General features: G+C 61.4%; 56 protein-coding genes and 1 riboswitch (2 of these 57 only partly in view). Of the genes, 31 read left to right on the top strand and 25 right to left on the bottom strand.

Going from position 1 to position 55,846, the window contains the following annotated elements; translation table 11 throughout:
- Positions 1–19, top strand: the 3' end of a protein-coding gene (locus tag GA0061101_RS09915; protein WP_034506732.1) for an Lrp/AsnC family transcriptional regulator. The gene continues 443 nt to the left of window position 1, outside the view; 19 of the gene's 462 nt are visible here — the last part of the coding sequence; the start codon falls outside the window, past its left edge; it ends in the stop codon at positions 17–19.
- Between the two features lie 141 nt (positions 20–160).
- Complete coding sequence (locus tag GA0061101_RS09910) at positions 161–427, top strand: hypothetical protein (protein ID WP_037192275.1); 267 nt, start codon at positions 161–163, stop codon at positions 425–427.
- Between the two features lie 46 nt (positions 428–473).
- On the opposite strand, the gene GA0061101_RS09905 is transcribed toward GA0061101_RS09910, so the two are convergent.
- Positions 474–659: a 4-oxalocrotonate tautomerase gene (locus GA0061101_RS09905; protein ID WP_037192273.1), complete on the bottom strand. Its 186-nt coding sequence runs from the start codon at positions 657–659 to the stop codon at positions 474–476.
- A 115-nt stretch (positions 660–774) separates the two neighbouring features.
- Here GA0061101_RS09905 and GA0061101_RS09900 point away from each other — a divergent pair, with 115 nt between their 5' ends.
- Entirely contained in the window at positions 775–1,659 is an 885-nt protein-coding gene (locus tag GA0061101_RS09900) for a LysR family transcriptional regulator (protein ID WP_037193143.1), read from the top strand.
- Between the two features lie 76 nt (positions 1,660–1,735).
- Entirely contained in the window at positions 1,736–2,740 is a 1,005-nt protein-coding gene (locus tag GA0061101_RS09895; RefSeq protein ID WP_037192271.1) for a LacI family DNA-binding transcriptional regulator, read from the top strand.
- A 51-nt stretch (positions 2,741–2,791) separates the two neighbouring features.
- On the opposite strand, the gene GA0061101_RS09890 is transcribed toward GA0061101_RS09895, so the two are convergent.
- Complete coding sequence (locus tag GA0061101_RS09890) at positions 2,792–3,676, bottom strand: LysR substrate-binding domain-containing protein (RefSeq protein ID WP_037192269.1); 885 nt, start codon at positions 3,674–3,676, stop codon at positions 2,792–2,794.
- 145 nt (positions 3,677–3,821) lie between these two features.
- Here GA0061101_RS09890 and GA0061101_RS09885 point away from each other — a divergent pair, with 145 nt between their 5' ends.
- Positions 3,822–4,682, top strand: a complete 861-nt coding sequence (locus GA0061101_RS09885; protein WP_037192267.1) for an urea carboxylase-associated family protein — start codon at positions 3,822–3,824, stop codon at positions 4,680–4,682.
- Between the two features lie 122 nt (positions 4,683–4,804).
- Here GA0061101_RS09885 and GA0061101_RS09880 read toward each other — a convergent pair whose 3' ends face one another.
- The 7 genes from GA0061101_RS09880 to GA0061101_RS09850 all read right to left on the bottom strand — a co-directional run bounded on the left by GA0061101_RS09880 (position 4,805) and on the right by GA0061101_RS09850 (position 10,760).
- The gene (locus tag GA0061101_RS09880; RefSeq protein ID WP_037192265.1) at positions 4,805–5,152 is read right to left on the bottom strand and encodes a hypothetical protein; all 348 of its coding nucleotides are present in this window, start codon (positions 5,150–5,152) and stop codon (positions 4,805–4,807) included.
- A 156-nt stretch (positions 5,153–5,308) separates the two neighbouring features.
- Positions 5,309–5,923 carry a thiamine phosphate synthase gene (locus GA0061101_RS09875; RefSeq protein WP_037192263.1) on the bottom strand — a complete coding sequence of 205 codons (615 nt, stop codon included), beginning with the start codon at positions 5,921–5,923 and terminating at the stop codon, positions 5,309–5,311.
- Positions 5,920–6,693, bottom strand: coding sequence for a thiazole synthase (locus GA0061101_RS09870; RefSeq protein ID WP_037192260.1), 774 nt, complete (start codon positions 6,691–6,693; stop codon positions 5,920–5,922). The genes GA0061101_RS09875 and GA0061101_RS09870 overlap by 4 nt, the downstream gene beginning before the upstream one ends.
- Before the next feature lie 3 nt (positions 6,694–6,696).
- Positions 6,697–6,894 (bottom strand): sulfur carrier protein ThiS, encoded by a 198-nt coding sequence (thiS, locus tag GA0061101_RS09865; protein ID WP_037192258.1) that lies wholly within the window; start codon positions 6,892–6,894, stop codon positions 6,697–6,699.
- A complete protein-coding gene (gene thiO, locus GA0061101_RS09860; protein WP_037192256.1) occupies positions 6,885–7,865 on the bottom strand; it encodes a glycine oxidase ThiO in 981 nt (326 codons plus the stop codon). Before thiO ends, thiS begins: the two co-directional genes overlap by 10 nt.
- Position 7,866: 1 nt before the next feature.
- Complete coding sequence (thiC, locus tag GA0061101_RS09855) at positions 7,867–9,693, bottom strand: phosphomethylpyrimidine synthase ThiC (protein ID WP_037192254.1); 1,827 nt, start codon at positions 9,691–9,693, stop codon at positions 7,867–7,869.
- A gap of 93 nt (positions 9,694–9,786) precedes the next feature.
- Positions 9,787–9,918, bottom strand: a riboswitch (TPP riboswitch).
- Between the two features lie 98 nt (positions 9,919–10,016).
- The gene (locus GA0061101_RS09850) at positions 10,017–10,760 is read right to left on the bottom strand and encodes a hypothetical protein (protein ID WP_037192252.1); all 744 of its coding nucleotides are present in this window, start codon (positions 10,758–10,760) and stop codon (positions 10,017–10,019) included.
- A gap of 599 nt (positions 10,761–11,359) precedes the next feature.
- Here GA0061101_RS09850 and GA0061101_RS09845 point away from each other — a divergent pair.
- Positions 11,360–12,451, top strand: a complete 1,092-nt coding sequence (locus GA0061101_RS09845) for a porin (RefSeq protein WP_037192250.1) — start codon at positions 11,360–11,362, stop codon at positions 12,449–12,451.
- Between the two features lie 130 nt (positions 12,452–12,581).
- Here GA0061101_RS09845 and GA0061101_RS09840 read toward each other — a convergent pair whose 3' ends face one another.
- The gene (locus GA0061101_RS09840; protein ID WP_037192247.1) at positions 12,582–13,223 is read right to left on the bottom strand and encodes a TetR family transcriptional regulator; all 642 of its coding nucleotides are present in this window, start codon (positions 13,221–13,223) and stop codon (positions 12,582–12,584) included.
- Between the two features lie 688 nt (positions 13,224–13,911).
- Between GA0061101_RS09840 and GA0061101_RS09835 the strand changes: the two genes are divergently transcribed.
- The 6 genes from GA0061101_RS09835 to GA0061101_RS09810 all read left to right on the top strand — a co-directional run bounded on the left by GA0061101_RS09835 (position 13,912) and on the right by GA0061101_RS09810 (position 19,256).
- Positions 13,912–14,538, top strand: a complete 627-nt coding sequence (locus tag GA0061101_RS09835; protein WP_245297460.1) for an EF-hand domain-containing protein — start codon at positions 13,912–13,914, stop codon at positions 14,536–14,538.
- Positions 14,539–14,937: 399 nt separating this feature from the next.
- Positions 14,938–15,570: an RNA polymerase sigma factor gene (locus GA0061101_RS09830; RefSeq protein ID WP_081938685.1), complete on the top strand. Its 633-nt coding sequence runs from the start codon at positions 14,938–14,940 to the stop codon at positions 15,568–15,570.
- Positions 15,563–16,012, top strand: a complete 450-nt coding sequence (locus GA0061101_RS09825; RefSeq protein ID WP_037192243.1) for a hypothetical protein — start codon at positions 15,563–15,565, stop codon at positions 16,010–16,012. The genes GA0061101_RS09830 and GA0061101_RS09825 overlap by 8 nt, the downstream gene beginning before the upstream one ends.
- Positions 16,009–16,458, top strand: a complete 450-nt coding sequence (locus GA0061101_RS09820; RefSeq protein ID WP_037192241.1) for a periplasmic heavy metal sensor — start codon at positions 16,009–16,011, stop codon at positions 16,456–16,458. The genes GA0061101_RS09825 and GA0061101_RS09820 overlap by 4 nt, the downstream gene beginning before the upstream one ends.
- A 75-nt stretch (positions 16,459–16,533) precedes the next feature.
- A complete protein-coding gene (locus tag GA0061101_RS09815) occupies positions 16,534–18,033 on the top strand; it encodes a DUF1800 domain-containing protein (protein WP_037192237.1) in 1,500 nt (499 codons plus the stop codon).
- A gap of 2 nt (positions 18,034–18,035) precedes the next feature.
- On the top strand, positions 18,036–19,256 hold the full coding sequence (locus GA0061101_RS09810; RefSeq protein ID WP_037192235.1) for a DUF1501 domain-containing protein: 1,221 nt from the start codon (positions 18,036–18,038) through the stop codon (positions 19,254–19,256).
- Between the two features lie 13 nt (positions 19,257–19,269).
- Here GA0061101_RS09810 and GA0061101_RS09805 read toward each other — a convergent pair whose 3' ends face one another.
- Positions 19,270–20,169: a helix-turn-helix transcriptional regulator gene (locus GA0061101_RS09805; protein WP_037192232.1), complete on the bottom strand. Its 900-nt coding sequence runs from the start codon at positions 20,167–20,169 to the stop codon at positions 19,270–19,272.
- A 244-nt stretch (positions 20,170–20,413) separates the two neighbouring features.
- Here GA0061101_RS09805 and GA0061101_RS09800 point away from each other — a divergent pair, with 244 nt between their 5' ends.
- From GA0061101_RS09800 to GA0061101_RS09765, 8 genes are all read left to right on the top strand, one after another.
- Positions 20,414–21,865 (top strand): aldehyde dehydrogenase, encoded by a 1,452-nt coding sequence (locus tag GA0061101_RS09800; protein ID WP_037192230.1) that lies wholly within the window; start codon positions 20,414–20,416, stop codon positions 21,863–21,865.
- A 79-nt stretch (positions 21,866–21,944) separates the two neighbouring features.
- Complete coding sequence (locus tag GA0061101_RS09795; RefSeq protein ID WP_037192228.1) at positions 21,945–23,258, top strand: ABC transporter substrate-binding protein; 1,314 nt, start codon at positions 21,945–21,947, stop codon at positions 23,256–23,258.
- A 7-nt stretch (positions 23,259–23,265) separates the two neighbouring features.
- A complete protein-coding gene (locus GA0061101_RS09790) occupies positions 23,266–24,018 on the top strand; it encodes an ABC transporter ATP-binding protein (RefSeq protein WP_047638507.1) in 753 nt (250 codons plus the stop codon).
- Positions 24,015–24,743: an ABC transporter ATP-binding protein gene (locus GA0061101_RS09785; RefSeq protein WP_037192224.1), complete on the top strand. Its 729-nt coding sequence runs from the start codon at positions 24,015–24,017 to the stop codon at positions 24,741–24,743. Before GA0061101_RS09790 ends, GA0061101_RS09785 begins: the two co-directional genes overlap by 4 nt.
- Positions 24,740–25,636 carry a branched-chain amino acid ABC transporter permease gene (locus GA0061101_RS09780; RefSeq protein WP_037192222.1) on the top strand — a complete coding sequence of 299 codons (897 nt, stop codon included), beginning with the start codon at positions 24,740–24,742 and terminating at the stop codon, positions 25,634–25,636. The genes GA0061101_RS09785 and GA0061101_RS09780 overlap by 4 nt, the downstream gene beginning before the upstream one ends.
- The gene (locus tag GA0061101_RS09775; RefSeq protein WP_037192220.1) at positions 25,633–26,652 is read left to right on the top strand and encodes a branched-chain amino acid ABC transporter permease; all 1,020 of its coding nucleotides are present in this window, start codon (positions 25,633–25,635) and stop codon (positions 26,650–26,652) included. Before GA0061101_RS09780 ends, GA0061101_RS09775 begins: the two co-directional genes overlap by 4 nt.
- Positions 26,653–26,693: 41 nt before the next feature.
- Positions 26,694–27,479, top strand: a complete 786-nt coding sequence (locus tag GA0061101_RS09770; protein WP_037192217.1) for a coniferyl-alcohol dehydrogenase — start codon at positions 26,694–26,696, stop codon at positions 27,477–27,479.
- Positions 27,480–27,505: 26 nt separating this feature from the next.
- Positions 27,506–28,951, top strand: coding sequence for an aldehyde dehydrogenase (locus GA0061101_RS09765; protein WP_037192214.1), 1,446 nt, complete (start codon positions 27,506–27,508; stop codon positions 28,949–28,951).
- Positions 28,952–29,030: 79 nt separating this feature from the next.
- On the opposite strand, the gene GA0061101_RS09760 is transcribed toward GA0061101_RS09765, so the two are convergent.
- Both GA0061101_RS09760 and GA0061101_RS09755 read right to left on the bottom strand, forming a co-directional pair.
- A complete protein-coding gene (locus tag GA0061101_RS09760) occupies positions 29,031–29,861 on the bottom strand; it encodes a p-hydroxycinnamoyl CoA hydratase/lyase (RefSeq protein ID WP_037192212.1) in 831 nt (276 codons plus the stop codon).
- A 47-nt stretch (positions 29,862–29,908) separates the two neighbouring features.
- The gene (locus GA0061101_RS09755; protein WP_051963301.1) at positions 29,909–31,480 is read right to left on the bottom strand and encodes an AMP-binding protein; all 1,572 of its coding nucleotides are present in this window, start codon (positions 31,478–31,480) and stop codon (positions 29,909–29,911) included.
- Between the two features lie 204 nt (positions 31,481–31,684).
- Here GA0061101_RS09755 and GA0061101_RS09750 point away from each other — a divergent pair, with 204 nt between their 5' ends.
- Complete coding sequence (locus GA0061101_RS09750) at positions 31,685–32,128, top strand: MarR family winged helix-turn-helix transcriptional regulator (protein WP_092573624.1); 444 nt, start codon at positions 31,685–31,687, stop codon at positions 32,126–32,128.
- An 80-nt stretch (positions 32,129–32,208) separates the two neighbouring features.
- Entirely contained in the window at positions 32,209–32,922 is a 714-nt protein-coding gene (locus GA0061101_RS09745) for a FadR/GntR family transcriptional regulator (protein ID WP_037192206.1), read from the top strand.
- On the opposite strand, the gene GA0061101_RS09740 is transcribed toward GA0061101_RS09745, so the two are convergent.
- Positions 32,894–34,321, bottom strand: a complete 1,428-nt coding sequence (locus GA0061101_RS09740) for an aspartate ammonia-lyase (RefSeq protein ID WP_037192203.1) — start codon at positions 34,319–34,321, stop codon at positions 32,894–32,896. The two genes, GA0061101_RS09745 and GA0061101_RS09740, sit on opposite strands and share 29 nt — an antisense overlap.
- Positions 34,322–34,593: 272 nt before the next feature.
- Between GA0061101_RS09740 and GA0061101_RS09735 the strand changes: the two genes are divergently transcribed.
- Positions 34,594–36,045, top strand: a complete 1,452-nt coding sequence (locus tag GA0061101_RS09735) for an amino acid permease (protein ID WP_037192201.1) — start codon at positions 34,594–34,596, stop codon at positions 36,043–36,045.
- Positions 36,042–37,004 (top strand): asparaginase, encoded by a 963-nt coding sequence (locus GA0061101_RS09730; protein WP_037192199.1) that lies wholly within the window; start codon positions 36,042–36,044, stop codon positions 37,002–37,004. Before GA0061101_RS09735 ends, GA0061101_RS09730 begins: the two co-directional genes overlap by 4 nt.
- Positions 37,005–37,074: 70 nt before the next feature.
- Here the strand turns inward: GA0061101_RS09730 and GA0061101_RS09725 are convergent, their stop codons facing one another.
- Both GA0061101_RS09725 and aceA read right to left on the bottom strand, forming a co-directional pair.
- Positions 37,075–37,320: an SMc00767 family acetate metabolism repressor gene (locus GA0061101_RS09725; RefSeq protein WP_037192196.1), complete on the bottom strand. Its 246-nt coding sequence runs from the start codon at positions 37,318–37,320 to the stop codon at positions 37,075–37,077.
- Between the two features lie 27 nt (positions 37,321–37,347).
- Complete coding sequence (gene aceA, locus GA0061101_RS09720; protein WP_037192194.1) at positions 37,348–38,637, bottom strand: isocitrate lyase; 1,290 nt, start codon at positions 38,635–38,637, stop codon at positions 37,348–37,350.
- Between the two features lie 208 nt (positions 38,638–38,845).
- Here aceA and GA0061101_RS09715 point away from each other — a divergent pair, with 208 nt between their 5' ends.
- The 7 genes from GA0061101_RS09715 to GA0061101_RS09685 all read left to right on the top strand — a co-directional run bounded on the left by GA0061101_RS09715 (position 38,846) and on the right by GA0061101_RS09685 (position 46,292).
- Positions 38,846–40,258 (top strand): helix-turn-helix domain-containing protein, encoded by a 1,413-nt coding sequence (locus GA0061101_RS09715; protein ID WP_037192192.1) that lies wholly within the window; start codon positions 38,846–38,848, stop codon positions 40,256–40,258.
- Positions 40,259–40,426: 168 nt separating this feature from the next.
- Positions 40,427–41,263 carry a transporter substrate-binding domain-containing protein gene (locus GA0061101_RS09710; RefSeq protein WP_037192190.1) on the top strand — a complete coding sequence of 279 codons (837 nt, stop codon included), beginning with the start codon at positions 40,427–40,429 and terminating at the stop codon, positions 41,261–41,263.
- 29 nt (positions 41,264–41,292) lie between these two features.
- Positions 41,293–42,042: an amino acid ABC transporter permease gene (locus GA0061101_RS09705; RefSeq protein WP_047554825.1), complete on the top strand. Its 750-nt coding sequence runs from the start codon at positions 41,293–41,295 to the stop codon at positions 42,040–42,042.
- Entirely contained in the window at positions 42,039–42,812 is a 774-nt protein-coding gene (locus GA0061101_RS09700) for an amino acid ABC transporter permease (protein WP_037192187.1), read from the top strand. Before GA0061101_RS09705 ends, GA0061101_RS09700 begins: the two co-directional genes overlap by 4 nt.
- 9 nt (positions 42,813–42,821) lie before the next feature.
- Positions 42,822–43,610: an amino acid ABC transporter ATP-binding protein gene (locus GA0061101_RS09695; RefSeq protein WP_037192185.1), complete on the top strand. Its 789-nt coding sequence runs from the start codon at positions 42,822–42,824 to the stop codon at positions 43,608–43,610.
- 11 nt (positions 43,611–43,621) lie between these two features.
- Positions 43,622–44,962, top strand: coding sequence for an MmgE/PrpD family protein (locus GA0061101_RS09690; RefSeq protein WP_037193136.1), 1,341 nt, complete (start codon positions 43,622–43,624; stop codon positions 44,960–44,962).
- 31 nt (positions 44,963–44,993) lie between these two features.
- Positions 44,994–46,292, top strand: coding sequence for an LLM class flavin-dependent oxidoreductase (locus GA0061101_RS09685; protein ID WP_092573570.1), 1,299 nt, complete (start codon positions 44,994–44,996; stop codon positions 46,290–46,292).
- A 45-nt stretch (positions 46,293–46,337) separates the two neighbouring features.
- Here the strand turns inward: GA0061101_RS09685 and GA0061101_RS09680 are convergent, their stop codons facing one another.
- The 9 genes from GA0061101_RS09680 to GA0061101_RS09640 form a co-directional block, all read right to left on the bottom strand.
- Positions 46,338–48,059, bottom strand: a complete 1,722-nt coding sequence (locus GA0061101_RS09680) for an ABC transporter ATP-binding protein (RefSeq protein WP_037192180.1) — start codon at positions 48,057–48,059, stop codon at positions 46,338–46,340.
- 223 nt (positions 48,060–48,282) lie between these two features.
- The gene (locus GA0061101_RS09675) at positions 48,283–49,242 is read right to left on the bottom strand and encodes a sugar kinase (RefSeq protein ID WP_037192177.1); all 960 of its coding nucleotides are present in this window, start codon (positions 49,240–49,242) and stop codon (positions 48,283–48,285) included.
- Positions 49,243–49,306: 64 nt separating this feature from the next.
- Positions 49,307–50,122, bottom strand: coding sequence for a carbohydrate ABC transporter permease (locus GA0061101_RS09670; protein ID WP_037192174.1), 816 nt, complete (start codon positions 50,120–50,122; stop codon positions 49,307–49,309).
- 1 nt (position 50,123) lies between these two features.
- Positions 50,124–51,059 (bottom strand): carbohydrate ABC transporter permease, encoded by a 936-nt coding sequence (locus GA0061101_RS09665; protein WP_037192172.1) that lies wholly within the window; start codon positions 51,057–51,059, stop codon positions 50,124–50,126.
- Positions 51,059–52,390, bottom strand: coding sequence for an ABC transporter substrate-binding protein (locus GA0061101_RS09660; RefSeq protein ID WP_037192170.1), 1,332 nt, complete (start codon positions 52,388–52,390; stop codon positions 51,059–51,061). Before GA0061101_RS09660 ends, GA0061101_RS09665 begins: the two co-directional genes overlap by 1 nt.
- 51 nt (positions 52,391–52,441) lie before the next feature.
- Positions 52,442–53,101: a GntR family transcriptional regulator gene (locus GA0061101_RS09655; protein WP_037192168.1), complete on the bottom strand. Its 660-nt coding sequence runs from the start codon at positions 53,099–53,101 to the stop codon at positions 52,442–52,444.
- Positions 53,102–53,122: 21 nt separating this feature from the next.
- A complete protein-coding gene (locus GA0061101_RS09650; RefSeq protein WP_037192166.1) occupies positions 53,123–54,007 on the bottom strand; it encodes a dihydrodipicolinate synthase family protein in 885 nt (294 codons plus the stop codon).
- 226 nt (positions 54,008–54,233) lie between these two features.
- The gene (locus GA0061101_RS09645; RefSeq protein WP_037192163.1) at positions 54,234–55,526 is read right to left on the bottom strand and encodes an amidohydrolase family protein; all 1,293 of its coding nucleotides are present in this window, start codon (positions 55,524–55,526) and stop codon (positions 54,234–54,236) included.
- Between the two features lie 15 nt (positions 55,527–55,541).
- Positions 55,542–55,846 carry the 3' end of an ABC transporter permease gene (locus tag GA0061101_RS09640; RefSeq protein ID WP_037192161.1) on the bottom strand. It continues 637 nt past the right edge of the window, so 305 of the gene's 942 nt are visible here — the last part of the coding sequence; its start codon lies beyond the right edge, outside the window; the stop codon is at positions 55,542–55,544.

Genomic DNA, 55,846 nt, shown 5'->3' with positions numbered 1-55,846 from the left:
CAAGGAAAACTGGTCGTAGTTCGCACCGCAATTCCGCTGCTTGCCGCGCTGCGATCCTGCCTCATCCATCGCAACCATCTCGCCGGCTAAACAAGGATCTAGATTTCGCCACTCGAATCGGATCATTGCGAAGGGCTAAAATTAGTAAGGTGGAGTATGCATGGAAATGAATGCAAGCGACCGCGACCTCATTGAGGTCATGAAGCGGTACTTTGCGGTGAAGGCCGAAGTGGAGGAAGTAAAGTCCCGCCTGGAGGCTGCAAGACGGGACAGCGGCGAGGAGATCGGCGCATTTTACAATCCGCGCACCAATATCGACCACGCCGCCGATATCATCCGTTCGCATGCCCTCAAGCAGGAATTGGCCCGTCTGATGGATTGGGCCGAGGGCTGGGGGCGTCGGAGCTTGACGACGAACGAGGCCTGACGGCCGATTTGGTCGTCAGGCCCAATGATGATCAGATCGGACCTTCTCAGCCATCCGATTTCAGTTTGCCCGCCGTCGCCCAGGATTCCTTCGAAATCTCGGTAATGATGATTTCCACCGATTCCGGCGGGCAAACGAGCGTTTCGACGACGACCTTGGTCGCTTCGCGAACGAAGGCACGCTTCTGGTCCTGTGTGCGTCCGGGATGCATTTCCAAGCGCAAGATGGGCATGACGGCTCCTTGATAGAAGATAGCCTGAGATTAGGCATCTCCGACTATCTTGCAAAACCAGAAATCGATAAATACGCTGCCATTCGCTTCATTCCGAACCTATAGGTATGTAATCGTGGATAAGTTGGCTGGTATGGCGATGTTCGTCAGGGTCGTCGAGCATGGGAGCTTCGCAGCTGCGGCGGAGACCAGCCAGGTATCGGCCACCATGGTCGCCAAGCATATCAGGACGATCGAACAGCGCCTCGGCGCACGATTGCTCCATCGCACCACGCGCCGCCACCAGCTGACCGAGGTCGGCAAGCTCTATTATGAGCGATGCAAGACGGTGTTGACGGAGGTCGATCTGGCCGAGGCATCGGCGTCGGAATTGCAATCGGCGCCGCGTGGCCGGTTGCGGCTCGTCGCGCCGGTCAGTTTCGGGACCCAAAGTCTCGTCCCGGCTCTCGTCGAGTACCTGCGTCAGAATCTTGAAGTCAGCGTCGATCTGGCGCTCGACAACAACCCTCATGATTTGATCGGCGAGGGCTATGAACTTGGCATTCATATCGGAGCCCTGACGAATACCAATCTGGTCGCACGCCCGCTAAAACCCTATCGCCGGATTCTCGCGGCATCGCCCGACTATCTCGACCGCTGCGGCAGGCCGGAAAGGCCCGAGGAGCTCGCCAACCATATGTGCCTTGGCCATTCCTATTGGCGCACCCAAGGTCGATGGCATTTGGTCGGTCCCGGGGGCGAAACGCGCGAGATCGCTACCAGCAGCAGGTTCACCACGAACCAGGGGGCGGCTCTCCGCATCGCCGCCCTGCATGGCGCCGGTATCGCCCTGCAGCCGGAGCTGCTCCTGGCAGCCGATCTCGATGCGGGCAGGCTGGAGCCTGTGCTGCCGCAATGGTCGTACAAGCCGACACCGATGCATCTGGTCTATGCGCCGGATCGCCGTCCCACCGCGATGTTGCGGAGCGCGATCGATTTCCTTGTGGCCCGCTTTGGCTGAAGCCGAAGCCCTCTTTCGGCGGCCGCGAATCTATGATCAGATCTGATCATGGACTATGGGAGAAGATGGGGGAGACGTGGCGAAAGTTACGCTGAAGGATGTGGCTGCCGCTGCCGGTGTCGGTGCTGCCACGGTGGAGCGAGCGCTGAACGGGCGCGGCAATGTGCTGCCTGAGACGGCGGAGAAAATATTCATTGCAGCCAAACGGCTTGGCTATCGCACACCGCCTGCCGGCACAAGGCACGGGCTGGTGCGCATCGAAGTTGTGCTGCTTCGGCCGGAAACCTATTTCTACTCCAGGCTCAATCGCGCCTTCGAACGCATCGCCGCCTTGCTCGACAAGGATATTCTCATCCAGCGGACCTTTGCGCGTGAAAATGACCCAGCCGATTTTTCACGCCATATCGCCACCCCGCAAGCCCGCCGTTCGGCGCTCATCGTCGTCGCGCCCGATCACCCCGATGTGGTCGGCAGCGTCCGCAAGGCGGCCGCCGGCGGCATCCCTGTCGTGCAGATCATGACGCGGCCGGCACCGGAACTTGCCTATGTCGGCATCGACAACGAGGCGGCCGGACGCACCGCCGCCTTTTATATGGCGCGCATGCAGGCCGGGTGCGCGGGCACCTTCGTCGCCCTCTGTCACAGCGGGGCCTACGAGAACCACAAGGCGCGCATCCGCGGCTTTTCCGACTATCTGCTTGCGAATGCGAACCCATCCCATTGCTTTGCCGAAGTCATGTTCGACGAGGATGACGAGATGAAGACGATGGAACTGTTGTCCAGCGCCCTCGATCGCTATCCCGATATTGCCGGTCTTTACAGCGCCGGCGGCGACAACGCCGCAATCGCGACGGTTCTTCGCCGCCGCCGTAAGCAATCGGTCTTCTGGGTCGGCCATGAACTTTCGGATGCGACGCGCGGCTACCTGAAGGAAGGCTTGATGACGATCGTTCTCGATCAGGCCCCGGAAGTGCAGGCGCGCCGCGCCATCGACCTGACGTTGAAGCGCCTCGGCCTGATCGATACCGATATCGATGCCGAGCCGGTACGCTTTCTGACCGTCACGGCGGAAAGCCTTTGAAACGGCAAGGGCGCCTCGTCGATCGCTTCGCTGCCCCGTTGTGCACGAGCCTCAGGTGCCCTGACTGTTTCGGGATGTCGGGCTTACTGCAATGAGCCAGTCGCGAAAGATTTCTGCTTCAGCGGAAAGGCGGTTGGCTTCGATGAGCCAATAGGATTTGTCCATGTCCGAAGGTGTGTCGAAGAGCGTGACGAGTGTTCCATTGGCCAGCTCGTCGGTAATCAGCGCGGTCGGGCAGAGGCCGATGCCCTGCCCACCGATAACCGATCCGATCATCAGGCTGAAATCGGCAAAGATTGGTCCGGGTTTCGGAGGCGCGCGGATACCGGCAAGCGCGAACCAGCGCGCCCAGGAGCTTGTGGTTTCGTCATGCAGAAGGTCCGCGTCGATCAGGTCGGTTGGTGCCGTGATTGGCCCATGACGAAGCTCGAACTCTGCCGAGCAGGTCGGCCGCGTCTCGCCGCTCAATAGCGCGATAGCGGCCGCTCCTGGTCTCGTCCCGTGGCGGATCAGCAGATCGACGCTTGCAGCCTCCGGCGTCATTGCATCAAGCGCATAGACGATGTTGATGCGAATATCCGGATGCTCTCTCCTGAATGCCGGCAATTGCGGGATCAGCCAGCGGGTGGCGACGGACGCGATGCAGGCGACGCTGACCGGCCGGTCATGGGCCTCGAGCTTCAATTGCCTGGCGGCGATATCGATATGTCCAAGGCCGTTTGCCACCGCCGCTCCGAATTCGCGGCCCGCTGCCGTCAGCGTCACGCCGCGGGCATGACGCATGAACAGCGAAACGCCGAGCCAGTTCTCCATCGACCGCACATGCTGGCTGACGCCGGCCGCCGTCAGATTGAGCTCTGCGGCCGCCTTGACGAAACTCTCATGACGCACGGCCGCCTCTAAGGCGCGAAGGGAGGCGAGAGGGATATGACGCATAGGTTATGGCTAAGTAAAACTTAGCCAGAGCGCAAGGACAATCGACGTTGTGCAATGGGCTGATCTCGCTAGAGTGCAGCCGAAACCGTTGCCTCGCTCGCGGAATGAAGCAGGTAGGTGAATCGGTAAAGGATGAAGGATTGTGATGCACAGGACTATCGACATGCCCGCTCCCTCCGACGCCGAAGAACGGCGCAGCAAGCCGCCGGTTGTCGTCTATCCGAATGAAACGCTGCCGCCGGCCGGTCTGGATGTGCTGCATGCCGCAAGGCGAAGCATGAGCAAGATCGCGGAAATCATCGTGCCGCCGCGCGAAGCCGGCAGCTTCCGCGTGCCGAAAGGGCATTTCTTTCGCATCGTCAGCACGGAGGGTTCGCAGGTCGGCGACCTCAATCTCTGGAACGCCGCCGACCTCTCCGAACGCTTCTTCAGCGGCAAGACCCGCGCGCTTCATGCCACGCATGTCGGCGTCGGCGACCGGCTGTGGAGCACTCTGCCCTATCTGCGGCCGATGGCGACGATCACCTATGACACGCTCGGCTGGTATGGCTGGGACGCCGATGGCGCCGGCATCCACGATGTCATCGGCACGCGCTGCGATCCCTATACCAACCGTCTGCTGAAAGGCGACGACTATCACCACTGCTGCCATTCAAACCTGTCGCGAGCGCTCGCCTCTGAAATGAACATTCCTGTCCGCGAGGCGGAGGCCCATGTCCATGACGTGCTGAACGTCTTCATGTGCACGGGCTTTACGCGCGACACGCACCAATATTTTATGAAGGCGAGCCCGGTGCGTCCTGGCGATTTCATTGAATTCTTTGCGGAGATCGATCTTCTCGGCGCACTATCGGCGTGTCCGGGCGGCGATTGCGGCAGCGGCCATTCGAGCGATTTGGCGCCGTGTTATCCGCTTCGCGTGGAAATCTGGCAGCCGGAACCGGAAAGTCTTGCCGGCCGCGCCTTTCCCGAGCGCAGCCCCTATCCGGGAACACATGGCCTTTAGGTCTGCAAACGGCTTGCGTCCGTAAGGCTATAGAAACAGTTTGCCGGCGGTTTCGGCCGCCGGCAATCCAAGTTGGTTTATCAAGCCGGGCACCAGCCTGGAGCCGATGCCCAGTTGATTGCTTAATTGCAGACGCGGACGCGCTCGTAGTGCCAACCGTCGTCATACTGGTTTTGAACCTCGCGGTTCTCCAGCCAGCATCTCGGCGGAGGTGCCTCGTAAACCGGGCCGCGGTTGGCAAGTGCGCCACCGACGATCAGGCCGCCGAGGAGACCTGCGGCGACGCCGCCTGCGATTGCACCACCATTGCCATGGTGATGATGGCGGCGCCAATCGTCATGTCCACGCCAGTCGCCCCGATAGGGCGGGCGCCCGTCATAATACTGCGCCTGTGCGTTGCTGACGGGCGCGAGTGCGCCGCCTACGACCGTAGCGGCCAGCAAAACCGTAAGAATTGTTTTCTTTATCATGACTACCTCCAAAGCAGTCTTCATGCTCAGCGAATGCGCGAGTCATTTATCTAACGTTCTAAGCATGATTATGTTCACCTGAATGTTTTATGAATGCGCCGTTCATCGGCGCTAAGCCTTTGAAAACCGGTGTCGGCGCTGTGATCTCGCGCCGCATTAATTGGTTGGAATGCGATCGTGCGTTGCCCTAATCCATTCGAGCGTCCGTGATTCGGGATCGGGATTGCGTGTGATGTCGGTGACGACGGCGGCGCTATCGGCGCCATTTTCGAACACGCCGGCAATGCGCGCGACGGTCAGCCCGCCGATCGCGACAAGAGGGATCTCGCGCAATTTGGCCTTCCATTGGCCGATGCGTTCCAGACCTTGCGGCGCCCAGGCCATCGCCTTGAGCACGGTGGGATAGATCGGACCGAGCGCGATGTAATCAGGATGCGCCGCAAGTGCTGTCGCCAGCTCCGCCTCGTCATGCGTCGATAGGCCCAGTTTCAAGCCGGCCGCGCGGATCGCGCCAAGATCGGCCGCCGCCAGATCCTCTTGACCCAGATGGATGAAATCGCAGCCTTCCTCGATGGCGAGTTTCCAATAGTCGTTGACGATCAATTGGCATCCATGTGCCGCGCAGACGGCCTTTGCCTGCCGGATGTCGGCGCGTATCTCCGCCGGCGGACGATCCTTTATGCGCAGTTGCACCAGCTTGACGCCGAGCGGCACCAGCCTTTCGATCCAGGCGGCACTATCGACGATCAGGTAGAACGGATCGAGCGTCATGCGAAAACCGCCTTTCCGATCACGGGCGTCGACGGCACCGCCATGTCGCGCGGCTCCAGCATGCCTGCGCCGAATGCTTGCCTGCCGGCATCGATCGCCTTCGCAAAGGCTTCCGCCATGGCAGCGGGATCGCCGGCGCCGGCAACTGCTGTGTTCAGCAGCACGGCATCGAAGCCGAGCTCCATGACGATGGCAGCGTGGGAGGGCCGGCCGATACCGGCGTCCACGATCAATGGAATATCGGGAAAATGCGCCCGCATCGAGCGAAGGGCGGAAAGATTGAGCGGTCCCGCCGCCGTTCCGATCGGCGCGCACCAGGGCATCAGCACCTTGCATCCAGCTTCGAGCAGCCGTTCGGCCACCACCAGATCGTCCGTCGTGTAGGGAAAGACCTCGAAACCTTCGCCGGAGAGAATGCGAGCTGCTTCGACGAGCGCAAACACGTCCGGCTGCAGCGTGTCGTGGTTGCCGATCACCTCCAGCTTGATCCAGTTGGTCTGAAACACCTCGCGCGCCATCTTCGCCGTCAGCACGGCCTCGGATGCGCCATGACAGCCGGCGGTATTGGGAAGAACGCGAGTGCCGAGCTCACGGATCATGTCGAAGAAAGCGCCGCCATTGCGCCCGCCGGCCGTTTCGCGGCGCAGCGACACGGTGAGGATCCCTGTCCCCGATCGCTTGACCGCTTCTGCGAGGACGATGGGCGAGGGATAACGCGCGGTGCCGAGAAGAAGGCGTGACTCTATTGGGGTTCCATAAAGATCAAGCATGGTTCAGCCTCCCTGCATTGGCGTCAGGATCTCGATCCTGTCGTTGTCGTTCAATGCATGGTCATCGCGGTCCTCTCGATGGACGACTTCGCCGTTGACGGCGGTCGCCAGCCAGTCGCCCTCATAGTCGAGTGCAGCCAGAAGTTGCGAAAGTGTGGCTGCGGCGATCGTCTGGGCTTCGCCATTGATGATCAGGCGCATCGGGAACTCCTTTGCTTTGTCTGTTCGGAAAGGACGAGATCGGCAGCCTCCGCCGCCATTGCCGGCGCGAGCAGGAAACCGTGGCGATAGAAACCATTGATCACGACGACTTTGCCTTCCCGCGTCACGCGCGGAAGATTGTCGGGGAAGGCGGGGCGGATACCGGCGCCGGTTTCGATGACGGCGGCGTCCGCAAAGGCAGGATGCAGCGCGTAGGCAGCATTCAGCAGTTCCATCAGCGAGCGTGCGCTGACCGGTCCATCGAATTCGGTCTCGATCATGGTCGCGCCGAGCATGAAAAGGCCGTTGCCGCGAGGAACGATATAGACGGGAAAGCGTGGATGCAGCAGGCGGATAGGCCGGGCAAGCGCGATTTCTTCCGTGCGCAGATAGAGCATTTCGCCGCGTACGCCGCGCAGATCCGGGGCGTGTCCGATACGGGCGGCGCCCGTGCAATCGACGATCTCGGAGAACTCGTCCTCGTTCACATCGTCACAGGTAAAGGCGACGCCCTTCGCCAATAATCCTTCTTTCAACGAATGCAACGCCCGGCGCGGATCGAGATGGGCTTCCTCAGGAAAGAACAGCCCCTGTCTGAAACGTCCGGCAAGGGCTGGCTCGAGTGTCGCGATATCGCTCTCCTCCACCCAGCGATAGCCGGCCGTGCGGCTGGCGAATCGCTTTAGTTCGCCGTGATCGCGCGTCGGCGCGACGACGAGCGTCCCATTGCGCACGACGTTACCCGGCAGGATCGCATTCCATCGGTCGGCGGCATCGCGGCCGAGCGTAAGCACGGCCTCATCGGCGCTTTCCCGCTCGCACCATGGCGCCAGCATGCCGCCGGCGAGCCAGGAAGCGGCATGATCGAAGTTCGGGCGGGGGTCGAAGATCGTCACTTCTGCGCCGCGAACGCGCAATTCATGCGCGACCGTGAGGCCGGCGACGCCGGCCCCTTTGACAAGGATACGCATCTCATTCGGCCGGATGCGCTGGCTTATCGATCGGCATGTAGAGATCGCCGCCTTCGCGATACTTTGCCGCCATCGCGTCCAGTCCCTCCTTCTGGGCCTCGGCGCGGATGTCGTGCGAGATCCGCATGGAGCAGAATTTCGGGCCGCACATCGAGCAGAAATGCGCCACCTTGTGGGCTTCCTTCGGCAAGGTCTCGTCGTGGAAGCTGCGGGCGGTGTCGGGATCGAGCGAAAGGTTGAACTGGTCTTCCCAGCGGAATTCGAATCGCGCCCGCGACAGGGCATCGTCGCGCAGTTGCGCCGCTGGATGTCCCTTGGCGAGATCGGCGGCATGAGCGGCGATCTTGTAGGTGATGACGCCGGTCTTGACGTCGTTGCGATCCGGCAGGCCGAGATGCTCTTTCGGCGTGACGTAGCAGAGCATCGCCGTGCCGAACCAGCCGATCATGGCAGCGCCTATCCCAGAGGTGATGTGGTCGTAACCCGGCGCGATATCGGTCGTCAGCGGCCCGAGCGTGTAGAAGGGCGCCTCGCCGCAGACCGCGAGCTGCTTGTCCATGTTTTCCTTGATCTTGTGCATCGGCACATGGCCGGGCCCTTCGATCATCACCTGGCAATCCTTGGCCCAGGCGATCTTCGTCAGCTCACCGAGCGTCTCGAGCTCGGCAAATTGCGCCGCATCGTTGGCATCGGCGATCGAGCCGGGGCGAAGGCCGTCACCCAGCGAGAAGGAGACGTCATAGGCGCGGCAGATATCGCAGATCTCCTCGAAATGCTCGTAGAGGAAGCTCTCGCGGTGATGATGGAGACACCATTTGGCCATGATCGAGCCGCCGCGCGAGACGATGCCGGTGACGCGATTGACTGTCAGCGGGATGTAGTGAAGCCGCACGCCGGCATGGATGGTGAAATAGTCGACGCCCTGTTCGGCCTGTTCGATCAACGTGTCGCGATAGACCTCCCAGGTCAGGTTCTCGGCAACGCCTTCGACCTTCTCCAGCGCCTGATAGAGCGGCACGGTGCCGATCGGCAGCGGCGAATTGCGGATGATCCACTCGCGGATATTGTGGATGTTGCGGCCGGTGGAGAGATCCATGACGGTATCGGCACCCCAGCGGGCGGCCCAGACCATCTTCTCGACCTCTTCCGCCATCGAGGAGGTAACGGCGGAGTTGCCGATATTGGCATTGATCTTCACCAGGAAGTTCCGGCCGATGATCATCGGCTCTGCCTCCGGGTGATTGATGTTGGCGGGAATGATCGCCCGTCCGGCGGCGACTTCCTGCCGGACGAATTCCGGTGTTACATGATCGGGAATATGCGCGCCGAAGCTCTCGCCGTCGCGGACCAAGGCTTCGGCCTTTGCCTTGCGGCCGAGATTTTCGCGAATGGCGATGAATTCCATCTCCGGGGTGATGATGCCGGCCCGCGCATAGGCAAGCTGCGTGACAGCCTTGCCGTCCCTGGCGCGCAGCGGCTGGCGGCGCCCGGGAAATTCGGGGGTCAGCCGATCGGCACTGACGAAGCCGTTGTCCTCAGGGCGCACATGGCGGCCCTCATAGGCTTCGACATCGCCACGAGCGAGCACCCAGTCACGACGGAGCCCGGCAAGTCCCTGCTCGATGCGGATTTCGGCCCCCTCGACAGTATAGGGGCCGGAGGAATCGTAGACGACGACGGGCGGCTCGCCTGCCGTCGGATGAACGCTGATCTCGCGCATCGGCACGCGGATGTCGGAATGGATGTCTCCCGGAATGTAGATCTTCCGGGATGCCGGCAGCGGGCCGGTGGTGACGGTTGGGGTGAGGTTTTTTGCGGCAATGGTCATGGTTTGAGGCTCCAAGTTGCATTTGGAGACCCAGTCAATCAGCCGGAATGATGAAAAGACGCCGGCTGTGGATTCCACGCGTGAATCCGAAGCCTTCGAGCGCTTGCACCGTCCCTACGCCAGTATGAACTGGATCAGGTTCAACGGGTCACTGCGCCACAACAGGCAAAGCCGTATTGTCCAGCAGTATCTCAGCCCCTTGTCGGGACCCCCCTGGTGAATATCGGGAGGCTATGCTCTCCCCTCCGTCTCTGTCAACCCCGCAGCCAAGATCGCGGTCGCTGTCTGTGATCTTCCTCCGGCCGCTCCGGCATAGACCCGCCTTAGTAGCGGGGCGCCGTGTTGCCAACGAAGCGATGAGCGCCGGTATGGGTAAGCTTGCTGGCGGTATCGAGCCAGATCTTGCCGCCAAGCGCCCGCCAGCGATGGCAGAAGGCGAAATCCTCGCTCAAATAAATGCCCGTCCCTTCCTCGATCATGCATTCGAAGAGAGCGTATTGAGTCGCAGGCGAACGTTTGGTGCCGGGATAGGCATGGATGGCGCTGTAGCGCAGATCGGGATAGGCTGCGGTCATCGTCTTGATGACTTCACGTTTGATGAGCAGCATGCCGGTGCCCGCATAGATAGCACTGACAAAATCACCATCGCGTTCGCTGCTCTGGCCGACCAGCGGCGTGCCGACATAATGCAGAGCTGCGGCATTGAGTGACTCGCCGGTGCGCGTGGTTGCGCGCGCCGCACTATCCCAGTCGTAATCCTTGATGGGGTACATGGCCGCGACGACATCCTTGTCCGCATTCAGCAGCCGCATTACCTGCTCGGGCTCGAAACTGATGTCCGCGTCGATGAACAGCATATGCGTCGCCGCCGTGTCGTTCAGGAAGGAGGATACCAGCGTGTTGCGGCTGCGGGTGATCAGCGCATCATTGCCGAGGAGTGCAAGCGTCAATTGTATGCCGGCCTGCGCGCCGACCTGCATCAGGGAAAAGATGGATTGCATATAATCCTTGGCAACAAGTCCGCCGAAACAGGGTGTCGCTATGAAGATCAGCCGATTCTCGGTCATTCGCTGTTGGGCCCTTTCCGGTAGCGCGCGAGTCGCAAGAATCTAGGGAGATTCAACATTTCTGTGTGTACCGAATTATTGAATTTTGTTTCTGGAGAGTTTCCGAACGTTGTTGACGGAAGCCGGGATGATTGCCGGGGGCGTGCGAAAATGGCGGGTTAGGTCGCGGGGCTTCCGGATTGGCCACCGATGTCGATGCCGCGCTCGGCCGTGGGCACTTCCGCCGGCCCCAAAAACGCGCCTTTCCGCCATCAATGAATGGGTCCACGCCTGTCCCGCTGCCCGCAGTTGCATTTAAGCAACAGATGCCAAGACTAACGTTACGGTCGGTTTCACATAATTGACAAACATACTGTCCGTTTGTAAATCGGATGCAGGACATAAGCTGTCTTACGGTCGAGTATTCGGCCGGATCGGTAGGGGCATTTCATGACCGTTGCCGCGAGATCAATTATGGAGGTGAGAGGGGACTCAAGCCAACATCAGGTGCGTATTTGCCGGGCTACTTGGTCGCGTTTAGACCGACCGGCTTTCGAGGTGATATTCCAGCTCTGCACTCGCGGAAAACTAGAAATGCATATTACAACCAGGAGTTTAATATGAACCTGAAAAGTCTTCTTCTCGGCTCGGCTGCTGCGCTGGCGGCAGTATCCGGCGCTCATGCGGCCGACGCTATCGTTGCCGCTGAACCGGAGCCGCTCGAATACGTTCGCATCTGCGACGCCTACGGTGCTGGCTACTTCTTCATTCCGGGCACCGAAACCTGCCTCAAGGTCGGCGGCCGTGTCCGTACCGAAGGCGAATGGTACGATGCTTACAACCCGAACAGCAAGGTCGGTACGCTGTGGCACACTCGTGCCGAGCTCAGCCTCGACACCGCGACCGACACCGAATACGGTCCGCTGAAGACCAATACGGTTATCCGTTGGGATTGGAGCGATGGCAACTCCACCTCCACGAAGCTGCTGTTTGCCAACATCAGCCTCGGCGGCTTCCTCGTCGGTAAGGCCGACTCGCAGTACAACTCCTACATTGGTTATGCTGGCGACGTCATCAACGACGACGTGATCTATGACGGCCCGTACGAACTGAACCAGTTGACCTACAACTACGATGCAGGCAACGGCTTCACGGCTATGGTCTCCGTCGAAGACAGCAACTCCAGCGGCTCGGGCGCTTCCTACGGCTCCAGCTGGTGGACGGACGACAAGTCCAACCACTACGCTCCCGACGTTGTTGCCGGTGCCGGCTTCAAGTCTGGCGCATGGGGCTTCAAGGTCGTCGGTGGTTATGACTCCATCGTCGAAGAAGGCGCTGTCAAGGCTCGCGTCGATGCCGACTTCGGTATGTTCTCGGCCTTCTTGATGGGTGGCTGGAACACGGACGGCGACAAGCTCAACAAGTATGCCGGCACTAACCTTGATCGTTCTGCTTGCCCCGTTAACGATCCGTCGAAGTGCGGCTGGGGTGACTGGGCAGTTTGGGGCGGCGTTGGCGTTCCGATCAACGAAAAGCTGAAGTGGAACCTCCAGCTCGCCTACACCGACTCGAAGATCTTTGCTGCGACCACGAACCTCAAGTTCAACCCGGTCAAGAACCTGCTTATCGAGCCGGAAGTCTCCTATACCGATTTCGATTCTGTGAACCAGGATCAGTGGGCCGGTATTCTGCGCTTCGAGCGCAGCTTCTAATCCTAAGTTACCTGGCCTCGTGCCAGGTAATAGAAGCCTGATGTTTCCAATCCGTCGGGCTTCTTACACTGATCGGTTGACCTCCGATCAAAGAGGAAGGATCCGGCTTTCCCTCCGGATCCTTCTTGATTTAAAGGGCCAATGTCGCCATCCCGCGCGTCTGGACCGACGGGAACCAGGTTTTCAATACCATCTTGATAAACATCTGTCCGCAAGGGACGAGCTGGAAATCGCCCCTGTCGAGCGTCCATTCCGTGATCAACCCGCCGATGACGGCGGTCAGTGAGGAGGCAGCCGTATCCGGCGTCCAGGGTGCGGGTAGCTTCGTGTTCGCATCCATCAAGGTAAATATTCTCGCGAAGTGTTCGTGCATATCGTGCCGGAAGGAACTCGCGCGGTTCGTGGTTCCATCGCAGAACGCCATGTCGAGATGCATCATAACCTTCAGCATGCTGCGTTTGCGCGGATCGTACTGAATATCCTCGAACACCGTTGCAATCGCATCCGCCACAAGATCGAGCGGATTTGGCGGCAATTCCTTCGACATCCGCTCCGCCAATTCCTGGAATGGCTGCTGTGCCTCATCCCGGATCGCGAACATCAATCCCTGCTTGTTCTTGAAATGCCAATGAACCGCTCCCCGCGTAACACCGGCTGCTGCGGCTATCTCCTCCAGGCTGACATTTTCGTATCCCTTGTCGAGAAACAGAGCCTTCGCGGAATGTAGGATTTCGCTCCGGGTTTCTGCCGCCTCCTCCTTAGTGCGCCTCATTCGGTTCTCCACATAAGCCAATATTCAAGCTGTGCCCCTTTTTTATATGTCGCTCCATCAACGCCGTTTCGGTACTGGTCCTCCCTTATACCAGCAACAGCCACAACGCAGCAAAGCTTAGATATTCCCTAAAAATCGACGAAGGAAAACGTACTGAGGCGTATTCGTCAAGCTCCTATAAGCCACGCGCAAGTTTCCTTGTGCAGTTTGGGCGTGTTGGGAAGTGCAAAATCGAAAAATGTGCAGATGCCGATAGCGCCATGATGGCGATCGCTCGCCTTGGACATCCTTGAATTCATTACTCCCGGAAACGGCCCATTCGCCCGATCGCAGGGGCATGGCGAGTTTGATCTCCAGCATTCGGCAATCCCATCCGCCCATATCGATGTCGAAGTCAGGCCGCCGCAGTCACGCGATCCGGCATGACATCCTGTTCAAGTCGCATACGCGTAAAGCATTCAAGTCCCTCTCAACGCTCGTATTCGGAGGCCCCATGACGAGCATTACCTCAGTCTTATCAAATAACTACTATCCATATCGGACATCCCAGTCGACGTCGTCCTCATCGGACGATTCGGTCGCGTCCATACTGTCCGGCAGCTCATCCAGCAGTTCTTCCAGCACGAGTTCGTCGTCATCAACCGACCAATCTCAGATCGCTTCGGCCGAGCAGCTGGTTGCCCAGCTGATGAATATCATCCTCAACTTGCAGTCTGGCAACGGCAGTGACAGCTCCACGTCAGACTCGGAGAGTGATTCCACCAGCGCGACGTCGAGCACTCAGCAGTCTTCCGCGACCAGCAGCCAGAGCAGCAAGCAAAGCGATATGATGCGCGCCATGGATACCGATGGCGATGGCAATATCAGCGAGGCGGAATTCGTTGCCGCTCGTCCGTCCGATGTCAGCGAGGACCAGGCAACGCAGTTGTTCAAAAGCTTCGACACGAAGAACACCGGCTCGCTTACCGAATCGCAGCTGGCAAGCGCCATGCAGTCGGGCCAGCAGCCTCCTCCTCCGCCGCCTCAGGGCAGCCAGTCGAGTGACGACCAGCTCTCCAGCATGTTCTCCTCCATGGATACCAATGGCGACGGCAGTGTCAGCGAAACCGAGTTCGTTGCAACTCGCCCGTCCGACGTGAGCGAGGATCAGGCAACAGCGCTATTCAAGAGTCTCGATACCTCCGGTTCGGGATCGCTGACGCAGAGCCAGTTCGAATCGGCCATGAAGGCGCAACAGCAGCCGCAGATGCCTGATTTCGGCGGCCTTTATGCGTCCACTGACCAGGAGCAGACGGACGAACTGCTGTCCCTCTGATCGAAAGTGACCTTTCGCATCCGATCATGCGAACGGGCCGCCCGCTTGAACAAGAGACGTTGGGGCTTCCCTGTCCAAGCGGGCCGGCTTTTAAAGAACTTCCCCTATGAATGAGGCATTCCTGCAGCCCATCCTCTTATGGACGAGGGCCTGACGCCGCACGATCTCCGATTCTCTGGAAAGCCGCCTTGTTCTCAGTGCTGCCCGCGACAGAGGTGCCGCGCTCGCAAACGGAAAAGCAAAAATCGATGATATCAGAGCGACGGATTTCGTCGCGCGAAGCGTTCAACCATTGAGAACCTATGCTCGATATCGAAGGGAAGACACGCTGTCGGAGACGTTTCGATCGGATTGGCGTCGCTCGCCGGGACTGACGGATAGGCTAAGTACCCTTGTCAAATGCAGGGAACGGGGGTGCTATGCGATCATCTCACGAAACCGGGACGACGGCGATTGTCGATGAAATGGGATCGCGTGCCCAGGAGTGGCGATCCGGACGAGGATCTGCTCGGTCGCATCGCTGCCGGTGACGTTCCGGCGATGCGCCTGATGGTCGCGCGGCAGCTGCCGCGGATTCTGTCCGTGGCCACCCGCATGCTTGGCGATGCCGCCGAAGCCGAGGATATCGCGCAGGAAACATTTCTGCGTGTGTGGCGGAACGCCGGAGGCTGGCGCCAGCGCGATGCCCTCTTCAGCACTTGGGTCCATCGCGTGGCGATCAACCTCTGCTACGATCACCTGCGTCGGCGCAAGGATGTGTTTGCCGAGCACCCGCCCGACCTCGAATATGAGGGTCCGGCGCCGGACGCCGGCTTGATGAGCGAGGATGACCCATCGCGGCGCGTGGAGCGGGCCATGCAGATGATTGCTCCCCGGCAGCGCGAGGCGATCGTCCTGGTCTACTATCAGGGGCTGTCGAATGCGGAGGCGGCGGCGATCATGGACGTTAGCGTGGATGCGCTGGAAAGCCTGCTTGCGCGTGGAAGGCGCTCCTTGCAGTTGCTGTTATTGAAGGAACAGAGCGATGGCTGAACATATGGCGGGTCCGATGAGTGCCGAGCGGTTCGCTGAAATGGTCGACGCCTATGGCGGCGACATCGGCCGATGGCCGCAAGATGAGCGCGCGGCCGCACGCGCCCATGCCAGGAGTGCCGAGGCAGCCGGCATGCTCGAACGTGCAGCGGACCTCGATTCGCTGCTCGACACATACGTCCTCAAAGCTGGCCACGAAGGCTTGGACGGCCGGATAGTCGCAAAATTTGTCCACCGCTCGAGGATGAGGAACTTGTTTCGCTTCGGTTCCGCCGGCATCGGTCTTGTCGGCATCGGCATTGCGGGCGCTCTCGCCGGCAGTATCGCCATCGCCATTTTGGCGCCCAGCCTCACGTCGGACACCGTCATCGCATCGGATGGGACCGCCACCATGTTCGGCGATGTCGGGCCGGATGCGGCGATAAGGCAGGACAGCCAATGACAGACCGCAGCTTTCGAATATTGGTCATATCTCTGCTGGTGCTGAACACCTTCCTGATCGGAGCATTGGCAGGCGGAGGACTGACATGGATCCGCAACTCGCAGGCACGCGCCGCCATGATGCCTTTGGCAGGCGAGCAACTGCCTTCGTCGCAGAGGAAAGCGCTGCGCGCGGCGCTGAACGAAGCGCGGAAAGACCAGCGCCCGACCATTCTCGAGGCGCAGCAGGCCAAAATAGATGCTGCGTCCATTCTAGGGCAACCGACATTGGATACGGAGGCACTGTCGGCCGCCTTGGCGCGAGCGCGCAATGCCGACATCGCCCTGCGGACGAAGCTCGAGGAACGCGCCGTCGATTTCGCGGCAACGCTTTCCTATGACGAACGCCGCGCTCTTGCCGAAAGCCTGATCCGCCGCGGCGTTCCCAAAGCCGCCGCCACAAAATGATCACACTTGCCCACCGACGGATCGGAAAGATGCTCGCGTTTAAGGAGCATGTCTGATGCAGGAGTTGGCAGGAACATGGCTCAGCAATCGAATGATGTTTATGCCGCGCTCGCTCTTTCCCGGTTCGGGCTAGGAGCGGACCATAACGGCATCGCGTCGATCCTGTCGGATCCGCGCGGCGCTTTGCTTGAAGAGATCACCGAACGCTTCGTCCCGGTTCCGGTCGGGCCGCAATTGCAGTCCACAGCCGATCTTCTCGTTGCTCTCTACGCTTTCCAGGAGCAGCGAAAGGAAGCCCGGCAGCAGGCCGTTGCGGCCGTTACACCGCAGCAGGACAAACCGGCGCCAGCCCCGCAGCAGGGTCCTCAACTCCCCGGCTCGACGAGCGCCCAGCCCGGCGCCCAGGAGATGGCAGCGACAATGACCAAGGCGGTCGAGAAGCTGGAGAAGCCTTCGGCCCCCTATCTTCCGCAGCAGATCCTGCTGGCGGAGGCGGATGCACGTTTCAACGGCACCATCCGGCAGCCGCTGATCGGTTTCGGCGAACGGCTGGCCATGTTCTGGGCAAACCATTTCGCCGTCGCGATCTCCAAGAGCGAGGAATGCCACATTCTTGCCGGTGCGTTCGAGCGGGAGGTTATCCGTCCACATGTCTTCGGGCGGTTCTCAGACATGCTGCTTGCGGTCGAAACCCATCCGGCCATGCTCGGCTATCTCGACAACCAGCAGTCGATCGGGCCGAATTCGAAGGCCAATGCCAACAAGAAGCGTGGCCTCAACGAAAATCTTGCCCGCGAGACGCTGGAGTTGCATACGCTGGGCGTCAATGGTGGCTACACGCAGACCGACGTGACGACGCTTGCGAAGATCATCACCGGCTGGACGGTGGCGCGGGCGGAGGGGAAGCTCGGCACGCCTGGCACGTTCGTCTTCAACGCGGCTGCCCACGAGCCGGGCGACCAGACGTTGCTCGGCTTGACCTATGCCGACAACGGCGTCGGGCAGGGGCGGGAGGCGCTGCGTGACCTTGCCCGCCATCCGGCAACCGCGCAGCATATCGCCACCAAGCTCGTCCGGCATTTTATCGCCGACGTGCCGCCGCCGGCGCTCGTGCAGACGGTTGCGGCAACCTTCACCAAGACGGATGGTGATCTCTCCGCGGTCTATCGCGCCCTGCTCGGCTCTGAAGAGGCTTGGAACCCGGCGCTTGCCAAGGTCCGCTCACCGCTGGAATTCATGGCCGCTCTTCTGAGGGCCAGCGGCGAGACGCCGAAGCCGAATGTCATTCTCGGCACCCTGACCGCCATGGGCCAACCGTTTTGGGCGCCGGCCGGCCCGAACGGCTTTGCAGACACTGCCGATGTCTGGGCTTCCAGCGAGAGCCTTAGCATGCGGATGGATGTCGCCAATATGATCGCCAATGCGGCATCGCCGCAAGGAGATCCAAGGCGCTTCGTTTCGGACAGTCTCGGCCCGCTTCTCTCAAATGAAACGCTGCAGGCGGTATCGCGTGCGGAAACCCGGAACCAGGGCTTTGCGATCGCCTATCTTTCCCCCGAATTTCAAAGGCGCTGACCATGACTTGCGAACTCATGACTCCCACCCGCCGTGCCGTTCTTGGTGCTTCCGGCGCCTTGTTCGCCTGGGCCTTCATTCCCCGCTTCGCCCATGCCGCCGGCGGCCGCGATCCGCGCTTCATCACCATCATCCTGCGTGGTGCGCTCGATGGCCTGACGGCCGTCCCGCCCGTCGGCGATCCGGACTATCAAGCGCTTCGCCAGGCGATCGCCATGACGACGAGCGGTCCTCATGCTGCGCTTCCGCTCGACAGCTTCTTTGCGCTGCATCCGTCGATGCCGAACTTTAATGGCCTTTACCGCGCAGGGCAGGCGGTCGTCGTTCATGCGAGCGCGACACCCTATCGCGACCGCTCGCATTTTGACGGTCAGGATGTGCTGGAATCCGGTTATGAAACTCCAGGCCGCGTCGATTCCGGCTGGTTGAACCGCATGCTGGAAGGCCTTCCCAAAGGGGGCAAGGTCTCGCCCGGTTCATCTGCCATCCGTGGATTGTCGGTCGGCGCGAACGCACCGCTAGTCATTCGTGGCAAGGCGCCGGTGCTGGGCTGGTCGCCGTCCAACTTGCAACCCGTCAGCGAGGACCTGCCGCCGCGCCTTATGGATCTCTACAGCCACACCGATCCCTTGTTCGCGAAGATCCTCGCGGAGGGCATCTCCGCCGGCAAGATCGCAGCCGGCCTCGACGTGAAGGCACGAGGCGGCCCAGGCGATCCCACCGGGATGGAGCAGATGGCGAGGGGCGCCGCGCGCCTGCTGGCGCAGGATGATGGCCCGCGTGTTGCCGCACTCGCCTTCGAAGGATGGGACACCCATGCCGGCGAGGTGGATCGGCTGAACAAGCTGCTTGTGGGTCTCGACAATGCGTTGGCGGCGTTCCAGCAAGAACTCGGCCCCTCCTGGAAGGATACCGCGATCGTCGTTGCGACCGAGTTCGGCCGCACGGCGCAGGTGAATGGCACCGAGGGTACGGATCATGGCACCGGCACGACTGCCTTTCTCGCCGGTGGTGCCATCAAGGGCGGCCGGGTGATCGCCGACTGGCCCGGCCTCAAGCAGGCGCAATTGCGCGATGGCCGCGATCTTGCCGCCACGACCGACCTGCGCGCGGTGATCAAGGGCATCGCCGTCGATCTGCTCGGTGCTTCGCCTGTTGTATTGACCCGCGACGTCTTTCCCGGGTCCGATCATGTCCTGCCGATGAAGGGGCTGATCGTCTGACGACAGGCTGTCGTTACGGCCAATCTGCATAGCCCGACGACAGGACATGGCTTTCCGCGACTTCGCTCCTGCGGGCGAAGTCGCGATAGGTTGCCGGCGAGAAGCCCGTCTTCTTCTTGAAGAAGTGGCTGAAATAGGTGGGGTCACGAAAGCCGAGGCCGTCGGAAATCTCCTGGACTGTGCGGGCCGAGCGCTCCAGCCGCAATTTCGCTTCCTGCACCACCCGCTCGTGCAGCAGCTGCACGGGGGAGCGGCCAAGCGCGCTGCGGCAGATGGAATGCAGGCGATCGGTGGTCACGCCGAGTTCGCGGGCATAGTCCGTCATCGGCCGATGCTGGCGGAACCAGGTCTCCACCAATTGCCGATATCTCTGCAGGATCGATGCGCCGCCGCCGCGCCCGCGCTGTTCGGCTGTTTCCGCGCCGCCTGCCCGCCAAAGCGCCATCAGGATCAGGCGCATATAGGCCGAGATCGCCATCCATGACGCCCGGGAGGGATCGCCAAGCTCCCGAACGAAGCCGGCGACGAGCGGCTGCGCCTCACCGACGGCATCGGCATCCGGCGCGGCCATGAACCAGGGCTGTTCGCTGAAGATTCTGAGCGCGTAGGATTCCGCCCGGTCTCCGATCGCGTCGACCACGATCTGCGGCGAGGCGCCGATGATGAAACCGGCAGCACCGGCCGCCATATGCAGCTCGCAGTGCGACTGCGGCGGCAGATAAGCAATGGTCGGCCCAAGAAAAGCCCTTTGGTCTTCGCCCTCGAGAATAAGTTTTGCTGTCCCCACCTGCAGCAGGAAAAGGTGGTGGAATTGGGCGTAGAGGCCCTTTTGGAAACGGATCGTGCGAGGTGTCAGCGAGGGCTCGTGCCAATCTCCGCGCGCATGAAGATGGATGCCGCTGTCGAAAACCAACGAGTCCTCCTTCGCATGGCATGACGAGAACGTGGCATGATTGCCAGATATTTGCAATATTAACCCAGAAAATCGCATTCAATCCTCGTCGCAACGACGTAATCTCTTCTCATGAGCCTTTGGGAGGAGGTCTCCACGCAAAAGATATGGTTGTTGCGGCTGCATCCCGGCGGCGCTCGACCATGCGCGCTTTCTCCCATTTTGGATGACTGCAGGCATGGCCTGCCAAAGAGCGGATGATCGCATGTTCGTGGCAAAACTGCTGATCGATGACGAAACGCTGGATGCGTCTGATGCATCCACCTTCGAGCGCGTCGATCCGGCGACCGGCGATGTCGCGACCATCGCGCCGGCCGCTTCGGCGGCAGACGCTGCCCGCGCCGCCTGCGCCGCAGCGGCCGCCTTTCCCGTGTGGTCGCAGACCGGGCCGGGCGAACGGCGCACGCTTCTGAACAAAGCTGCGGACATTCTGACCGCTCGCGCAGCCGACTTTGTCGAAGCAATGGTCGGCGAGACCGGCGCGACCGCGCTTTGGGCGAGGATTAATTGCGGTCTCGGCGCCGACATGCTGCGCGAGGCAGCTGCCATGACGACACAGGTCGCCGGCGAGATCATTCCTTCCAGCGAGCCGGGCAGCCTTGCCATGGCGGTGCGTCAGCCGGCCGGGGTCTGCCTCGGGATCGCCCCGTGGAATGCGCCGATCATCCTTGGCGTGCGCGCCATCGCCATGCCGCTAGCCTGCGGCAATACCGTCATTCTGAAGGCATCCGAACTCTGCCCCAGGACTCATTGCCTGATCGGCGAGGTCCTGCGTGAGGCAGGCTTCCCGCCCGGTGTCGTCAACGTCATCACCAACGCGCCGAAGGATGCGGCCGCGATTGTTGAAGCCTTGATTGCACATCCGGCCGTGCGCCGGATCAATTTCACCGGCTCGACGCGTGTCGGGCGCCTCGTTGCCGAGGCTTCAGCACGCCACCTTAAGCGTTGCCTGCTGGAGCTTGGCGGCAAGGCGCCGTTCATCGTGCTCGCCGACGCCGATATCGACGAGGCGGTGCGCGCCGCCGCCTTCGGCGCCTTCATGAACCAGGGCCAGATCTGCATGTCGACCGAGCGCATCATCCTCATGGAGGAGATTGCCGACGAATTCGTCGAGAAGTTCAGGGTGAAGGCCGAGACGCTCGTTGCCGGCAATCCACTCGACGGCAATACACCGCTCGGCACGATGATCAGCGCGGAGGCCGCCAGACGTGTTCGTGCGCTGGTGGAGGATGCGATGCAGAAGGGTGCAGTCGTGGTTTGTGGCGGCCAGGCGCGGGGCACGCAGATCGATGCCACGATCATCGATCACGTGACGCCGGCGATGCGGATTTACCGCGAGGAGAGTTTCGGACCGCTCGCCGCCATCATCCGGGTCGACAGCGTCGATGAGGCTGTGACGGTCGCCAACGACAATGAATATGGCCTGTCATCGGCGGTGTTCAGCCGCGACATCAATCAGGCACTTTCAGTCGCAAGGCGCATCGAGACCGGCATTTGCCACATCAACGAGGCAACTGTCGCGGATGAGCCGCAAATGCCGTTCGGCGGTGTCAAATCGAGCGGCTACGGCCGCTTCGGCGGCAAGGCGGCCATCGATGAATTCACCGAGTTGCGCTGGATCACGCTTGCATCCGGCAAACGGGAGTATCCGATCTGAACGGTCGCAAGACGGCAGGTCGGCAAAGACAAAGGCATGCGGAGTAAGAGGGCTCCGACAAAAAAGGGAGGACTATTTCATGACTGGTAATTTCAACAGACCTATATCCGGCGCCGCACTGACGCGTCGCAGATTCATGACCGCCACGGCAGCGGGCACCGCCGCGCTGGCCTTCGGCGGACGGTCGGCATTTGCCGCCGACGATACGCTGAAGGTCGGCTTCATCAGCCCCCGCACGGGACCGCTTGGTGGCTTCGGTGAGACGGACGGCTACGTTCTGGAGTTGGCGCGCAAGGCGCTGGCAGGCGGATTGCAGGCCGGCGGCAAGACGTGGAAGGTGGAAATCCTCGATCGCGACACGCAATCCGATCCGTCGCGCGCCGGGCAATTGGCGAAGGACCTGATCAACAATCAGGCTGTCGATCTGATGCTGGCGGTCTCGACGCCGGAGACGATCAATCCAGTCGCCGATGCCTGCGAGGCGGCGGGCGTGCCCTGCCTGTCGACGGTCATGCCGTGGGAGGCCTGGTATTTCGGCCGTGGCGCCAAGCCCGGCGCGCCGTCGCCGTTCAAGTGGACCTATCACTTCGGCTTCGGCGTCGGTGAATTCCTCAAGACCTATATTTCGCAGTGGAACCTCATCGAGACCAACAAGAAGGTCGGCGTCATGTATCCGAACGATGCCGACGGCAACGCGATCCGCGCCAATCTGGCACCGGCGCTTGCCAAGGCGGGCTTCACCATCGTCGACCCCGGTGCCTATGAAACCGGAACGACCGACTTCTCCTCGCAGATCGCGCTCTTCCGGCAGGAGGGCGTGGAGATCTTCAACAGCTTCCCGATCCCGCCGGATTTCGCAGCCTTCTGGCGGCAGGCGGCGCAGCAGGGTCTTACCCAGCAGATCAAGATCTGCCAGGTTGCCAAAACAGGCCTCTTTCCATCTGACATTGAGGCGCTGGGCGACCTCGGCATGAACGTCAGCAGCGCCGCCTATTGGCACAAGGCCTTTCCTTACAAGTCGTCGCTGACGGGTGTTTCCGGCAATGAGCTGGCCGATGGCTATGAGGCGGCAAGCGGCAAGCAGTGGACGCAGCAGCTCGGCGCCAGCCTGTCGCTGCTCGACGCCGGCTTCGATGTGCTGAAGGCAGCGTCCGACGTCAAGAGCAAGGCAGCGGTTGCCAAGGCGATGAGCACGCTGAAGACCACGACGATCGCCGGCAAGGTGGATTTCACCAGCGGCCCAGTCGCCAACGTCTCTCCGGGGCCGATCATCGGCACGCAATGGGTCAAGGCGCCGGCCGGCTCGAAATTCGCACTCGACTATGTCGTGACCGAGCACGCTACCGATCCGAACGTGCCCGTCGGCGCCAAACTCATCGCTTACAACGGGTAACGGCATCGTGCAGGTCAAAGAGCAACAGCGGCCGGGACAGGACTTTCTGGCGGCCAAGGGGATCCACAAGCGCTTCGGGGCGCTTGTGGTTCTGGAAAATCTCGATTTTTCAATGGGCGATGGCGATGCCGTTGGCATCGTCGGCCCGAACGGGGCTGGCAAGACGACGCTTCTCAGCGTGCTGGCCGGTGCATTTCCACCGAATGCCGGAACCATCACCTTCGGCGGACAGAACGTCACGGCGCTGACGGCGGCCGACCGCTGCCGCTCCGGTCTCGTCAGGACACACCAGATCCCGAAGCCCTTCAGCGGCATGACGACGTTCGAGAACGTCTTTGTCGCTGCTTCGCACGGCAAGACATCCGGTCGCGACGAGGCCTATGGACGCGTCGTCGATTCCCTGCGGCTTTGCGGCATGCTCGGCGTTGCCAATCGCCGCGCCGATACGCTTGGCCTGCTCGATCGCAAGCGCCTGGAGCTTGCCAGGGCGCTTGCGACCGGCCCACGGCTGCTGCTGCTCGACGAGATCGGCGGCGGGCTGACCGATGGCGAGGCGAGTGAGCTGGTGGAGACCATTCTCGAATTGCGCCGCCGCGGCATCGGCATCGTCTGGATCGAGCATATCGTCCATATCTTGCTGCAGGTCGTCGAACGGTTGATCTGCATGGATGCCGGCAAGATTATTGCCGACGGCAATCCGAAGACTGTCATGAGCGATGCCGAAGTCGTGCGCGCCTATCTTGGAGGAGCGCCCGTATGAGCACGCTTTCCATTCGAGATCTGGATGTTCGCCATGGTCTGTTGCAGGCGGTGCGCGGCGTGAGCTTCGACCTTGCCAAGGGCGACGTGCTCGCGCTCGTGGGTGCCAATGGCGCCGGCAAGACGACATTGCTGCGCTCCATCGCCGGTGCTCATCTTCCGGCCGGCGGCCAGATCCTTCTCGACGGCGAGGATGTCACCGCCGTTCCCTCACACAAGCGCATCGTCAGGGGCATTGCCCTGGTGCCGGAGGGACGGCGGCTGTTTTCGCAGATGACGGTGGAGGAAAATCTGCTGCTCGGCAAAAGCGCCGGCCGCAAGGGGGAGTGGACGGTCGAGCGGGTCTTCGACGCCTTTCCGAACCTGAAGCCGCGCCGCCATGCCAAGACCGGACATCTCTCCGGGGGCGAGCAGCAGGCGACCGCGATCGGCCGGGCGCTGATGAGCAATCCCGACATTCTGCTGCTTGACGAAGTATCGCTCGGCCTGTCGCCGCTGGTGGTCGACCGCGTCTATCAGCAGCTGCAAAGCCTATTGTCGTCGGGCACGACGATTATTCTCGTCGAACAGGATCTGACGCGGGCAATGAGCGTCGCAAGCCGTGTCATCTGCATGCTCGAAGGCCGCATCGTGCTCGACAGGCCGGCAGCCGGCGTGACGCGCGAGGATGTCACCCGGGCCTATTTCGGACTGCATCGGGCAACCGCTGAAAGGAGCGCGTCGTGATCAACACCTTGCTTCAAGGCGTCCTGCTCGGCGGCTACTACGCCGTCATCGCCTGCGGACTGTCCTTTATGTTCTCGGTCATGCGCATCATCAATCTCGCGCATGGCAGTCTTGCCGTCGTTGCCGCCTACGGTCTTTGGCTGCTGGCGTCCAAACTCGCGATCCCACCCTTTGCCGGCCTGCTGATCGTACTGCCCGTCATGGCCATGCTTGGCTGGCTGTTGCAGAGGTTCGTGCTGGAGCGCAGCGCGCGCGGCGGCACGCTGCTGCCGATCCTGACGACCTTCGGTCTGTCGATCGTGATCGACAATCTGCTGTTCGAACAGTTCGGAGCCGACACGCGCTCACTCGCGCCGTTCATCGGCAATCTCTCCTATGCCTCCTGGCAATTGCCCGGCCATATCTTCGTCGGCAAGCTTGCCGTGCTGATGATGGTGACCGCCATCGTCATCCTCGGTGGCCTTCAGTTCTTCCTCAGCCGTTTCGCGCTCGGCCGTTCGATCCGGGCCACGGCGGAAGATCCGGATACCGCAGGGCTTGTCGGTATCGATGCCCGTAGGGTCAACGCGGTTGCGACCGCGATCACCATGGTCACGGTCGGCATCGCCGGCGCATTCCTGGCGATGCGGGCGACCTTCAATCCCTATTCGGGCGGGCCGCAATTGCTGTTTGCCTTCGAAGCGGCTGTCATCGGTGGCGCCGGCTCGCTATGGGGAACCCTGCTCGGCGGCATCGTTCTCGGTCTGGCGCAATCGATCGGCGCCCAGATTCATCCGCAAGGCTTCCTGATCGGCGGCCACATCGCCTTCCTGCTCGTCCTCTTCGTTCGGCTCCATCAGTTCGGCATGCCCGGACTCGGCAGGATCCGCGCTCTTCTTCGGAGCCCGACATGACCGTGATCGCACCCGGAATATCCGTCGAACGCTGGACGGCTTCGTCCCGCCTGACATTGGCTGTGATGACAGTCGTGGCGATCCTGCTGGCGGCCTCGCCTGCCTTCATGGGAGCCGGTGTCATCGACCGGATGACGGCTCTCTTCATCTACGTGATCCTCGCCGCCATGTGGAATGCCCTGGCGGGCTTCGGCGGCCTCGTTTCCGTCGGCCAGCAGGTCTTCTTCGGTCTCGGCGCTTATTTCACCATCCGCCTGGCTGATGCAGGGCTCGATCCCTTCGTTTCGCTCTTCGTCGCCGCGATCGTCACCGGCATTCTTTCGGTTCCGCTTTCATGGTTCATGCTGCGGCTGAAGGGCGGGGAGTTTGCGATAGGCATGTGGGTGATCGCCGAGCTCGCCCATCTGCTCGTCAATCTCGACCGGCTCATCCAGGGGGAAACGGGCACCTCGCTCATTGCACTGAACGCCTATGACAGCGGCACGCGGCGGGTGACGATCTACTGGCTGGCGCTTGCCGCGATGATTGCCCTGCTCGGCGCCCTCTTTGCCCTCATGCGCAGCCGCGCCGGCGCTGCGATGCAGGCGATCCGTGACAACGAGGATGCGGCAACCTCCGTCGGCGTGCGGGTTGCGGCCACCAAGAGATTGCTCTTTGTGCTGGCTGCCTTCGGCATCGCCGTCGCCGGCGGCCTCTGGCTGGCAACGGCCACCACCTTCCAGCCGAAGACCTATTTCAGCGTGCAGTGGACCGCTTATATGATCTTTATGGTGCTCGTCGGCGGCATCGGCAAATTCGAGGGGGCAATCCTCGGCGCTGTGCTCTTTTTCGTCATCGAGACCGTCTTCGGCGGAACGGGGGTCTGGTATCTGGTTGGCCTCGGGGCCGCAGCGCTGCTCTTCTCCCTCTATCTGCCACAGGGCCTCTGGGGCGCGATCGAGCGACGGTTCGATCTGCAACTGCTGCCCGTCGGCTACCGGCTGACGTTTTCAGATCTCTTCAAGGCCAAACAGTAGCGGCGACGTCCGTCGTCGCATTTCATGAGAAAGGTGAAATCATGCTTTTCGGCAAGACCATCCTCGTCACTGGGGTCGCTTCGGGTATCGGCGCGCGCACCGCCGAACTTGCGGGGCAGATGGGCGCTGACATTATCGGCGTCGATGTCCGCGAGCCGTCGTCGGGCATCAGTTCCTTCATCAAGGGCGATATCTCGACCGCCGAAGGCGTAGCGGACATCGTCCGCCAATTGCCCAACCGCGTCGATGCTCTGGCCAATGTCGCAGGGCTTTCCGGAAGCACCGGCGTCGCGGCAACGCTTGCAGTCAATTTCTACGGTTTGCGTACGCTTTCCGAGGCGGTCGCACCCCGCCTGCGCGAGGGCGGGGCGATCGTCAATGTCGCCTCGATCGCGGGCTATGGCTGGCGCGCCAATCTGGAGCGAGCAAAGAAGCTGACGGCAATCGAAGGCTTTCCTGATGTCGCCGGTCTCGTCGCGGAGCATGGTTTGAAGAACGAAGAGGGCTATCCGCTGTCCAAGGAGCTGCTGCTGCTCTGGACCATGCGGGCCGCACATCAAGCGCTCTTCAAGGATCGCGGCATTCGCGTCAACGCCGTCAGCCCTGGTCCCGTCGAAACGCGGATCCTCAAGCAGTTCCGCGCCGTGCTTGGCGACGCCCGCGTCGACAGCGATATCACGCGCGTCGGCCGGGCGGGTACCTCAGCCGACATCGCCCCTGCCATCCTGTTCTTGTGCTCGGACGGTGCGCGCTGGATCAATGGCGCCAATCTCCCCACCGATGGCGGGCTTGAAGCCTCCATCAATGCCGACGTGCTCGGCTTCTAGATATTATTCGCATCAGGAGACAAGAGATGAACATTTCCCTTCTCATTAACGGCGTCGACAGGCCGGCCGCCAGCGGCCGGACCTATGACCGTCTGGACCCCTTTACCGAAAAGCTGGCAAGCCGGGCGCCGGCGGTCGGCCTCGAGGACGTGGCGGCTGCGATCGAAGCCGCATCCAACGCCTTCCCAGCCTGGGCGAGCACCGGCCCCGGCCAGCGCCGCGCGATCCTGGCAAAAGCGGCCGATATCATGGATGCCAAGGTCGGCGAGTTCACGACGCTGATGATGGAGGAGACGGGAGCGACCGCGCCTTGGGCCGGCTTCAACGTCATGCTTGCCGCCAATATCCTGCGCGAAGCGGCCGCCATGACGACGCAGATCGGCGGCGAGATCATTCCTTCCGACAAGCCCGGCACGCTCGCCATGGGCATCCGCCAGGCGGCCGGCGTTTGCCTGGCGATCGCGCCCTGGAATGCGCCTGTCATCCTGGCGACGCGGGCCATTGCCATGCCGATCGCCTGTGGCAACACGGTGATCCTGAAGGCTTCCGAACAATGCCCCGGCACGCAGCGGCTGATCGCGACGGCCCTGACGGAAGCAGGCCTGCCGGCTGGCGTCATCAACGTCATCACCAATGCGCCCGAGGATGCGCCCCGGATCGTCGAGGCACTGATCGCGCATCCCGCAGTGCGCCGTGTCAATTTCACCGGCTCGACCAAGGTGGGCAAGATCATCGCTGAACTCAGCGGCAAGCATCTGAAACCGGCTCTGCTGGAACTCGGCGGCAAGGCGCCGCTGGTGGTGCTGGAGGATGCCGATATCGATGGTGCCGTCAACGCGGCAATCTTCGGCGCCTTCATGCACCAAGGCCAGATCTGCATGTCGACCGAGCGCATCATCGTGCATCAGGCGATCGCCGACGCCTTCGTCGCCAAGCTTGCGGCGCGCGCCAGCGCGCTGCCGGCGGGCGATCCGCGCGGCCATGTGGTGCTGGGTTCGCTGATCAGCCTCGATGCAGCCAAGAAGATGGAGGAGCTGATCGCCGACGCACAGGCCAAGGGAGCCAAACTGATAGCCGGCGGCAAGCGCAGCGGAACGGTGGTGGAGGCGACGTTGCTCGATTTCGTCACACCGGATATGCGCGTCTATGCGGAAGAATCCTTTGGGCCGGTGAAGCCGATCATTCGTGTGGCAAGCGAGGATGAGGCGGTACGGATTGCCAACGACACCGAATACGGCCTGTCGTCGGCCGTCTTCAGCCGCGACGTACAGCGCGCGCTTGCCGTTGCCGGACGCATTCAGTCCGGTATTTGCCATATCAACGGCCCGACTTTAAACGATGAAGCGCAGATGCCGTTCGGCGGCGTCAAGGGCAGCGGCTACGGCCGCTTCGGCGGTAAGGCTGCGATCGCCGAATTCACCGATCTGCGCTGGATCACCATCGAAGATTCCGCGCAGCACTATCCCTTCTGATCAAACGACGTTGCGGCGGCCAGTTCCCGCTGGCCGCCGCGAATTATAGCATCAATCCATGTATTCGCGCCGACAACGGCTACCGCTTGTAGGCACCAAGACCCGGCCGATAGGCCTTGTCGTCGAGGAACTGCTTGAGGCCCTCGTCGCGTCCTCCCGTTTTGTCGAGAAACAGCATCTGCTCGAGCTTGGCATAGATGTAATCATCGGCCAGATCCCAGGGCAGATTGCGCACGCGCTTGAACGTGTCCTTGGCGGCCTTGAGCACGACCGGGTTCTTCTCGAGGAGGATAGCGCAAATAGCGCGCACGCGGATTTCGAGCTGTTCCAGCGGCACGGATTCGTTGACGAGGCCCATGTCGCGGGCCTTCTGTCCGCCAAAGGTTTCTCCGGTCATGATGTAGTAGAGGGAGTCGCGGTGGTTCATTACTTCGGCAACGGCGCGGGTAACGTTGCCGCCGGGCAGGATGCCCCAGTTGATTTCGGAGAGGCCGAAGGTTGCTTCGTCGGCTGATATCGCGAGATCGCAGGCGACCAGCGGCGTGAAGGCGCCCCCGAAGCACCAGCCGTTGACCATGGCGATCGTCGGCTTTTCAAAATACATCAGCCGGCTCCACCAGCCGCCGGATTGCCGGCGGCTCTTCAGCGTCGCATCGCGCGGCTTGCCGTCATTGTCGCGGAAGTATTCCTTGAGATCCATGCCGGCCGACCAGGATGAGCCTGCTCCGCGCAGGACCAGAACGCCGCACCGCTCATCGCCTTCAAGATCGTCCAGGACTTCGAGCATGCGCGTGTTGAGCGCAGGATTCATCGCGTTGCGTTTATCGGGGCGATTCAACGTCACGAAGGCGATGCCATTGTCGAATTCGACAAGCACCGGATCGGCCGTGGTCTTCTCAATTTCCGTCATCTGTCTCTCCTGCTCATCTTTAGTGTTTCAGTCATGCCTGCCGACCGTCAAAACGGCTTCGGATCGGTGTCGGTATGTGATTGTCTGAGGATATGCTTTTGCGCCTTGCCGGATGCGGTGCGCGGAATGGCTTCAAGGAAGATGACGCGTAGCGGGCGCTTGTAGGTAGCAAGGCGGGCTGCGCAATGGCTGAGGATGTCCTCGGCAAGCACTTCGGGGGAGGCCGGTACGACGAAGGCCACGCCGCTCTCGCCCCATCGCGGATCGGGGATGCCGATGACGGCGACATCACGCACGGCCGGATGCGTTGCGATGACAGCTTCGACCTCGGCCGGGAAGACATTCTCGCCGCCGCTGATATACATGTCTTTCAGCCGGTCGGGTATGTAAAGCAGACCGGTTTCGTCGCGCCTGCCGAGATCGCCGGTTCGATACCATCCGTCGACGAAGGCGCTGGCCGTTTCCTTCGGCTTGTTCCAGTAGCCCGGCGTCACAGCCGGCCCGCGCAGCCAGATCTCGCCGACGTCGCCATCGGCGGCATCGGTTCCATCCGATGCCATGAGGCGGATCTCGGTGAGCGGGGCGGCGAAGCCGACGCTGCCGGGATGGGCCGATATCAGGTCCTTGTCGAGCGGCATGTGCAGGACGGTGCCGGCCTCGCTCATGCCATAGCCGTTGACGAGGGCAACGCCGTCTTCGAGGAAAGACTCAATCAGGGCCGGCGAAAGCGGAGCGCCGCCGATGAAGATCGCTTTCAGAGCCTTCAAGGCAGCGGGATTCCAATGGGGCGATGCGCGCAATGCCGAGGCCATCTGGGGAATGGCGAAATAATGCGTTATGCCGAGGGCCGTATCGCCGAGGACAGAGAGGGTTCGCCCAGGCTGGAAGCGGTCCGAGATGACCAGCCGTCCGCCCATGAGAAGCGTCGTTCGTGCGATCGCGATGATGCCGATCGTGTGGAAGAGCGGCAGGTCGCAGAGGGTGACGGATTGCGACGTCACTTCTCCGACCAGCGCGAAATTGATTGCCGAGAAGAAGGCGTTGCGCCTGGTGATGATCACGCCCTTCGGAGTGCCGGTCGTGCCTGACGTGTAGAGGATGATGCAAGGCGTATCCGCCGCAATTCGCCCGCCGGCACGAGGGCGCGCGCCCTGCAGACGAGCAAGAAACCCAGCCTCACCCTCCACGATCAGCTGTGGTGGCAGGAGGGGACCGGTTTCGCCGGCGATTTCGCTGAATTCCCGATCCACGATCAGCATGTGCGGGCGGCAATCGGCGAGGATCTGCTGAAGTTCGGTTGCGCTCAAACGCCAATTGAGCGGCACGAAGACCGCGCCGAGGCGCTGGCAACCGAGGCATGCGATGATTTCGGCAATCGAGTTGCGGCCAAGATAAGCGATGCGCGGATGATCCTCGCCGCCCGGCAGGACCTTTGCCAGCCACCCGGCGCAGCGTGAGGCCAGTTCATTCAGCTCGCCATAGCTCAAATGCCGGCCTGTCGCCACCTCGATCACCGCCGGCCGGTTCGGGCTGACTTTGGCCCGAAAGACAAGCGGATCGTCGGTCTCCAACCCCACCGCGCCGATTGCCTCACCTATGTGCTGCGAGACCTGTTGCATTTGCTCCTCCACCTCGCCACTCCCATAGCGAAATTTGTATGCAACACATACAATATTTTACCTGCTCTCCTCAAGGGAAATTTGCTGCCGGCATGGAATTGTGCTTCTAAGACTGCCAGGCGCATTGACTGTGCCGGGCAGGGAGGAGTGATGGCGGTCGGAAATCGTGGGGAAAAGGCGCAAAGGCAGGATGGCGCTGACGACATGCGCCGGATTGACACCAGCTCCTTGGAGGACATCCTCGGATTTCACCTGCGCATGGCCAATGTTGCGCTTTATCATGATTTCTCGCGAGCCATGGAAGACCTTGGCCTGACGCAGAAGCAGGTCGCCGTGCTGGAACTGATCGCGCAGAACGAGGGGGCGAGCCAGATCGATATAGCGGCAACTCTCGGCATGGATCGTGCGACGATGATGTCGCTCGTCAATAGGTTGGAGGATCGCAACCTGGTTGCGCGCCGCCCGTCTCCCGTCGACCGCCGTCGCCAGCAGCTGATCCTGACGGGCGAGGGTCAGGAGATCCTTGCAGCGTGCCGCGATCTGATCGCGGCCCACGAGCGGAAATTCACCGGGCGCTTCTCCAAAGAGGAGCTGAAAACCTTTGTCGGCTTTCTGAAACGCGTCTATGCCGGCGACAGTTCGGGTTGAGGCTGGCGCGCCGGGACAGGGGCTGTCTTTCCAAGCCTCGTTTGTTGACAAGCATGGAATGTTTATAAAGGTTGGGTGTCATGAGTGAGGTGGCTGATTGGTTATCTTATACAAGGCCGATCAGTCGGAAGAACGCCGCTGAGGCGGTGTTCGACGATATTCGTTCGGCAATTACATCGGGACGGTTGGCGGTCGGGACGCGGCTGCCCGCCGAGTCGCAGCTTGCCGGACACTATGGGGTGAGCCGCCCCATCGTCCGCGAGGCGCTCCGCTCGCTGCAGACCTTGGGCTTCACGCAAACCCGCACCGGCAGCGGCACCTTCGTGGTCACGTCCACGCCCAGTCCGGAGTTGCACTATGGCGGCTATTCGGCGCGTGATCTGATCGAGGCGCGGCCTTTCATCGAGGTGCCGGCGGCCGGTTGGGCGGCGCTGCGGCGCACGGACGCGCAATTGGCGCGATTGCTGGGACTATGCGACGAGATGGACAGGCAGGAAGACCCCTATAAATGGGTGCAGCTCGACTCTGAATTTCACAGCATGATCGCAGAGGCCTCCGGTAATGCCGTGTTTGCAAAGATCGTTGCGGATGCCCGCGACGCGCTGATGCGCCAATCGGAACTGGTCAACATGATGGCGCAGCGGCGTGTGGCCTCGAATGTCGAGCACCGCCAGATCGTCGAGGCGATCGTGGCGGGCTCGGAGCAGGCGGCCATCGCAGCGATGGAGGCCCATCTCGGTCAGGTCGAGCGCGTGGTGACGACCATCATCGGCGAGGATCAGCCGCAGCGTTGACCACAATGGGCAGGTTGGCGAGCCTTTCCGGCCGGAGCGCCTCGAAAAGTTGCTCGGCGGTCAAATGGCCATGCTGCAGCACGATTTCCGGCACGGTACGGCCGGTTGCCAGCGCCTCACGGGCAACCTGTGTCGCCGCCTGATAGCCGATTAGTGGGTTGAGCGCTGTCGCAAGGCCGAGCGATTCCTGCAGACGCTGTGCCATGATGGCGGGATTGGCGGTGATGCCGTCGACGCAACGTTCGGCAAGGATATGGCAGGCCGCCGTCAGATGCGTGATGCTCTCCGACAGCGAGCGCACGATGATCGGTTCGAAGGCATTGAGCTGCAGCTGACCTGCCTCTGCAGCCATGGTCACGGTGATGTCGTTGCCGATCACCGAGAAGGCGACCTGATTGACCATCTCCGGGATCACCGGATTGATCTTGCCCGGCATGATGCTCGATCCGGCCTGCATGGCCGGCAGGTTGATCTCGCCGATGCCAGCTCGAGGGCCGGAAGACAGCAGACGCAAATCATTGCAGGTCTTCGACAATTTGACGGCCACGCGCTTCAGCACACCCGACAGATGGACGAATGCGCCGGGATCCTGCGTGGCTTCGATCAGGTCGCTAGCTGTCACAAGTGGACGTCCGGTCAATCGCGCGAGATGAGCGCAGGCAAGTGCTGCATAGCCGGCCGGCGCATTGAGGCCGGTGCCGATGGCGGTCGCGCCGAGGTTGACTTCGTGCAGAAGGGCAGCGGATTCGATGAGGCGGGATCTGTCTTCGCCAAGCATCACGGCAAAGGTCCGGAACTCCTGGCCGAGCGTCATCGGCACGGCATCCTGCAATTGGGTGCGACCGACCTTCAGGAGGCTGTCGAATTCCTTGGCCTTGCGTTCGAAAGCCTCCTGCAGCATCTGCATCGCCGCCGCAAGCCCGTCGATCGCTTCGATCAGCGCGACATTGACCGCCGTCGGATAGGCGTCGTTGGTCGACTGGCTGAGATTGACGTGATCGTTCGGATGAAGGCGGGCATAGTCGCCTTTGGCGTGGCCGAGCAGTTCGAGCGCCCGGTTGGCAATGACCTCGTTGGCATTCATGTTGGTCGATGTGCCAGCGCCGCCCTGGATGACATCCACCACGAATTGCTCATGAAGCTCGCCGGCACGAATCTCGCGGCAGGCCCGCACGATGGCGTCGAGCCTTTCCTTGTCGAGCAGGCCAAGCTCGTGATTGGCAAGGGCGGCGGCCTCCTTGACGAAGGCAAGGCCACGGATGAGATGCGTGTAACGTCCGATCGGCGTGCCCGTCACCTGGAAGTTTTCCAAGGCTCTGGCGGTATGCACCCCCCAATAGACAGTGGCCGGAATATCCTTCGAACCCAGCAAATCATACTCGCTTCGCGTCGTGTCCACATTATCCTCCTATAGCGTAGATCGAGCTAAATCTGTCAAGCTGTATGACAGATTTAAGGAGCTGTTATCTGCTGCGGCAAACAACGTCAATAAGCCAGTGCGCGACTTGACCTCCGCCCCACAAAATGTCTATGAGGAAAAATCTGTCATACAGCATTACAGGAAGGCTGGCGATCATAACCTGCCGATCGATGGTCTGATCAACTGAAAGGCATCCTGTCGGGTACGAGACCCGGAACTGTCTACGGAAAAAATGGCTCAAGGGAGGAGCAATGTCAGTCGAACCTATTCAGAATGTGCCGGCGGACCGCCGGCCACCGGTCGATGAAGATCTCGGCTACCACAAGGCGCTGAAGCCGCGGCAGATCCAGATGATCGCCATCGGCGGCGCGATCGGCACAGGGCTTTTCCTCGGTGCTGGCGGCCGGCTCGCCGCGGCCGGTCCGGCCCTGATCTTCGTCTATGCGATCTGCGGCTTCTTCGCTTTCCTGGTGCTGCGTGCGCTCGGTGAATTGATCATGCACCGTCCGAGCTCCGGCTCCTTCGTTTCCTATGCCCGCGAGTTCTACGGCGAGAAGATGGCATTTGCGGTCGGCTGGATGTATTGGCTGAACTGGGCCATGACCTCGGTTGCCGATGTTACGGCCGTTGCCCTCTATATGAATTTCTTCAAGCATTATGTGCCCTGGCTGGCCGGCATCGACCAATGGGTATTTGCGCTGATTGCACTGATGGTCGTGCTGTTCATGAACCTTTTGTCGGTCAAGGTCTTCGGCGAGCTGGAATTCTGGTTCAGCCTGGTCAAGGTCCTGGCGCTCGTCAGCTTCCTGATCGTCGGCATCTATTTCGTCGTCTCCGGAACCCCGATTGCCGGTCATTCGGCAGGCTTCAGCATCATCCGCGATAGCGGAGGCTTCTTCCCGAGCGGCATTCTGCCGGCCTTCGTCATCATCCAGGGCGTGGTCTTCGCCTATGCCTCGATCGAACTGATCGGCACGACTGCGGGCGAGACGGAGGATCCGCGCAAGGTCATGCCGCGTGCGATCCGCACGGTGGTCGCCCGCCTTCTCGTCTTCTACGTCGGTTCGGTGCTGCTCCTATCGCTGCTTCTGCCCTATACGGCCTATAAGGCAGGCGAGAGCCCCTTCGTCACCTTCTTCGGCGCCATCGGTGTCGAAGGTGCCGATATCATCATGAATCTCGTCGTACTGACGGCCGTGCTTTCCTCGCTGAACGCCGGCCTCTATTCGACCGGCCGCATCCTGCATTCGATGGCCGTCTCCGGTTCGGCGCCGGCAGCGCTTGCCAAGATGAACAAGGCCGGCGTGCCCTATGGCGGCATCGCGGTCACCGCCGCCGTCACCGTCATCGGCGTCGCGCTCAATGCCGTCGTTCCGTCGTCGGCTTTCGAGATCGCGCTGAACCTTTCGGCTCTGGGCATCATCTGCGCATGGGGCGTCATCGTGTTGTGTCAGCTCAAGCTGTGGAAGCTTTCGCAGCGCGGCGAGATGGCGCGGCCGGATTTCCGCATGTTCGGTGCGCCCTATACCGGCATTTTGACCCTCGTATTCCTGTTTGCCGTGCTGGTGCTGATGGCGCTGGATTATCCGGTTGGCACCTGGACGATCGCCTCGCTTGTCCTGATCGCCCCGGCCCTGGTGATCGGATGGTATCTGCTGCGCGACCGTATCCAGCAGCTGGCGGTCGAGCGGGGTGAGGCGTGACCGCAGGAAAGACCAATCCGCTGGTGGCGGTCATTGCCACCGGCGGCACCATCGCAAGCGAGCGTGCCGACAACGGCGCCAGCAAGCCGTCTCTGACGGGAGAAAGCCTGCTGTCGCTGCTGCCCGACATGCCGGTGATGCTGAGGCCCATCGAGCTGATGGCGAAGGATTCGGCGAGCCTCACGCTCGCCGACATGCAGGAGATCAGCGACAGGGTCGGCGATTTGCTTGACGACGCCGATGTGAGCGGCATCGTCGTCCTGCACGGCACCGATGCGATGGAGGAAACGGCGCTGCTCGTCCATTTGCAGCATGAGTTGAACAAGCCCGTCCTGTTCACCGGCGCGCAATTCACGGCGGACCATCCCAAAGCTGACGGGCCTGCCAATCTCACAGCCGCCATTGCGGCCGCCGCCGATCAGGCCAATATGGGGCGCGGCGTACTCGTCTGTTTTGGCGGCAGGCTGCTGCCGGCCTGGGGGCTCTATAAATATTCCTCCGATGTCGTGGATGCTTTCCGGCAGGCGCGACCAATCGACAATCCGGCAAGTCCGCGCTTGGCGACATCGCTCGGCAAAGTTCGCGTCGACATGGTAGCGATCTATCCGGGTTGCGATTCCGTGCACGTGGATGCGAGCCTGAGGGCAGGGGCCGACGGCATCGTGCTTGCGGCCCTCGGCTCGGGCAATGCCAATTCCCGCCTGGTCGAAGCCGTCAAGCGTTGCGAGAGCGCCGGCGTTCCCGTTGTCGTGTCGAGCCGGGTGCCGGATGGCCTGCTGATGTCGAGCTATGGCGGCGGCGGTGGCGGACATGATCTTGTCGAAGCCGGAGCTATCCATTCCTCGACGTTGAGACCCGGTCAGGCCAGGATCTTGCTTGCCGCTCTTATCGCTTCCGGCGCAACGGCTGAATTCACGGCGCAGGCATTCGATGATTTCAATCCGGGCGCAACCGTATAGGGCGCCAATGGTAGGCGGGCCGGCCCTCGGATGAGGTCACAGCCCGCAGATGGTTGACCGATGCTCCTGCCTAAGCCGGCCGTGCCGCGTTGGCGACGACGACGGGGATCAGCAGGTCACCCCAGTTGCCATCGCCGCCATGGTGGCGGGCCGAGCGAACCAGCTCAACGGAGACGCCGGCGTCGACCGCATTCATGACCGCCTGGTTGAGGCGATGCAGCTCGTTGGCCAGCATGCGGATAACGGCCTGCTGGTCGGCATTCATGGTGAGAGATTGCTCCTCGGCTCTCTCGCGAACGCGTGCTATGGATGGCATGTCATTCTCCTCCTGTTGAGCTCAATATTACTCTGCTGCCGGCTTGAACTGGGCGTGTTCGGTCGATCCGTGCATGGCCGTGGTCGATGACTGGCCGCCGGTGATTGCCAGCGACACCGCATCGAAATAACCGGTGCCCACTTCTCGCTGATGCTTGGTTGCGGTGTAGCCATTGGCCTCGGCGGCGAATTCGGCCTGCTGCAGTTCGGAATAGGCGGCCATCTGGCGGGCCTTGTAGCCGCGGGCGAGTTCGAACATGCCGAAGTTCAGCTGGTGGAAGCCGGCAAGCGTGATGAACTGGAATTTGTAGCCCATCGCGCCGAGTTCGCGTTGGAACTTGGCGATCGTTGCGTCGTCCAGGTTTTTCTTCCAGTTGAAGGACGGCGAGCAATTATAGGCGAGAAGCTTGCCCGGATGGGCGCGATGCACCCCTTCGGCGAACCTGCGCGCCTGCTCGAGATCCGGCTTCGACGTCTCGCACCAGATGAGATCGCAATGCGGTGCGTAGGCGACGGCGCGGGCGATGCAGGGGTCGATGCCGTTCCTGACCTGATAGAAGCCTTCGACCGTGCGGCCGGCATCGTAGTCGACGAAGGGCTGATCGCGCTCGTCGATATCCGAAGTCAGAAGCTTGGCGGCCTCAGCGTCGGTACGCGCAACGACCAATGTCGGCACGCCCATGACGTCGGCAGCCAGGCGAGCGGCGTCGAGATTGCGTATATGGGCTGCCGTTGGAATGAGAACCTTGCCGCCGAGATGGCCGCATTTCTTCTCCGACGCCAGCTGATCCTCGAAATGGACGCCGGCAGCACCCGCCTCGATATAGGCCTTCATGATCTCGAAGGCGTTGAGGGGACCACCGAAGCCTGCCTCGGCATCGGCAACGATCGGTGCGAACCAGGTGTCGACAGAAAGACCCTTGCCCTCGGCGGTCTCGATCTGGTCTGCCCGTTGCAGGGTCCGATTGATACGCTTGGCCAGTTCCGGGCCTGCATTGGCGGGGTAGAGGGACTGGTCGGGATACATGGCCGAGGCAGTATTGGCATCGGCTGCGACCTGCCAGCCCGAGAGATAGATCGCCTTCAGCCCGGCGCGGACCATCTGCATGGCCTGATTGCCCGAGAGCGCGCCGAGCGCGTTGACGAAATCCTCTTCATGAATGAGCTGCCACAAGCGGTTCGCTCCCATCTCTGCTAGGGAATGGCGAATGGTGATCGATCCGCGCAGCCGCTTCACATCCTCGACCGTATAGGGCCGCTCAACACCATCGAAGCGTCCGCCAGGCGCGTTCGGAACCAGTTTGTAAAAATCTGTCATGCGAATCTCCCAAGGCTGTTCTGCTGATCGTTTGATCGATGTGGATTGCGTGACTATTTTTACAAGATAGTAGCGCCAGACACCAGAAGAACGAGAAGAACGCATTAGATAAAAGGGTTATGATGTGCTATTGTTGACGGCGGCCGTCAGTAAAGTTGTAAATTTTGTAAAATTTAGGCGAAGCGAAAATTTGTAAAGGGAATGACAAATGGCTGAGCGCAAGATCTTTGCCGGGCCGCGGGTTCGGCGCATCCGCATGGGTCTCGGCCTGACGCAGACGACCATGGCGCAGGCGCTGGATATTTCGCCGTCCTATCTCAATCTCATCGAGCGCAATCAGCGGCCGCTGACCGTGCAGCTGCTTTTGAAGCTGTCTGGTGTCTACAAGATCGACCTTGACGAATTACAGGGCGAGCAGGGCGGTAATGCCGGGCAATTGCGCGAGATCTTTGCCGATCCGCTGCTGGTCGGCGAGATCCCCGCCGATCAGGAGCTGATCGAGCTTGCTGAGGCCGCGCCAAACGCGGCAAACGGTATGATCCGGCTCTATCGCGCCTATCGCGAGCAGGCGGCCAGGCTGTCCGATCTCGCCGAACTCCTGGCCCGCGAAGGCCGGGTTGCTGATGTCGCCGGCCCGCGTCTGCCGCTCGACGAGGTGCACGACCGGTTGCAGGGGCGGCCAAATTTCTTTGCCCGCATCGAGGATGCCTCAGAAGCGTTCCACTCACGTCTTGCGCCCGGCGACGACATGGCGGGCGCCCTGAAAACGTGGCTGAAAAGCGAGCACGGCATTGCGGTGCGCCTGCTGCCGGTGCGCGCCATGCCGGGCCTGCGCCGGCGTTACGACCGCCATTCGATGCGCCTGTTTCTTTCCGAGCGCTTGTCGCCTTTCGACCAGCTACGGGAGATCGCAACCGAGGTCTCCCTGCTGGCATTGCGTGACGAGATTGCCGCTGAACTGGACTCGCTCGCTCTCTCGACGCCTGAAGCCAAGCGGATCGCCCGTTTCGAGCTGGCGCGCTATGCTTCGCATGCTCTGCTGATGCCTTATGGCGCCTATCTTTCGGCAGCGCAGCGCCTGCATTATGACATCGATGGGCTCGGCACCCGCTTCGGGGTTTCCTACGAGCAGGCCGCCACGCGTCTGACGACCTTGCAGCGCCCCGGCGCCTCGGGCGTCGCCTTCTTCCTGATGGAAATCGACAGCGCCGGCCATCGCCTGCGCAAGGCGGGTGCGCAGGGCTTTCCGCAGGCTCGTTTCGGCGGAGGCTGTCCCAAGCTCAATATTCACGCCGCCTTCGCCCAGTCAGGGCAGATACTGGTCGAGGCGACGGAAATGCCCGATGGTGCAGGCTTTCTGACGATATCGCGCACCGTTGAAGGTCCTCAGGCGGACTTTGGCGAAAGGGTGCGCCGCACGGCACTTCTCATCGGCTGCGACATTGCCCATCGCGATGAGGTCATCTATGGCAAGGCGCTCGGTTCGACACCGGTGACGATCGGTCCGGCCTGTCGATTGTGTGAGCGTCAGGGCTGTCTGGCGAGAGCCGAACCACCTGTGACGCGCCCGCTTGGCCTCGACGAAATGGCGGCGGGCCTCAGTGTCTTTGATTTTCAATGATCGCGTTGGTCGTCGTTATCGGCGCGGGCGTAATGGCAAATGAAGCACGTTAAAATCTATGGTTTATATGGGTAATTGTTGCGCCGATCCCTCTATAAATAGTATTTGATTCCTCGCGTGGTGCGCTCGCCCTCTCTAGGTTCCGCGCAGACAAGGAGCCTGACATTCATGAATTTTGCCAAGCGAACATCTGCTGCCATTTTTGCCGCTGCTCTTTCCTGCGGCGCGCTTTTTACCACGATCGCCCACGCTGATGCGACGCTCGATCGCATCAAGGGGCGCGGCGCGCTGACGGTCGGCGTCATCCTGTCAGGTGCGCCTTTCGGCTATATCGATCCGGCAAGCCAGGAGCAGAAGGGGTATAACCTCGACATCGCCAAGGCGCTCGCCGACAAGCTCGGCGTCAAGCTGGAAACGGTGACGGTGACGCCGCCGAACCGGGTGCAGTTTCTGCAGCAGGGCAAGGTCGACATCCTGATTGCCAACATGCAGTACACGGAAGAGCGCGCCAAGATCCTTGATTACGTGCCGACGCCCTATGACCGAAGCGGCGGCGCCGCCGTCGGCCGCAAGGACAGCGGTTTGAAGGACTGGAGCGACCTGAAGGGCAAGCCGGTCTGTGTTTCTCAGGGCTCGAACTACACCCAGCCGCTGATCGAACAATACGGCGCCGAAGTGAAGGCGCTGCCGAGCCAGCCGGAATCGCTTCTGGCGCTGCAGGGCGGCAATTGCGTTGCGGCCGTGCATGTCGGTGCGACGGTCGGCCTGCTTCTTCAGGATCGTCCGGAAGACTGGAAGGACTACAAGATCCTGTTCCCCACTGAGCTCGTTCCGTCGGATTCGGTGATCTGGCTGCGCAAGGGCGAAGGCGATACGAGCGCTGCGCTCGACAAGGCAATCCTTGAGCTGCATGCCAACGGCAAGCTTCTCGACTATGCCAAGGCGAACCGCCTGCTCAACACGACCTTCCTGGAAGAAGAACACAAGAAGCTCGAGGCCAAGTGACCTTGTCGGTCGCTTGAGGAGCGGATTGCATGGGGAATTCGATTCTTCAGACCTTCATCGGCTGGACTGGCAAGATTGGGCTCCACTACGAGTTCCTGTCCAGCGGCTATGAATCGCAGATCTGGCGTGGTGGTTTCATCACCACGCTTTATCTGATTGTGCTGCTCATTCCGATCAGCCTGCTTTTTGGCCTGATTTTTGCCGCCATGCTGACGTCCGGCCGCAAGGCCTTGTCCGCGCCGGTCAGAGCTTTCATCGAAGTCACCCGCAATACGCCGACGCTGGTGCAGCTGATGTTCAGCTTTCTCGTGCTGAACACGCTCGTTTCCAATGGGCTCGGCGGTGCGCAGCATAATCCTTTGACGCCGTTCTTCTGGGTGGTCGCGGTCGTTGGGCTGCATGTGGCAGCGCTCCATGCCGATGCGCTTCGCGCCGGCATCGAGGCCGTGCCGGAGCAGACGGTAGAGGCGGCCCGCGCGATCGGCTTCACCCGGTTACAGATCCTGCGCTTCGTGGCCATACCGCTTGCCGTCAGGGCCTCGCTGCCGGCGATCGTCAACAACATGATCAATCTGGTGAAGCTGACCACCGTCGGCAATGCGATCGCGGTAAGCGAGATCACCTATGCCTCGATCATGGTCTGGACCCAGCGCGATAATGTCGTCGAGCTGATGATCGTCATTCTGCTGTTCTTCAGCGCCATCAACCTTGCCGTGGCCAGGATCGGGCGCTGGGTCGAGAAGCGGCTCGCTGTGCCGGGCTTCGGGGTCGGCACATGAGCGTCGCAAAACTCTCCTCTGCTCCTTCGAGAAACTGGTTGGTCTGGGCGTTTGGCGCTCTGGTCGTGGCGGCTGTCGTTTGGCTGCTTGCCGATCTCTCGCTGCTGCATGTGCTGATCGAATGGCTGCCCTACCTCGGCAGCGGCTTCCTGATGAATATCCTCATCAGCCTACTCGCTATGGCGGGTGGGACCTTATTGGGCGTGGCGCTCGGCATTCTCGAGCTGACGCCGCTGAAGATCGTCCGCTATCCGGTCGTTCTCTATGTGCAGGTCTTCCGCAACGCGCCGCACTTGGTGCTGATCTTTGCCACGACCTATATCTTTCCTTTCGAAATCGTCGTATTCGGCCACTATCTGCCCTTTCCCGACTGGCTAAAGGCGGTGATCGGACTTGCCATTCCGGCCAGCGCCTATGTCGCCGAGATCACGCGCGGGGCCATCCAATCGATCCCGACGACGCAATGGGAAGCGTCAAAGGGGCTCGGCTTTTCCCGGCTGCAGGCGCTGCGCTGGATCATCCTGCCGCAATGCGCCCGCCGCTCGCTGCCACCCTGGATGAACCTCTTTGCCTCGATCACGATGGCGAGCGCGCTCGCCTCGCTGGTCGGCGTGCATGAGTTGCTGCATGCCGCGACAGACGCCAGTACTGCCGTGCGCCGGTTGGATTTTACCGTACTCGCCTATTTAGTAGTGATGACGGCTTTCTTTGCCCTCTGCTATCCCATTTCCAGCCTGACGCGCCGCCTCGAGCGTCGCCTCAAAGCATAAGGAGCCGGCATGAGCCAAGCTCAGACCAATCCGATCGTCGAACTGGCCAACGTGCATCTCGCCTTTGGATCCACCGAGGTCCTGAAAGGCATCGACCTGACGGTCGCCCGGGGACAGACTGTTTCGATCATCGGTCCGTCCGGATCCGGCAAATCGACGATCCTGCGCTGCATCAACGCGCTGGTTGCGCCACAGACCGGACACATTACGGTCAACGGCATGCGCGTCGATCAGATGCGCAACGAGGCCGAGCGCATCAAGCTGCGGCAGAAGATCGGGATCGTCTTCCAGCAGTACAATCTCTTCCCGCATCTGTCCGTGCTCGACAACATCACGATCGCGCCGATCCGCATCCTCGGCGTCGATCGGGCAGAGGCCGAACGTCACGCCAGGGATCTTCTGGCGCGCGTGCGCCTATCCGAAAAGGCGCAGATGTTTCCGGGGCAGCTTTCCGGCGGGCAGCAGCAGCGCGTGGCGATCGCGCGGGCTCTTGCGATGCGGCCGGATCTCGTCCTGTTCGACGAGGTAACCTCCGCGCTCGATCCTGAAACCGTCGGTGAGGTGCTTGCCGTCATTCGCGATCTCGTCAAGGAGGGCATGACCAGCATCCTCGTCACGCATGAAATGCGCTTTGCCGAAGAGATCAGTGATGTCGTTGTTTTCACCGAGAACGGCCTGATCGTTGATCAGGGGTCTCCGGAGGATATCTTCCAGAAGTCCACGAATGCGCGTATCCGCCGTTTCGTCAACGGACTTGCCGGCGGGCGTGCCTCGCTGGAAGACGGCGAAGGCATCTGAAGGGATCGATGATGGAAAAGACCTTTCCGCTGACCACAGCTTTCGCCGAGGCCATCGTATCAGCCGAACCGCTGAGCGATGGAGCCGCCGTTGCGGCGGCACGCAAGGCGATCGTCGATTGGCTGGCCTGCGCTTTCGGCGGCGCATCCGATCGCACGACGCGCATCCTGCTGGAGCAGCTGCCGGCGGGTGCGGGCGAGGCCGTCATTATCGGGCAGGGGCGTCGCACCGATGCGCTGACGGCGGCGTTGATCAATGCCCATGCCGGCCATGTGCTCGATTATGATGATGTGCATGCCAGCGTCCGAGGTCATCCGACGACGGTCATCGTGCCTGTGCTGCTTGCGCTGGCATCGGAAGAGCGCCTGTCGGCCGACCGATTGATCGCCGGCTATATCGTTGGTCTGGAAGCCATGGCGCGCCTCGGCCTCTCGCTCGGGATGCGCCATTACGAGAACGGTTTCCACGCGACCGCGACGCTCGGCACCATCGGCGCTGCGGCGGCCGTTGCCCACGTACTTGGCTACTCGGTCGCCGAGACTGCCACCGCACTGGGACTTGCCGCCACCCATTCGAGCGGCCTGCGCCTGCAGTTCGGCCATGATGCCAAGCCCTATCACGCCGGCATGGCGGCTCGCTCGGGCCTGCTGTCGGCCAGGTTTGCCAAGGCCGGCTTTGGCGGCGCCAGGGATTTCCTCGACAATCCGATCGGCTTCTTTTCGGCCTTCGCGTTTGGCGAAGAGCGGCCGCGGATGGCGGTGGAGGGATGGGGTTCGCCATGGCAGATCGTCGCTCCGGGTCTGACGCTCAAGGCGTTCCCATGCTGCACCGCAAGCCATCCCGTCGGCATGATCGGTCTTCAGCTTCATGGGGAAAAACTGGATGCCGGATTGATCGACGAAGTCGTCCTCACCTTTCCGCCGGGCGGTGATGCGGCGCTGGTCGTCACAACCCCTACCACTGGCATCGATGCCCGCTTCAGCGCCGAATACGTCTTTGCCACGGCATTGGTTGATGGTGCGCTGAAGATCAGCCATTTCGGTGAGACGCCGGTGCGCGACGACCTGATTGCGATCGCGCGGCGTGTTCGCCGCCGGCACGATGAGGCGGCCCCGCGCATGTCGAGCGATCCGAAGACACGTTTCGTGATTGCCGAGATCAAGCTCAAGGACGGAAGCCGTCTGGTCCGCGAGTTCAAGGGCTTGCCGGGCTTGAGCGATGCGACCGAGAAATTCCGCGATGCGACCGATAACCATCCGTCCGTATCGGCTATTCCCGATCTTGTGAGGACGATGCGCAGCGAGGACGATCTTCATCGCCTTATCGCGCTTTTGGCCCACAGTCTGAACTGATCTTCTTCCAAGAAACGCAAGGCATGTATCCATGAGCACGACACGCAAGATCCATCTCGGCCTTTTCCTGCAAGGTGCTGGCCATCACGTGTCCGGCTGGCGCCACCCGGAGGCGGAAGCCGGCAGCGAGAACTTCGATCTCCTGCGCCGGGTCGCGCAGATTGCCGAGGCTGCCAAGTTCGACATGCTGTTCCTGGCCGACGGCCTGACGAGCGGCCTCGATGCCCATCCGTCGATGATCGCCCGTTTCGAGCCGCTGACCCTGCTTGCCTCGCTCGCCATGGTCACTGACAAGATCGGCCTTGCGGCGACCGCGTCGACCACCTACGGCGAACCCTACCATCTGGCTCGCGCCTTTGCCTCGATCGATCATCTGAGCCATGGTCGCGCCGCCTGGAATATCGTGACGACGTCCTATGCGCGCACGGCCGCCAATTTCTCCAAGAGCCACCCGGAGCATGACGAGCGCTATGCGGTGGCCGAAGAGTTCGTCGACGTCGTGCGTGGCCTCTGGGACAGCTGGGCAGACGATGCCTTTCCGAAGGACAAGGAAAGCGGCGTCTATGCCGACCCCGCCAAGGTGCGCATGCTCGATCACGCCGGCAAATATTATTCGGTCAAGGGTCCTCTCAACATCCCGCGCTCGCCGCAGGGCCATCCGATCCTGATCCAGGCCGGATCCTCGGGTCCAGGCCAGGATCTTGCCGCCCGCACTGCCGATATCGTCTTCACCGCCCAGCAGAGCCTCGACGAGGCGCAGGCCTTCTACAAGAGCCTGAAGAGCAGGGTGGTCGGCTTTGGGCGCAGCCCCGATGACGTCGCCGTCATGCCGGGCTTCCTGCCTGTCATCGGCAGGACCGTTGCCGAAGCGCGTGAAAAGCTCGACGTGCTAAACCGCTGGACTGACATCAAGAGCGCCATGCCGCTGCTGGAAGAACGGATTGGCCATAGTCTGGCCGAGTATGATCTTGATGGCCCGCTGCCCGACCTGCCGATCTCGGATCAGCTGCGCAGCCGCGCCGAGCTTTTGACCGAGCTTGCCCGCCGCGAAAAGCTGACGATCCGCGAACTGGCGCTGCGCGTTGCGGCCGGCCGCGGCCATCACATCGTGCTCGGCACGGCCGAAGAGATCGCTGACCGCATGCAGCTATGGTTCGAAAGCGGCGCTGCGGACGGTTTCAACGTCATGCCGCCATTCTTCCCGGCCGGCCTTGAGGATTTCACGCGCGAGGTTGTGCCGATCCTGCAGGACAGAGGCCTCTTCCGCCGCGAATACGAAGGTACGACGCTACGCGATCATCTCGGTCTCACACGGCCTGCTTGGGCGTGACGGTCGCCGAGGCATAAAGCCTCGGCTCCAGGTTACATCGACAAATCAGGCATAGAGGCCAAACTGCGCGTTATGCAGTCGGGCATAGGCGCCGCGACGGGCCAGTAGCTCATCATGCGAGCCCTGCTCGATAATCCCATTGTCGCCCATGACGATGATGCGGTCCGCATTGCGGATGGTCGACAGCCGGTGCGCGACGACCAGCGTCGTGCGGCCTTTCGCCAGCTCCAAAAGCGCCTGCTGGATCGCATATTCCGTCGCCGTATCCAGCGCCGAGGTCGCCTCATCGAGGATCAGGATGGGCGGATCCTTGAGGAATATGCGGGCAATCGCCAGGCGCTGCTTCTGTCCGCCCGAAAGTTTGACGCCGCGCTCGCCCGTCGGCGTATCGAGCCCAGCGGGCAAGGACCGGACGAACTCGTCGAGCGAAGCGCGCTGCAACGCCTTCATGATGTCCTCGTCTGTCGCGCCGAGCCTTCCATAGGCAATATTCTCGCGAATGGTCGAGCCGAACAGGAAGACGTCCTGCTGCACGATGCCGATCTGGCTGCGCAGCGAGGCCTGGGTCATGTCGCGGATATCGACGCCATCGATGGTGATGCTGCCAGCCGTCACGTCGTAAAAGCGTGGCAGCAGCGAGCAGATGGTCGTCTTGCCAGTGCCGGAGGCGCCGACGAATGCCACGGTCTCGCCAGCCGCGATCGTCAGATTGAGATCCTTGAAGATCGTGGTCTGATCGGAATAGCCGAAGGCGACGCTGCTATAGGCGATATCGCCCTTCAGATGGTCAACCGCAATCGCATTTGGTCTGTCGGCAAGGTCCGGTTCCGTGTCGATCAAGGAGAGGAAGCGTTTGAAGCCGGCAATGCCTTTGGGATAGGTCTCGATAACAGACGTGATCTTGTCGATCGGGCGGAAGAAGACGTTGATCAGCAACAGGAAACTGACGAAGCCGCCATAGCTCAGCTCTCCCGATATGACAAACCAGGTTCCTGCCATCATGACGACGAGCTGCACCAGGCGCGTGCTGAAATAGCTGAGCGCAATGCTCGCCGTCATATAGGCATAGCCATCGAGCTTGGTCGCCTTGTAATCCTCGTTGTCGCTGGCAAACAGCTGGCTTTCGTATCTCTCATTGGCGAAAGCCTTGACCACGCGGATGCCGCCTACGGTTTCCTGCATCCGCGTATTGAAGTTGCCGACCTTGCCGAACAGGCTGCGCGAATTCACGGTCATCTTGGAGCCGTAGCGGCTGACCAGCCAGGTCATGAACGGCACGATGGTCGTCGTCAGCAGCGCGAGCTTCCAGTGCACGCTGAACATCAGCAGGAAGGCGCCGACGAAGGTCATGATCGCGATGAACAGGTCCTCGGGGCCGTGATGGGCGATTTCGCCAACTTCCTCGAGATCCTTGGTGACGTGGGTGATCAGGTGACCGGTGCGGTTGTTGTCGAAATAGCGGAAGGAGAGCTTCTGGATATGGTCGAAGGCTTGGCGGCGCATATCGGACTCGATCGAAATGCCGAGCGCATGGCCCCAATAATTGACCACTGCCGAGAGGCCGGTGTTCATCGCGTAGACGACAAGCAGCAGCGCGGCGGTGCCGAAGATCAGGCCCCAGTCACGGCTTGGCAGCAGCTGATCGATGAAAAGCTTGACCGCCAAAGGAAAGCCGAGTTCCAGCAGGCCGGCAAGCACGGCGCAGCCGAAGTCGAGGAAAAACAGCTTTCTATAGCGCGCATAATAGGAAAAGAAGCGACGAAGCATGAATGCCCTCCATGGGCACTGAGGAGGATATGAAAGGACAAGAAGGGACTGAACAGCAGCCCGAATTCGGCGTCGCCGTTCAGCGCTAGTGGGTGCTGAAATTTCTCATCTGGCGATCCTCCTGCTTGAGTCGCAGGATTTATATAATCCACGCGTGCATCGGTGTCACTCCATAAACAAGGGGTGGCGGAGCTCTATCTCAAGAAGTGAGCGTTGCGATCTACTAGAGGCTTGATGCCTCATGTGAGCCCAAGCGCGCGATGACATCAGTGCGGGTCGGCGCCCCTGATCGCCCTCCAAATGCCTCGCATTTGATAGCCGCAGCTATGGAAGAAAGCTGGATGGCCTCCGCGGGCGTTTTCCCCTCGGCGATGGCAAGAGCGAAGGCGCCGTGGAAGATGTCGCCGGCGGCCAGCGTGTCGACCGCCCTTATGGGAATTGTCGGGCTGTGTCTGACGTCATTGCTGTGATCGTCGCACCAGAAGCTGCCGGCCGCACCCGCCGTGACGCAGATGAAGGAATGGCCGAACCTTCGCTTCAACAGACGCACCATCTCAGCGAAATCTTCGATTCCGGTGAGGCGTTGTGCTGCGGGTTCGGAAAAGACGATGTGAGTGGCTTCAGGCGCCAACCGCTCGATGATGCCATCCGGCGCGACATCGCCGTCGAGGATGGCTGGCTTACCCATGCTTCTTGCCGCTTTCAAAACCCTCAGCGCCAATGCCGGCCAGCGGACATCGACGAGGACGGCATCGACGTCGGCCAAATCTTCCGGCGTGAAGGCTTTCGTCATGTGGTGCAGTTTCGGATCGTAGAAAGGGACGATCAGCCTTTCCCCGTCGTCATCGATCAGAATTGTCGAGACAGCGGAGCGGGTGCCTTCGACGCACAGCATGCCTCCGGTGACAATCCCGGCACTCGCGAGTTCGCGAATGATCCGTTCGCCGGTCTCGTCATTGCCGACGGCTCCCCATAGGCTCGCTTTGCCGCCGAGGCGTGCGACTGCATAAGCAGCACTCGAGGCCATGCCCTCGGCAATCTGCAGCATATCATACGGCAGCACCTTACCCTGGCCGGTTGGAAGCGTGTGGACGCGAAAGAGGGTGTCGAGAACCGCGGCGCCGACACAGAGGACATGCTTCGGGGCGCCCGCCGGCGGATCGAAAACAGATGAGGACGTCAAGGCCGCTTCCCGCTCCCTATGTCTGCGGATGCCAGGAACGGAATGCTGTCAAAAGGAAGGTAGGTCATTTGACGGCACCGGCGGTCAGGCCCGCGATGATCTGCCGTTGTGCGAACATTGTGAGGACAAGGACCGGCAGCGTCACGATCAAGGCGGCGGCCGCAAGCGGTCCCCAGCTCACCTGTTCGAAGGAGAGCATGTTGTAGACGGCGACAGGCAGCGTCCGGGTTTCGCGGCTGGCAAGCACGATGCCGAAGACGAAGTTGTTCCAGGAGAAGATGACCGAGAGGATGAAGGCAACGACGATGCCGGGCCGCGCGATCGGCAAGGCGATGAGGCGAAAGACCTGCCAGGGGGTGGCGCCATCGATGCTTGCGGCCTCCTCCAATTCCATCGGGGTGGTCTCGAAATAGCCGATCATGATCCAGACGACGATCGGTACGGTGACGACGAGATGGATGATGATTTGCGGCCAGAGCGTTCCCAACAGATTGAGCCATTGGAATAGCAGAAACAGCGGAATGAGGAAGGAAAGGCCCGGCGTCATGCGGGCGATCATGATGACGATCGCGGATTTTTCCGCCTTCAGCCGCGCGATGCCATAGCCTGCCGGCACGCCGATGATGAGCGCGAGCAGGGTGGCCGCACCCGTCACCAATACCGAGTTCCAGAAGTAGAGGAAGAAGTTGTTTTCCTGGAATACCTGGACGTAGTTCGACCAGGCGAAGCGATCCGGGATGAGGATCGGCGGATAGGCGCCGTTGTCGATCTCGTATTTCAGCGACAGCGAGATCATCCAGAGGAAGAACAGGACGACCGGCGAAACCATGACCAGGGCCACGAAGAGTAGGCCGATGCGGTTGAGTGTCGAGCGTTTCATGTCAATGCCCCTCCGCGTCGGTCCATTTTGTGCGCTGGCGCATCATCAGAAGCATGAAGGAGAGCGCGACGATGACGATGAAGAACACCACCGCCATGGCCGAGCCGTAGCCGATGTCGTAATAGGCAAAGGCGGTGTTGTAGAGATAGATGTTGATGGTCTCGGACGCCGTTCCCGGGCCGCCTTGCGTCATTGCATAGATGATGTCGAAGCTCTTGATCGCATCGATGCCGCGGATGATGACGGCGATCATCAGGAAGGGTGATATCATCGGCAGCGTCAGATAGCGGAACTTCTGCCAGGCGTTGGCGCCGTCGATCTCGGCGCTCTCATAGGGTTCGCGCGGCACGGAGGCGAGACCCCCGAGCACGATCAGCATGACCAGCGGCGTCCATTGCCAGACCTCGACCAGAACGAGCGAAGGAATGACGCTCACCTGATTGTAGATCCATTCCTGCGGCCCAATGCCCACAAGCGACAGCAGGTAGTTGAGCACGCCGAGCTGCGGATGAAACATCATCGTCCAGACCAGCGCCACGGCGACCGGCGTCGCCATCATCGGCATGACGAAGACGCCGCGCAGGAAGCCGCGCAGCGGAAAATTCGTATCGAAGATCAGGGCCGCCAGCGTTCCGAATATCAGCGGAGCGACGACGGAGAGTACGGTATAGAGGACCGTGTGCCAGAGCGATTCCCAAAAGCGCAGATCGGTCGCCAGCCGGACGTAGTTGTCCCAGCCGATGAAGCTCTGCGATTGGCCGAGCGTCCACTTGTTCACGCTCATCCACAGGGTGAAGACCCAGGGGAAGACGATGACGGCGGCGATCACGATCAGTGCGGGAATGACGAAGGGCCAATAATTTGGAACAAGCCTTTTCGGCTTGCTCCTCTTCTCAGCCTTCGTCGCCCTCGTATCTTCGATGCTCACGGAGGCCATTATCCCTCGCTTCGTGCCAGTACCGGCTCGAATTGCGCCGTTGCCGTTTTCAGTTCGCTTGCCGGGTCGGCGCCGCCGATCATGTTGGTCAGCGCCACGCCATAGATGTCGCGAAATTCCGTGACCGGAATGATGACGGGCAGGGCGAGCTGCGAGACCTTGGCGGAGCCGGCGACAGCGTCCAGCCATGGGCCAGGCATCTTGACGCCCTCGCGGACCTTCTGATCCTCCAGAATGGACTGGCGGAACGGAACGCCGGCGCCGGCCTGCAGCAGGCGTGCGCCCATGTCATGGGAGATCGCCCATTGGCAGAAGAGATAGGCGGCTTCCTTTTTCTGGCTGGCGGCGGTCACGCCGATACCGTCGCCGGTGGTTGCCGCAGCCTGCGCGCTCGGTCCCTTCGGCATGACGCCGTAGCCGACCTGGCCGACCACGCGGGACTTTTCCGGATTTTCGATCGGCGGCGCGAAGCCGACGCCATCGAGCCACATGCCGATCTTGCCCTGCAGGAAGGCCGACTGTGCCTCGGCCCAGTTGAAGCCGGAAACGCCGGGAGGAGCCGATTTCGTCATCAGGCGCTGATAGAGCGTCGCAGCGTCCACTGCTCCCTGCGATGTCGTCTGCAACTTGCCGTCGGCCGAGAGCGGCGTTGCGCCATAGCCGAGCATGAAGGTCGTCCAGACCGGCGCATTGGCATTCTTCAGGCCGCGGGCGACGAAACCGTAGGTATTGGTCGACTTATCGGTCAGCGCCTCCGCGGCTTTCGCCATGTCCTCGAAGGTTTCGGGATAGGCAAGGCCCTTCTTTTCGAACAGGGTCTTGTTCCAGTAGACGATCCAGTAGTCCACCGAGAAGGGCAAGGAGCGCATGACGCCGGCGGGGTCCTTGGCGAATTTCAGGCCGGCCTCGGCAAAATCGCTTTCCGTGAGCGACGGATCGGTCAGCGACGGGTCCTTCAGGAAGCCGCTGATATCGGCAAGCCAGCCGCCTTTTTCGAACTGCCGTTTCTGGACGTGATAGCTCAGATGGACGACGTCGAAGCTTGGCTTGCCGGTGCTGAGTTCGATCGTCGTCTTCTGGCGCTGCTGCTGCTCAGGCGTCGCCTCGGCGTTGACCTTGATCCCCGTCAGCGCTTCGAACTCGCTCAGATATTTGAGGATCGTGTCGCTGCGCGGGCTTTTGATCAGGTTGACTTCGAGCGTCGTGCCGGAAAAGCGCTTCCAGTCGACGGCCGCCGATGCGGAGCGCACGCCCAGAAGGCTTGCCGCTCCAAGGGCAGCCGTGCCGGCCATGAAGCCGCGACGCGTCGGATTGAAAAATGATGATGACATCCTGTTCCTCCTCCTTTGGCCGAAAATCTCCTCATTTGCGGCCTTGTTTATTCAAATCTTCAATGCGCGGTCCCGTGCTCCGTTGATGTGGGAAGCGAGAGCGGCAACCGCCTCCTCGGCCGAGCGTCGCTGGATCGCTTCGAGCACTTTCAGATGTTCGTGCATCACGGGGCCCACATGTCCGTTGATGCGGAACCTGTCCTGGCTGATCAGGCGCATCTTGATGGAATTGACCCGGTAGGCGTTCGAAATGATGGTATTGCCGAGTGCGTCGATGAAGGCGTCGTGCATGCCCCAATCGACCGACTGCGCATGCAATTCGAGCTCCGGCGACGCGTCGCCGGCCCGGATGGCGTCGGCGATGTCGCGATGTTCCTTCATAAGCTTGGCAATCGTCTCGTCCGAAGCCGAATAGGTGAAAAGTGCGACCGCTTCCTTCTCCAGGAAGATGCGAAGCTGGAAGGCCTCGCGGATGAGGTCGAGATCGATGTGGGCGATCTGCAGCCCGCGCTGTGGAACCGTCTTGATCAACCCTTCCGCCTCCAGTCGGGGGATCAGCTCGCGGATCGCTCCGAGCGTCAGTCCCGTCAGCTCGACGAGCCGTCGCTGCGAGATGAACTGGCCCGGCCGAACGTCGCGCGCCAGCAGATGGCGCGTGAAGCTCTCATAGGCCTTCTCTCTCAACGTCGGCTGTTCGCCAGTTCCATCCATCGGCGGCTCCGGGCAGTTCGGCTAGGCGGCCTTAGCGCGAAACAAGGCGCCGAAGACAGCAAAGAGCTTGTCACAATCGTCCTTGCTCATTGGCACAAGGGGCGGGCGCACGGCAAGCCAGCTTTCGTCACCCGTCATGCGGGCGAGGATCGCCTTGATGGACGGGATGACGGGATAGTGCAGCAACTCCCCAACGAAACGTTCGACATTGGCATCATCGATACCCTTTTCCGCCATGGCCTGCACTTCGCGGGGAAGCAGGTTCGCCATGCCGGAGATGGCGCCCTGTCCGCCGAGACGTACCCCGCGGGCTAGATGCCGCTCATCGCCAATGAGAATAATGAGAGCGCCATGGGTCTTCAGCAGTGTTTCGGTATAGGGCCAGTCGCCGGAGGAATCCTTGACGCCGACGACGGTATCCGGAAAGGCGGCGCGCAGACGGCCGACGAGAGAAATGGAGAGCGGCACCATCGTCACGGAAGGAATGTTGTAGACGATCACGTCGCGTGCATGTGTGCCCAGCATGGCGAAGACGGCCGCGAACCACTTGAAAAGCCCATCGTCGCTGACGTTCTTGAAATAGGAGGGGGGTGCCAAAAGAATGTTGCGGACACCATGTGCAAGAGCCTCCCTTGCCTGCGCGGCAGCATCCTCGGCTGCATCGACCAACACACCCATGACGATCTGCGAGGGAGCGATGCCTGCAGCCATCATCGCAGCCAGCACCTGCTGGCGCTCTTGCATGCCGATCGAGGCGCCTTCGCCGGTTGTGCCGAAAAGGGTGACGCTCTTGCAACCATTGGAAAGGCAGTGCCTGGCCTGCGCGATCACGCCCGAAACGGCAATCTCGCCATCGGCGTCAAAGGGCGTTGCCAAGGCGGCCGACAGGCCAAAACTCTCTCTCATCCAATCCTCCCGATCTTGTGAGATCAGGCGTATCACGCTGACATGTTAGTTGTAAAGCAAAGTTTGGTCAGTTGGTCATGGCTGAGTTTCACTTTGTGAATAAGCATGCGAATACCAGCGCCGACTATACGAATTCGGCCAGGGATTTCGGCGATCCGACTTGTGAGCAGCAGGAGGCGCGTCGGAAAGTAAGGTTTCCCACGCCTGCCGCGATGCGGCTAGCGCGCTACTTCTGAACGGGCACGTAGTCGAGCCCGCCGTCGATCCGCGACGGTCTGCCGTCGAGGAAGAGTTCGCCAATGCGTGGCGCCGAGCGGGCGATCACCTTGCCGCCCTTGATGACGGCCAGACGATTGGGCTTCAGGCGCAGCGCCTCCACCGTGTCGACCGCCTGCAGCATCACGAGATCGGCGTTGCAGCCCTTTTCCAGCCCGTAGCCTTCGAGGCCGAGCGTTTTGGCGGAGTTCACAGTCAGCGCGTCGAAGATTTTCTTCTTGTCCTCGATGCCGGCCATCTGGGCCACATGGATCGCCATGTGACCGACTTCCAGCATGTCGCCCGAGCCCATCGAGTACCAGGGATCCATCACGCAATCATGGCCGAAGGAAACGTTGAGGCCGGCGTCCATCAGTTCGCGCACGCGCGTCATGCCGCGGCGCTTCGGATAGGTGTCGTGCCGGCCCTGCAGCATGATGTTGATCAACGGATTGGGGATGACGTTGATCCTCGCTTCCGCCATCAGCGGGATGAGTTTGGAGACATAGTAATTGTCCATCGAATGCATCGAGGTCAGATGCGAGCCGGCGACCCGGCCCTGTAGGCCGAAGCGAATGGTTTCGGCCGCCAGCGTCTCGATGTGGCGTGACATCGGATCGTCGGTTTCGTCGCAATGCATATCGACGGGAAGGCCGCGGTCGGCGGCAATCCTGCAAAGCGCTTCCACCGAGGCCTTGCCTTCGTCCATTGTGCGCTCGAAGTGCGGGATGCCGCCGACGATGTCGACGCCCATGTCGAGGGCGCGCGCCAGCGACGCCACACCGTCCTTGGCGCGATAATAGCCATCCTGCGGGAAGGCGACGAGTTGCAGGTCGATATAGGGCTTCACCTTCTCCTTGACCTCGAGCAGCGCCTCGGCCGTCACCAGCTTCGGGTCGGAGGTATCGACATGGCTGCGGATGAAGAGCAGACCTTGCGTCACGGCAAGGTCGCAATAGCGCAGAGCGCGCTCAACAAGCTCTTCCTTCGTGACGATCGGACGCAACTCTCCCCAGAGGGCGATGCCTTCCAGAAGCGTGCCTGACACATTCATGCGCGGCAGGCCGAGCGACAGGGTCGCGTCCATATGGAAATGCGGATCGATGAAGGGCGGGCTCACCAGCCGATTGGTCGCATCGATCTCGTCCTTCGCCTCGGCGGCAATCGAGGCTTCGATGGTGGCGATCTTGCCATCCTTCACCGCGATATCGAAGCCCTTGCGGCCATCTGGCAGATTGGCTTTGCGAATGATCAGGTCGAACATGAAAAGCTCCTCGGATTATCTTTCGCCGCGGCGGTAGGGCTGCATCAGTGCCTGCGGCACACGGGCGCGCCGGCTCATGACGGCGAGCGCAACGATGGATAGGATATAGGGTGTCATCAAAAAGATCTGGTAAGGCACGCCCTGCACTGCAGTCTGCAAGCGTAGCTGGAAGGCATCGAAGAAGGCGAAAAGCAGCGCTCCGAACAGCGCTCGACCCGGCCGCCACGACGCAAAGACGACGAGCGCGATGCAGATCCAGCCGCGCCCCTGCACCATGGTTGGAAAGAAGCTGTTGAAGGCCGAAAGTGTCAGGAATGCAC

Source organism: Martinezella lusitana (genome assembly GCF_900094565.1).
Classification (GTDB): domain Bacteria; phylum Pseudomonadota; class Alphaproteobacteria; order Rhizobiales; family Rhizobiaceae; genus Rhizobium; species Rhizobium lusitanum.
The sequence above is the reverse complement of the archived record's forward strand: the minus strand, read 5'-3'. Positions and strand labels throughout refer to the sequence as shown.

Excerpts from the sequence above, each read along its gene's own strand:
- GA0061101_RS09910 (WP_037192275.1), top strand. The coding sequence starts at position 161 with ATGGAAATGAATGCAAGCGACCGCGACCTCATTGAGGTCATGAAGCGG.
- GA0061101_RS09905 (WP_037192273.1), bottom strand. The coding sequence starts at position 659 with ATGCCCATCTTGCGCTTGGAAATGCATCCCGGACGCACACAGGACCAG.
- GA0061101_RS09890 (WP_037192269.1), bottom strand. The coding sequence starts at position 3,676 with ATGCGTCATATCCCTCTCGCCTCCCTTCGCGCCTTAGAGGCGGCCGTG.
- GA0061101_RS09885 (WP_037192267.1), top strand. The coding sequence starts at position 3,822 with ATGCACAGGACTATCGACATGCCCGCTCCCTCCGACGCCGAAGAACGG.
- GA0061101_RS09880 (WP_037192265.1), bottom strand. The coding sequence starts at position 5,152 with ATGATAAAGAAAACAATTCTTACGGTTTTGCTGGCCGCTACGGTCGTA.
- GA0061101_RS09875 (WP_037192263.1), bottom strand. The coding sequence starts at position 5,923 with ATGACGCTCGATCCGTTCTACCTGATCGTCGATAGTGCCGCCTGGATC.
- GA0061101_RS09870 (WP_037192260.1), bottom strand. The coding sequence starts at position 6,693 with ATGCTTGATCTTTATGGAACCCCAATAGAGTCACGCCTTCTTCTCGGC.
- thiS (WP_037192258.1), bottom strand. The coding sequence starts at position 6,894 with ATGCGCCTGATCATCAATGGCGAAGCCCAGACGATCGCCGCAGCCACA.
- thiO (WP_037192256.1), bottom strand. The coding sequence starts at position 7,865 with ATGCGTATCCTTGTCAAAGGGGCCGGCGTCGCCGGCCTCACGGTCGCG.
- thiC (WP_037192254.1), bottom strand. The coding sequence starts at position 9,693 with ATGACCATTGCCGCAAAAAACCTCACCCCAACCGTCACCACCGGCCCG.
- GA0061101_RS09850 (WP_037192252.1), bottom strand. The coding sequence starts at position 10,760 with ATGACCGAGAATCGGCTGATCTTCATAGCGACACCCTGTTTCGGCGGA.
- GA0061101_RS09845 (WP_037192250.1), top strand. The coding sequence starts at position 11,360 with ATGAACCTGAAAAGTCTTCTTCTCGGCTCGGCTGCTGCGCTGGCGGCA.
- GA0061101_RS09840 (WP_037192247.1), bottom strand. The coding sequence starts at position 13,223 with ATGAGGCGCACTAAGGAGGAGGCGGCAGAAACCCGGAGCGAAATCCTA.
- GA0061101_RS09835 (WP_245297460.1), top strand. The coding sequence starts at position 13,912 with ATGAATATCATCCTCAACTTGCAGTCTGGCAACGGCAGTGACAGCTCC.
- GA0061101_RS09830 (WP_081938685.1), top strand. The coding sequence starts at position 14,938 with ATGCAGGGAACGGGGGTGCTATGCGATCATCTCACGAAACCGGGACGA.
- GA0061101_RS09825 (WP_037192243.1), top strand. The coding sequence starts at position 15,563 with ATGGCTGAACATATGGCGGGTCCGATGAGTGCCGAGCGGTTCGCTGAA.
- GA0061101_RS09820 (WP_037192241.1), top strand. The coding sequence starts at position 16,009 with ATGACAGACCGCAGCTTTCGAATATTGGTCATATCTCTGCTGGTGCTG.
- GA0061101_RS09815 (WP_037192237.1), top strand. The coding sequence starts at position 16,534 with ATGGCTCAGCAATCGAATGATGTTTATGCCGCGCTCGCTCTTTCCCGG.
- GA0061101_RS09810 (WP_037192235.1), top strand. The coding sequence starts at position 18,036 with ATGACTTGCGAACTCATGACTCCCACCCGCCGTGCCGTTCTTGGTGCT.
- GA0061101_RS09800 (WP_037192230.1), top strand. The coding sequence starts at position 20,414 with ATGTTCGTGGCAAAACTGCTGATCGATGACGAAACGCTGGATGCGTCT.
- GA0061101_RS09795 (WP_037192228.1), top strand. The coding sequence starts at position 21,945 with ATGACTGGTAATTTCAACAGACCTATATCCGGCGCCGCACTGACGCGT.
- GA0061101_RS09785 (WP_037192224.1), top strand. The coding sequence starts at position 24,015 with ATGAGCACGCTTTCCATTCGAGATCTGGATGTTCGCCATGGTCTGTTG.
- GA0061101_RS09775 (WP_037192220.1), top strand. The coding sequence starts at position 25,633 with ATGACCGTGATCGCACCCGGAATATCCGTCGAACGCTGGACGGCTTCG.
- GA0061101_RS09770 (WP_037192217.1), top strand. The coding sequence starts at position 26,694 with ATGCTTTTCGGCAAGACCATCCTCGTCACTGGGGTCGCTTCGGGTATC.
- GA0061101_RS09765 (WP_037192214.1), top strand. The coding sequence starts at position 27,506 with ATGAACATTTCCCTTCTCATTAACGGCGTCGACAGGCCGGCCGCCAGC.
- GA0061101_RS09760 (WP_037192212.1), bottom strand. The coding sequence starts at position 29,861 with ATGACGGAAATTGAGAAGACCACGGCCGATCCGGTGCTTGTCGAATTC.
- GA0061101_RS09755 (WP_051963301.1), bottom strand. The coding sequence starts at position 31,480 with ATGCAACAGGTCTCGCAGCACATAGGTGAGGCAATCGGCGCGGTGGGG.
- GA0061101_RS09750 (WP_092573624.1), top strand. The coding sequence starts at position 31,685 with ATGCGCCGGATTGACACCAGCTCCTTGGAGGACATCCTCGGATTTCAC.
- GA0061101_RS09745 (WP_037192206.1), top strand. The coding sequence starts at position 32,209 with ATGAGTGAGGTGGCTGATTGGTTATCTTATACAAGGCCGATCAGTCGG.
- GA0061101_RS09735 (WP_037192201.1), top strand. The coding sequence starts at position 34,594 with ATGTCAGTCGAACCTATTCAGAATGTGCCGGCGGACCGCCGGCCACCG.
- GA0061101_RS09725 (WP_037192196.1), bottom strand. The coding sequence starts at position 37,320 with ATGCCATCCATAGCACGCGTTCGCGAGAGAGCCGAGGAGCAATCTCTC.
- aceA (WP_037192194.1), bottom strand. The coding sequence starts at position 38,637 with ATGACAGATTTTTACAAACTGGTTCCGAACGCGCCTGGCGGACGCTTC.
- GA0061101_RS09715 (WP_037192192.1), top strand. The coding sequence starts at position 38,846 with ATGGCTGAGCGCAAGATCTTTGCCGGGCCGCGGGTTCGGCGCATCCGC.
- GA0061101_RS09710 (WP_037192190.1), top strand. The coding sequence starts at position 40,427 with ATGAATTTTGCCAAGCGAACATCTGCTGCCATTTTTGCCGCTGCTCTT.
- GA0061101_RS09705 (WP_047554825.1), top strand. The coding sequence starts at position 41,293 with ATGGGGAATTCGATTCTTCAGACCTTCATCGGCTGGACTGGCAAGATT.
- GA0061101_RS09700 (WP_037192187.1), top strand. The coding sequence starts at position 42,039 with ATGAGCGTCGCAAAACTCTCCTCTGCTCCTTCGAGAAACTGGTTGGTC.
- GA0061101_RS09695 (WP_037192185.1), top strand. The coding sequence starts at position 42,822 with ATGAGCCAAGCTCAGACCAATCCGATCGTCGAACTGGCCAACGTGCAT.
- GA0061101_RS09690 (WP_037193136.1), top strand. The coding sequence starts at position 43,622 with ATGGAAAAGACCTTTCCGCTGACCACAGCTTTCGCCGAGGCCATCGTA.
- GA0061101_RS09685 (WP_092573570.1), top strand. The coding sequence starts at position 44,994 with ATGAGCACGACACGCAAGATCCATCTCGGCCTTTTCCTGCAAGGTGCT.
- GA0061101_RS09680 (WP_037192180.1), bottom strand. The coding sequence starts at position 48,059 with ATGCTTCGTCGCTTCTTTTCCTATTATGCGCGCTATAGAAAGCTGTTT.
- GA0061101_RS09670 (WP_037192174.1), bottom strand. The coding sequence starts at position 50,122 with ATGAAACGCTCGACACTCAACCGCATCGGCCTACTCTTCGTGGCCCTG.
- GA0061101_RS09665 (WP_037192172.1), bottom strand. The coding sequence starts at position 51,059 with ATGGCCTCCGTGAGCATCGAAGATACGAGGGCGACGAAGGCTGAGAAG.
- GA0061101_RS09660 (WP_037192170.1), bottom strand. The coding sequence starts at position 52,390 with ATGTCATCATCATTTTTCAATCCGACGCGTCGCGGCTTCATGGCCGGC.
- GA0061101_RS09655 (WP_037192168.1), bottom strand. The coding sequence starts at position 53,101 with ATGGATGGAACTGGCGAACAGCCGACGTTGAGAGAGAAGGCCTATGAG.
- GA0061101_RS09650 (WP_037192166.1), bottom strand. The coding sequence starts at position 54,007 with ATGAGAGAGAGTTTTGGCCTGTCGGCCGCCTTGGCAACGCCCTTTGAC.
- GA0061101_RS09645 (WP_037192163.1), bottom strand. The coding sequence starts at position 55,526 with ATGTTCGACCTGATCATTCGCAAAGCCAATCTGCCAGATGGCCGCAAG.